This is a genomic window from Allobosea sp. 05T433, from assembly GCF_056396065.1.
In genome coordinates this window covers 110,954-166,944 of sequence record NZ_JBFTKS010000010.1, presented here as the reverse complement: position 1 = coordinate 166,944, position 55,991 = coordinate 110,954, and the positions used below count along the sequence as shown (strand labels likewise).

The following is a 55,991-nucleotide window of genomic DNA, read 5'->3' as shown; positions in this document are numbered from 1 at the left end:
TCGGGATCGACATAGATCATCGCGCCATTGACCTGGAACATGGTGATCATCTCTTCGACGTCAGGGTCGACGACGAGCGTATGGGTCTCGCCCGGCGCCTCGTAGACATAGGACCCTTCGGTCGCCACCCAGTCGTGCTCCAGGTAGCGCCACTTTCCCTTGAGGACATAGCCGTGCACGGGCAGGGGGTGGCGGTGGCGCGAGAGCACGCCGGCGCGGCGTACCTTCAGGAGGTTCATCCAGTATCCGCGCGTCACGCAGAAGAGCAGCGGACGGAACCAGACATTGTCATCGACCGGCACCCAGACCCGCTCGTCGGTTGGAATGACATTGGGCACGATCAGTTCGGGTGGGGAATCCTTCGGCTGAGGGTGGCGATAGGGCGTCCAGCGGTCCTCGGCGCTCGCCTCGACTGGCATGGGGTTCGGGTTGGTCATGGCGTTTCCTGCCTGAGATCTTGATTCAAGTCGTTGCCGGAGTGATTCCGGAAGCGGTTGCATGCCGTTGCCGTGTTTGGCGTTTTTGGTGTTGATGTGGATGGCGTCAGATGGCGAGATACCCGCCATCGACGGGCAGGATGGCACCTGTCACGAACTTGGCCGCATCCGAGAGCAGGAAGGCGATGGCGCCGCCGACATCGCTGGGTTCGCCCCAGCGACCCTGTGGTGTACGCGCCAGGATCGGCGCCGAACGGGCAGCATCCTCGACCAGGGGCCTGGTCAACTCGGTCGCGATCCAGCCGGGAGCGACGGCGTTGACGCGGATGCCTTCAGGTGCCCAGGCGGCCGCGAGCGACTTGGTGAGCTGGCCGATGCCGCCCTTCGATGCGGAGTAGCCCGGGGCGAAGGGCGAGCCGTGGAAAGTCAGCATGGAGGCGATGTTGACGATCGCCCCGCCATTGGCGGCGAGCTTGTCCTTGGCCGCCACGCACATCCGCATCGAACCGGTGAGGTTGACCTCGATCGTCAGGCGAAAGGCTTCGATCTCGAATTCCTTGCCGCCGCGCTGGATCATCCCGGCGCAGTTCACCAGCGCATCGATACGGGGGCAGAGCGCGACGATGGCCGCGACCTGATCATCCCTGGTCACATCGAGCTTGGCGTGACGGATCGTGGGGTGAGGCGGGGACGCCGCGACCTCATCATCGGTGAGGCCGGTGGCGATGACCTCGTAGCCGGACTGGGCGAGCGCAAGCGCAGCGCCTGCGCCGATGCCGCGTGTGCCGCCGGTTACGAGAGCGAATTTGGGAACGGGAGTATCTGTCATGCCTAAAGGCTAGAGCGACCGGGGCGATCACGGAAGGCCGGCAAAGGCAGAGCAGGGTCCCTTCATTCGAGGCTGTATTTCAGGCGCAGCAGGGCGGTGCCGCGCGTCTCGTACTGGCTCGCGACGAGCGGCATCTGACGTGCCAGCGCCAGATCGAGCGAGGCCTCCCAGGAGAGATTCGCCAGAGCTGCGAGATCGGCGCTCAACTTGACCTCCGGCACAAGCGTCGAGTGCGGGCCACCATCGGGAGCGAAGACGTAGCTGCCGGCCATGGAGAGCTGCGAGCTCATGGTCAGGTACTGAAAGAGCTGGTGGCGGAACCCGACCAGCAGACTGGCGTTCTGCTCGGGTTTTCCCGCCGTGCTGCTGCCGCCTCCCGTCGAGATCGTCCAGATGAAGCCGGGCCCCTTGTTGGCGACAGGCCGGGCCAATTTCCAGTCGATGCGTGCGTCGCCGACCTGCTCGTGCCCGGGCGGTGCGATCAGCTTGGTCGAGATCGAGAACGTGTCGGCGCCGAGCTGGAGGCCGACGCTCCGTTCGGGCGCAGACCCTGTCGGGCCACGTGTCGAAAAGCCCTGGCGAATGACGCTGAGCGGGATTTCCCTAGGCAACTGCCGGTTGGCCTTCGGCGTGGCGGGCCAGTTTGCGCGCGCGCTCAGAGCCGGATCGAACGGCACGGCGTCCAGATCGTCCTGCGCCTCTTGAGCCTGTGGTTCGACCGCGTCGTCAGGCACTTCGTGGGTGAGGATAGGTTTGGGAATGGGGAAGCGCGGGCTGTAGGCACCGTCGTCATTGGCCTTCGCCGCCCAGCCCGTGACGAGCAGGAGGGCAACGATGCCGGCCCGAGCCCCGATGGACCGGCCAGCACGAATACTGCAGCGATGGTGATACAAAGTCGGCATTCTTCCTCGGCGGCGATCTCAAATCGAAGTTAGAACGGGAAGGTGCAGTTTTTGCGGCAGTGCAGCATGAAGGCAGTGCGGCATGAGGCTTGGGCAACTCGGCCAAAAGCCGTGCTTCCCCAGTGGCACGTAACCCGCTAGGAAGCGCGCGGGCGGGCTGCGGAGCTATGGCAGCCCGGAAACGTTCCAGACTGGCCAGCAGCAGGGGTCGAAATCACATGAGCAAGATCAAGGTCGCCAATCCCGTCGTCGACATGGACGGCGACGAGATGACCCGCATCATCTGGCAGAAGATCAAAGACACGCTGATCTTCCCCTATCTCGACCTCGAGCTGGATTATTACGACCTGTCCGTCGAGAACCGCGACGCGACCAATGACCAGGTCACGATCGATGCCGCCAACGCCACCAAGAAGCATGGCGTCGCGGTGAAGTGCGCCACCATCACCCCGGACGAGGGCCGGGTGAAGGAGTTCAATCTCAAGCAGATGTGGAAGTCGCCGAATGGCACGATCCGCAACATTCTCGGCGGCGTGATCTTCCGCGAGCCGATCATCTGCAAGAACGTGCCGCGCCTCGTGCCGGGCTGGACGCAGCCGATCGTCATCGGCCGCCACGCCTATGGCGACCAGTACCGCGCCACCGATTTCAAGTTCCCCGGCAAGGGCACGCTCTCGATCAAGTTCGTCGGAGATGATGGCGCCGTGATCGAGAAGGAGGTCTTCAAGGCTCCGGACGCCGGCGTCGCCATGGCGATGTACAATCTCGACGATTCGATCAGGGATTTCGCACGCGCTTCGCTGAACTACGGCCTGATCCGCAAGTACCCGGTCTATCTCTCGACCAAGAACACCATCCTCAAGACCTATGACGGCCGCTTCAAGGATATCTTCGAGGAGATCTACCAGGCCGAGTTCAAGGCCGAATTCGACAAGCTCGGAATCACCTATGAGCACCGTCTGATCGACGACATGGTCGCTTCGGCGATGAAGTGGTCGGGCGGCTATGTCTGGGCCTGCAAGAACTACGATGGCGACGTGCAGTCCGACACCGTGGCCCAGGGTTTTGGTTCGCTCGGCCTGATGACCTCGGTGCTGATGACGCCGGATGGCAAGACCGTCGAGGCTGAAGCCGCGCACGGCACGGTGACGCGCCATTATCGCGAGCATCAGAAGGGCAGGGAGACCTCGACCAACTCGATCGCCTCGATCTTTGCCTGGACGCGTGGCCTCAGCCACCGCGCCAAGCTCGACAACAATGCCGAACTCGCCAAGTTCGCGACGCTGCTCGAGAAGGTCACGGTCGACACTGTCGAGGCTGGCGACATGACCAAGGATCTGGCGCTGCTGGTCGGTCCCGACCAGAAGTTCCTCTCGACCACCGGCTTCCTCGAGAAGGTCAGCGAGAACATGCGCAAGGCGATGTCTGCCTGAGCTCTGCGATCCTGAGTGAATGAGTTGAAGCGCCCGGATCCCGATCCGGGCGCTTTTTGCTGTCGAGGCCAAGGTGCATGCGACGACACAGCGTGTCGTGCCGTGCAGACCAGGTCAGCCGCTGGCGTAACGTCAGCGGGGTGATCCGCACGTGCTGCGGCCGACATCCGTCCTCGACGAAGGGAACCTGGTCGCTCGGTTGGGCGGGCTCTGCGGGATGACCAGCAAACTCACTGCGGAGCCGTCTCGGAGAGCTCCGCGCTATCGCTCGCCTTGAGAACGCCGATCGCGATGCCTGGGCACGCGGCCGGGATGATCGCTACTCGATCGTGAGGGGGCGGCGAGCGAGGATACGCTGGCCGCTCAGCGGTGCGTTCATGACATAGCGAAGTTCATAGCTGCCCGGCTTGTCCGGTGCTTCCAGCAGCGCTTCGACATTCTCTGCCGGATAGAAGGATGGGCCTGCCGCGTCCACGGCTGCATCAGGCGCCGTGATGACGACGCGATCGCGCTCGCCATTGGGACCGATCCCGCGAACCGGGATGCTTGTCTTGGCCTTGGCGCGGTCCGGCGCCGACAAGGTCGCCGAAGGGGATGTGGTTGCCAGGGGCTGCCTGGCCAGGATCTCGGGCTTGCCGGAATCCTGGCGAACGAGGCGGAGTTCATAGCTGCCGGGCTCGCCGGGCGTCGTGATCGCGGTTGCGGACACGGCGCCGAGAATGACCGAGACGATGGCCGCTTCAGCAGGATCGCTGGGGCGCGCGATGGCGAGCTGTGATTGTGCCGGCGCCTTGCTGGCGAACACCGTCAACATGGAGCCGGCCATCGCGCTACGCGAGGCCGACAGGGTTGGCTGGACGGGCTGGGCCGGTGCGGCGGGGCGGGGGCGCACCTGCTGGGCAAAGCCTGAGGCGCTCGCTGCCACCAGGGCAAGAGCAATGGTGGCGGCGAGACGATACTGCACCCCGTCTTCTCCGTCGTCCGAACCCGGTCAGCTCATCGCGGCTGCGACGGCGTCGAGCGCAGCCTGCGCCTTGGAGCCGTCCGGGCCACCGGCCTGCGCCATGTCGCGGCGCCCGCCACCGCCCTTGCCGCCGAGCTGCTCGGAGGCGGCGCGCACCAGCGCCACCGCGTCGAAGCGCGAGGTCAGATCCTCGGTAACACCGACGACGACGCCGGCCTTGCCGTCCTCCGCGACGCCGACAATGGCGACGACGCCCGAGCCGACGCGAGACTTGGCTTCGTCGGCGAGGCTCTTCAGATCCTTCATCTCGACGCCGGTGACGGCGCGGGCCAGGAGCTTGGCGCCGGAAATCTCGAGGATCGGATCCTCGGCGCTGCCGCCGCCGCCCATGGCGAGCTTCTTGCGCGCCTCGGTGAGTTCGCGGTCCAGTTTGCGGCGCTCCTCGACCAGGGCGGCGAGCCGTGCCTCGGCTTCGGCCGCGGGGACCTTGAGCAGGCTGGCGAGGTCGCGCAGACGCCTGGCATCGGTGTTGAGCTGACGCCGGGCTTCCGTGCCGGTCACCGCCTCGAGACGGCGCACGCCAGCTGCCACCGCGCTTTCGCCGGCGATGCTGACGATGCCGATATCGCCGGTGCGCGAAACATGGGTGCCGCCGCAGAGCTCGACCGAGAAGGCCTTGCCGGCCTCGGTCGTCCCCATCGAGACGACACGGACCTCATCGCCGTATTTTTCACCGAACAAGGCGCGGGCCCCCGAAGCGATGGCTTCGTCGACGCTCATCAGGTGGGTCGCCACCGGCTCGTTCCGCAGCACGGCTGCGTTGGCGATATCCTCGACCTGGGCCAGCTCCGCCTCGGAGATCGGCTTGGGGTGCGAGAAATCGAAACGGAGCCGCTCAGGCGAGACCAGCGAGCCCTTCTGGGCGACATGATCGCCAAGGACGAGCCGGAGCGCCTCATGCAGCAGGTGGGTCGCGGAGTGGTTGGCGCGAATCGTGCTCCGGCGCGCATGATCGACTGTAAGCTCAGCCGGTGTGCCGAGCTTGATTTCGCCCGAAGTGACCTTGACCGCGTGGGCGAAGATGTCGCCGAGCTTCTTCTGCACATCCGAAACTTGTGCGGCGAAGCCCGCCCCGGTGATTGTGCCGGTATCGCCAACCTGGCCGCCGGACTCGCCATAGAACGGGGTCTGGTTGAGCACGACGAAACCGGTGTCGCCGGCCTTCAGGCTCTCGACTTCCGCATTGTCGCGGATCAGTCCGGTGACAACGCCCTCGGCCGTCTCGGTGTCGTAGCCGAGGAACTCGGTGGCGCCGACGCGGTCGCGCAGCGGGAACCAGAGCTTTTCTGTCGCAGCCTCGCCGGTGCCGGACCAGGCGGCGCGCGCCTTCGCCTTCTGCTGCTGCATCGCCGCGTCGAACCCGTCGAGATCGACGCCGATATCGCGGGCGCGGAGCGCATCCTGGGTCAGGTCGAGCGGGAAGCCATAGGTATCGTAGAGCGTGAAGGCGACATCGCCCTTCAGCTTCTGGCCGGCGCCGAGATCCTTGGCAGCGTCGTCGAGAATCGAGAGGCCGCGTGCCAGCGTGGTGCGGAAACGGGTCTCCTCGAGCTTCAAGGTCTCGGTGATCAGGGCCTCTGCACGCAGCAGTTCGGGATAGGCCTGGCCCATCTCGCGGGTCAGGACCGGCACGAGCCGGTGAAGCAACGGCTCCTTGGCGCCGAGCAGCTGGGCATGGCGCATGCCGCGACGCATGATGCGGCGCAGGACATAGCCGCGGCCTTCATTCGAGGGCAGAACACCGTCGGCGATCAGGAAGGCAGAGCAGCGCAGGTGGTCGGCGATGACACGATGGCTCGCCTTCATCGGTCCGTCGGACGAGACCGATGTCATGTCCGCGATGGCGCGGATCAGGGTCGCGAAGAGGTCGATCTCGTAATTGTCATGCGTGCCTTGAAGCACGGCGGCGACACGTTCCAGCCCCATGCCGGTGTCGATCGAGGGCCGCGGCAGATTGGTGCGGATGCCGCCGGCGGCCTCCTCATACTGCATGAACACGAGGTTCCAGATCTCGATGAAGCGGTCGCCGTCCTCATCGGGCGAGCCTGGAGGGCCGCCGGGGATTTGGTCGCCATGGTCGTAGAAGATCTCGGAGCAGGGGCCGCAGGGGCCGGTGTCGCCCATGCGCCAGAAATTGTCCGAGGTCGGAATCCGGATGATCTTCGAATCCGAAAGTCCGGCGATCTTCTTCCAGAGCGCGTGCGCCTCGTCATCCTCGGAATAGACCGTGACGGTCAGCTTTTCCTTGGGCAGGCCGAACTCGCGCGTGACCAGCGTCCAAGCGTGGGTGATCGCCTGCTCCTTGAAGTAGTCGCCGAAGGAGAAGTTCCCCAGCATCTCGAAGAAGGTGTGGTGGCGCGCGGTGTAGCCGACATTGTCGAGGTCATTGTGCTTGCCGCCGGCGCGCACGCATTTCTGCGCCGACGTGGCGCGCTGGTAGGAGCGCTTTTCCTGTCCGGTGAAGACGTTCTTGAACTGCACCATGCCTGAATTGGCGAACATCAGCGTCGGGTCGTTGCGTGGCACGAGCGGGCTCGATGGCACCACCTCATGGCCGTTCGCCTTGAAATAATCGAGGAAGGTGGACCTGATTTCGTTGACGCCGCTCATCGCAATTCGAACTCTGCTTCAGGATGGGTGGCCGGGCGGGCCTGCTGGTTGGGATCGGTTCTAGTCAGCGGCTTTGCACCTGTCCAGAATTCCCGTGACAAGGCCTTGGCGCATAAAAGAAACGGGCGGCCCCGAAGGGCCGCCCGCCAAAAATACCCTGCCGCTGGCGCGGAGATAAGGCTCAGGCGTCGCCCTCGTCGAGATCATCGTCGGTCGGTGTCGCCTCATCGAGGATGCGATCGGCAACGAGGCCTGAATTCTGCCGGATCGTGGCCTCGATGCGCGCCGCAACGTCCGGATTGGCCTTGAGGAAGGATTTGGCGTTCTCGCGGCCCTGGCCGAGGCGCTGGCTGTCGAAGGAGAACCAGGCTCCGGCCTTCTCGACCATCCCGGCCTTGACGCCGAGGTCGATCAGTTCGCCAACCTTCGAGATGCCCTCGCCGAACATGATGTCGAACTCGACCTGCTTGAAGGGCGGCGCCACCTTGTTCTTGACGACCTTGACGCGGACCTGGTTGCCGGTGGCCTCGTCGCGCTCTTTCAGCGTCGAGACGCGGCGAATGTCGAGGCGCACGGAGGCGTAGAATTTCAGGGCGTTGCCGCCGGTCGTGGTCTCGGGCGAGCCATACATCACGCCGATCTTCATGCGGATCTGGTTGATGAAGATGACCATGCAGTTCGAGCGCGAGATCGACGCGGTGAGCTTGCGCAAGGCCTGGCTCATCAGGCGCGCCTGGAGGCCGGGCTGGACATCGCCCATCTCGCCTTCGATCTCGGCGCGGGGCGTGAGGGCCGCAACGGAGTCGACCACCAGCACGTCGATGGCGCCGGAGCGAACCAGGGTGTCGGTGATCTCGAGCGCCTGCTCGCCGGTATCGGGCTGCGAGATCAGGAGGTCGTCGAGATTGACGCCGAGCTTGCGGGCATAGACCGGATCGAGTGCGTGCTCGGCATCGACGAAGGCGCAAACGCCGCCCTTCTTCTGGGCTTCGGCAATGGTGTGGAGCGCAAGCGTGGTCTTGCCGGAGGATTCTGGTCCGTAGATTTCGATGACGCGGCCCCTGGGGAGGCCGCCGACGCCGAGCGCGATATCGAGCCCGAGCGAGCCGGTCGAGATGGTCTCGATCTCGATCGCCTGCTGGTTCTTGCCCAGGCGCATGATCGAGCCCTTGCCGAAAGCCCGTTCGATCTGCGAGAGCGCCGCATCGAGCGCCTTAGCCTTGTCCATCGAAGAGCCTTCCACGAGCCGGAGATTTGCCTGATTCACAACGTGCGCTCCTTATGGCAGGGGCGCGATCACTTCTCAATGTGCGCCGTGAGCAAATATGGTCACGGTTTGTTCCTGTCTTCAAGTTCTTTTTTTGTTCTCATTCATCGCCTCCCTGCAGAGCTGTTCAAGCCCGGCTGTCGCCCTTCGCTTGCATGGCCCGGATCTGCATCGCGTTGCCGAGCCGCTCCAGCTCCAGGGTGTAGCAGTAGAGCGCGAAGATGACGGCGATGAGGAGCGCCCCGCGCCAGCTCAGATCGAGATAGCCAAGATCGAGCTCCGGGACGTGCCGGAGATAATAGAGCGAGAACAGAGCGCCGCCGAAGATGAAGCCGATCCGGGCTGCGAAGGAGACGAAGTGGCCGATCACCAGGCCGCCATAGGTGGCGGGGATGGTCACATGACGCAGGCGCCACCAGTAGCAGGCCTGGCCGATCAGGACCGCGAGCGCGGTCTGCAACGCGCTGCCGCGAGTGGCAGTCATGATCGTTCCGATATTGTCGATCAGCAGGAGGAAAATGCCCCGCACATTGGCGAGCACGACGATCGCACACAGGGTCTGGGCGAGAAGCAGGATCAGGTATCTGCGTGAGTTCCCGTCCGACATCGCGCTGCCCGCATCGTTCGTGGACGCCGCGCCTCGCTACCTGCGCGGCCTCGCGCCTCAGCTCATCGCGGCCTTCACTGTCTCGACCAGCTGCTTCATCGTGAAAGGCTTGGGCAGGAAGTGGAACTGCTCGCCTTCCGGCAGGTTCTTGCGGAAGGCCTCCTCCGCGTAGCCGGAGACGAAGACGACCTTGGTGGCCGGGTTGCGCTGACGTAGCTCGCCAAGCAGGGTCGGGCCGTCCATCTCGGGCATGACCACGTCGGAGACGACGAGGTCGATCTTGCCGTCATGCTTGAGGAAGATATCGAGCGCCTCCACGCCCGAGGCCGCTTCGTGCACGGTATAGCCGCGCGAGATCAGCATGCGGGCATTGAGCGCACGCACCGCGTCCTCGTCTTCGACCAGCAGGATGACGCCGGCGCCGGTATGATCGGCTGCGACCTTCTTGGGCGCTTCCTTGGCAGCGTTGTCGGCGGCGATCTCCTCTTCCGTCGGCACGTGACGAGGCAGGAAGATGCGGAAGGTCGTGCCCTTGCCGAGGGTCGAATCGACGAAGACGAAGCCACCGGTCTGCTTGACGATGCCATAGACCATGGAAAGGCCGAGCCCCGTGCCCTTGCCGACCTCCTTGGTGGTGAAGAAGGGCTCGAAGATCTTGTCGAGATGTTCGGCCGGGATGCCGGTGCCGCTGTCTTCGACTTCGAGCATGACATAGTCCGCGGTGGGCAGGGCCTGATGGCCGAACCCGGCGCATTCTTCCGCTGCGACGTTGCGCGTGCGGACCTGCAGCTTGCCGCCGTCCTGCATGGCATCGCGCGCATTGACCGCGAGATTGACGATGACCTGTTCGAGCTGACCGAGATCGGCCTTGACCGACCAGAGGTCGCGGCCCTGGCGAATGTCGAGCGAGACCTTGTCGGCGACGACGCGCTTCAGCATCAACGAGAGATCGGAGAGCACGTCGCCGAGCTCGAGCACCTGCGGGCGCAGCGTCTGGCGGCGCGAGAAGGCGAGCAGCTGCCGGACCAGCGAGGCCGCCCGGTAGGCGTTCTGCTTGATCTGCATGATGTCCGGGAAGGACGGGTCGGTCGGCTTGTGGCTGGCGAGCAGGAACTCGGACGCGTTGATGATGACCTGCAGCACGTTGTTGAAATCGTGCGCGATGCCGCCGGCGAGCTGGCCGACAGCCTGCATCTTCTGGGCCTGGTCGATATTGTCCTTGAGCTTGCGCTCGGAGGTGGTCTCCAGCGCATAGACGATGGCGCGCTCACCATCGCTGTCCTCGGTCGCTGCGACCGGAGAGAGATAGAGTTTGGCCGAACGTCCGTCCTCGCCCGAGAGATTGGCATCGAGCGGGGCGATGTCGCTGCTGCCGGCCATGGTCGCTGCGAGCGCCTCGTCGAGGCTGCCGGGCGCGACGAGATCCTGGATTGTCGCGGGCTGGCGGCCCTGCTGCGTCAGCCGGGTGAAGGCGGCGTTGGAGCGCAGGATCGCGCCGTTGCGGTCGACAGTCGCGATCGCCATCGGTGTCGAGTGGAAGAAGCGGGCAAAGCGCACTTCGGCATCGCTGCGCCCGTCGGACCCGGCTTCGCCGGTCGTCCGGTTGAGCACGAGCGTGCGTGAGGGGCCAGCGCGGCTGTCGCTGCCGAAGGCAACCTGATGATGCAGCCTGACCGGCAGGGTCGTGCCATTGCGCCGGCGCAGATCGACATCGAGGACCTCGACGCGGACATCGCCGGGCTGCCCGCGAATGGCCTGGATCAGGGCAGCCGCGTTCGAGGTTGCGATGTCGTCGAGATGCAGTCCGCCCGAGCCGAAGCGGGCGAGGTCATAGTCGAGCCAGCCCGAGAGCGTGGCATTGAGATAGGGCACTTCGCCATCGGCGTCGATCGAGAGGAAGCCGGCCGGTGCGTGATCGAGATAGTCGATCGCGTGCTGGAGTTCCTGGAAGGCGTTCTCCTGACGCTCACGCTCGGGCGTCACGTCCGAGACGCTCCAGAGCATGGCGGCCTTGCCCTCGCGGCGCACGGGGGATACCCGGATTCGATACCAACCGACCGTGTCGCGACCGTTGAGGGCGGGCTCGAGCCGGACTTCCTCCGCCAGCCGGCGGCCTTCGCGCGCGGCGGTCGCCAAACGGTAGATCGCTTCCGAGACCTCCGGGCGGCCGGTAAACAGGCGTTCGACCGGCTTGATGTCGCTGGCTCCGCGGGCTCCGGCGAGCGCCAGATAGGTTTCGTTGGCGTAGACGATGCGGTTCTCGCCCTCGGTGACGACGACGCCGTCATCGGCGCTGTCGACGATGGCTTTGGTCAGGTCATTGCGCGCTGCGCGGCCCGAAAATTGAACAAGGCCAATAGAAAAGGCAAAGAGGCCGAAGACACCGATCACTGAAAGCAGGGCCAGCAGGCCCAGGATCAGCGGCTGCGCCCATTCATTGGCGATGAAGCCGAGCGCGATCGCGGCTCCGACGAGCAAGCCGGCGACAAGCAGGATCAGGCCGATACGGCCTGGCTTGTCGGAGCGATCGATCGCGGTTGTCGCCGTGGTTCCGCTCATGCGGCTGGTCCGTCCCGTTTCACGCCTCCTCGCCGCCAGCGAGGGGCTTAGCGCGCAGGTCGCGCAGATTGCGAGTTAGGCGCGCCTACCCTTCAGGCGCAAGACGTAACCGATGACTTCGGCGACGGCCTGATAGTGTTCGACAGGAATTTCTTCGTCGATATCGACCGTCGCATAGAGCGCGCGGGCCAGCGGCGGGTTCTCGACGATCGGCACGCGATGCTCCCCCGCGACCTCGCGGATCTTCAGGGCAAGCGCGTCGACGCCCTTGGCGAGGCAGAGCGGGGCGCCCATGCCCTGCTCGTATTGCAGCGCGACGGCGAAGTGGGTCGGGTTGGTGATGATCACGGTCGCCTTGGGCACCGCGGCCATCATGCGTTTCCTGACCCGCTGCGCGCGGATCTGCCGCAGCTTCGCCTTGACCTCGGGATTACCTTCGGAGTTCTTGAACTCCTCCTTGAGCTCCTGCTTGGTCATGCGCTGACGCTGGTACCAGCTGAAGCGCTGATAGACGAAGTCGCCGATCGCGATCACTGCAAAGAGCGCGAGCACGCTCGCCATCAGCTTGATCGTCAGCGACAGCGTCGCCGGCAGCATCGCGGCGACACTCATCTGCGCGAAGCTCTCGAGCCGGTCGTGCTCCTTCCAGAGCGTCAGGCCGACGGCGGTGCCGATCAGCAGGATCTTGGCGAGGCCCTTGGCGAAATTGACCCAGGCCTCCTTGCCAAAGATCCGCTTGGCCCCAGCCATCAGCGAGATCCGGCTGAATTTCGGCATCAGCGGCTCGAAGGTCCAGAGCGGCTTGTGCTGGATCAGCGCACCGGCAAGCCCGGCGCAGAGGATGAAGGCGAAGGGCAGGCCGAGCGCCATGAAGCCCGTCATCACGCCCTGCTTGGTGACGTTGAAGAAGGCCTCGCCGCTGGAAGGCACCTGATGCGCGTTCATCAGGAAGGAGCGCAGGGAAAGCGCCGCACTGCTCGCCGACCAGCCGGCTCCGACCAGCAGCGCCAGTGTGAAACCGCAAAGGACGAAGAAGGTGCCGATCTCCTGCGAGCGGGCGATGTCGCCCTTCTCGATCGCCTGGTCCAGCTTTCGCTGGGTCGGGTCTTCTGTCCTGTCCTCGTTGTCGGCGTCCTCTGACATCGCCGCTCCTCAGTTGCCGGTGAACTGGCGAAGGAAGTTGCCGAGATCCTCGAGGAAGACGCCCATCATCACGCCGACGACGGCGAGCAGCACGAGCATGCCGCCGAGGATCGAGGCCGGCACGGCGAGGAAGAAGACCTGAAGCTGCGGCATCATCCGCGCCAGCACGCCGAGCCCGAGATTGAAGAGCAGACCGAAGACGATGAAGGGCGCGGAAATCTGAACGGCGAGGGCGAAGCCCTGCGTCGCCGCACGGATCGCCAGGGTCATCATGTCTCCGACATCCGGAAAGCCGCCAGGCGGCAGGAGCCGATAGCTTTCATGAATCGCCGCGATGGCGACGTGATGGAGGTCGGTGACCAGGATCAGCGTGATGCCGAGCATCGTCAGAAAGTTGCCGATCGACGGGTTCTGCATGCCTCCGGTCGGATCGACCGTCATCGCGAAACCCAGGCCCATGGTCTGGGCCACGATCGCGCCGGCGCTCTGCAGGCAGGCCATCACAAGGCGCACGCTGAGCCCGATGGTCAGTCCGATCAGGAGTTCGCTGATGAGAAGGCCGACCAGCGCAGGCATGTCGCCGGGCGGGGTGATGATCGTGCGCGCCATGGGGACGATCATCAATGCGATGAAGAAGGCCAGCGACAGACGCGCGCGTGAGAAGATGAAGCGTTCGCCGATGCCGGGCATCAGCATCACGAGGGTGCCGACACGCGCGAAGACGAGCACGAAGAGCGCGCCGATCTCGGGCAGGATCGCGATCTGCATCGTGCCGGCTGGGCCCCTGCGCCACTCGGGACGCCACTGCGGCAGCCCCAGAGCCGGTCGCGGCAGCGTAAGGTTCATTCGCCCGTGGCGATTCGGACGGCGACCCGCCCCATATAGCCTGCAAGCGCATCGCCCATGAACGGCAGAAACAGCATCATGGCGGCAAAGACCGCAACGATCTTGGGGACGAAGATCAGGGTCTGCTCCTGAATCTGCGTCAGGGCCTGGACGAGCGAGACGGCGAGGCCGACCCCGAGCGCGACCATCATCAGCGGGCCGCCGGCCTTGAGGAAGACGACGATGCCGTCGCGCGCGACGTCGAGGATGGCGCCTGAGGTCATGGTTTGCGTCCTGATCGAGCCGGGAATCAGACCGGCATCCGCATGATTTCCTCATACGCTGCAATCACGCGGTCGCGAACCGCAACCAGCGTTTCGATCGCGGCCTCGCTTTCCGCGACGGCCGTGACGACATCGACGATATCGGAGCGGCCGGCGGCCACGCTTGCGGTCTGGATGTCGCTCTTGCGGCCGGCATCGGCGGTTGCTTCCAGCGCCTTGCCGATCAGCGAGGAGAAATCCGGCATGCCCGCGCTGGCGCCGGCGGCCGCACCGAGCGGCTTGCGCATCAGGTTGCCGGCGCCGAGACCCTGCGTCGAGGCGTAAGCGCCGGCGGCGAAGCTGGATGTGGCCATGGTGCGAGGTTCCGTTCCGCTGGCGCCGATCAGACGCGCAGGATGTCGATGGTGCGCTGGATCATCCGGCGCGTGGAGGAGATCAGGTTGAGATTGGCCTCGTAGCTGCGCTGTGCCTCGCGCATGTCCATGGTCTCGACCAGCGAGTTCACGTTCGGCATGCTGACATTGCCGGTGGCGTCGGCTGCGGGGTTGCCGGGCTCGAATTTCGTCCGGAAGGCGCTTTGGTCACGCTGGACGCGGCCGAGATCGACGACCTGGGCTTCGAGCTCACGGTCGACCCGCCGCTGGAACGTCGGAATCTTGCGGCGGTAGGGATCGACGCCGGCGCGATCCGGTCCCGAATCGGCGTTGGCCAGGTTCTCGGCGATGATCCGCATGCGGCCGGACTGGCTGCGCAGGCCCGATGTCGCCACCGCGATGCTCTTGAGAAGATCCATGAGGCTGCTGCTCCTGCGTCCGCTGCCTTAGCGGCCCTTACCGATCGCGATCTTCATCAGTCCGAGGCCCTTGCTGTAGAGCGAGGCGGCGAGCTGATAGTCGGACTGGTTCTGGGCCACCTTCATCATCTCGTCCTCGAGATTGACGCCGTTGCCGTTGGGAGTGACCTCGAAGCGGGGTGCCTTGGCGGTATCGAATCCATTGCGCTGTCCGGAGGGGGCCATATGGCCGGCAGAGGTCTGGGCCAGCGAGACGCCGGACGAAGCCGTGCCGATGGCCGGCGCCTTGAGATCCATCGGGCGGAATCCGGGGCTGTCGGCGTTGGCGACATTCTCGGACAGCACTTTTTGCCGGGACTGGTGCCAGTGCATACGCGTCTTCAACGCCTGCATCAGGTTTCCGCCAGCGCCTAAGGCATTGCCAGACATGGAGTTTGTCCCGTTTTCTCAGTGGATGGCCGTGATCGGAGCCGCGGAGCGATTCCGTCCTGACAGTCGATCCACTGGGAAAATATTGCCGGGTGCTTGGTTAATTTCGCGTTAAGATTCACGAATCCGGTGAACCAAATTAACCAAGTGCTAACCCTGTTTCCCGAAATTGCGGGCGTTATGCTATAGCCAACGTGTTGAACCTTGGGTGGAATTGCGGTCCGCCAAGGGCTGTCGCCGTCGCACATGAGGCAAACCTTGCAGACGTTGTTTGGCTTCGAACTCTCGACCGGCCTCCGCTGGATCATTGCATTCGCTATCGTCCTGATTCTGGTGGCGCTCTTCGCCTTCCTGCTGCGGCGCATCACCGGCGGGCGACTCAGGATAGGAGGGCAGGGCGGTGGCCGCGCCCGGCAACCGCGCCTCGGGGTGGTCGATATCCATGACCTCGACCGGCAGCGCCAGCTCGTGCTGATCCGGCGCGACAATGTCGAGCATCTGGTGATGATCGGCGGCGCGTCCGACGTGGTGGTCGAGACCAATATCGTGCGCGGCAGCAGCGGCGGACGGATTGCGGTACCGGCGCAGGCCGAGGCCCCGGTCTTTGAACGCCCTCTGGCGATCGACCCGGCGCTCGGTTTCGAGGCTCTTCGCGCCGATCTGCAGGAGGAAACGCGTCGCGCCTCTCCGCCGCCGCAGCCGGCCGCCCCGCAGCCGGATAGCCTGCCGCCGCTGCCGCATCGTACCCCTGGGCCTGTTTCGCGCGTCGAACCGGCTGTGGCACCGGCAGGCGCTGCAGCGGCTGGCATGGCCGGTCTCGCGGCAGGAGCTGCGATTGTGGCCTCACAGGCTCCGAATTTCGGGCGCAATCAGGCTCCCGCGCCAAGCGTGAGTTCCGATGAGCTTGACGATATGGCCCGTCAGCTCGAGGAGGCGCTGAAGCGTCCGCATTCGGCTGTCCGGTCGTCCCAGGCGCCGGCGACCCCGGTTCCGGACGTCGTTCTGCCGGTGACGCCGCCTGCGCCGGTCAAGCCTGAAGAGCCGAAGCCCGCAGCAGCCGCGCCGGTTCTCGCTCCGGTTCCGACTGCCCCTCCGCCGGTCTTCGGGCGGCCCGTCGGCGTGCCGCCGGATGTCGCTGCCGAACTCGAAATGGCCCTGGGCCTGAAGCCCAAGCCCTCGGACGTGGTGACGCCACCGGTGCCCGCCGTCGAACCGAAGCCCGCTCCCTTCCGCGAGCCTCCCGAAGCCGCCAAGCTGCCTGAGCCTGCACCGGTCATGCATCCCGAACCGACACCGGCGGAGCTTGGGGAGAGGCTTTCGGCAAAGGACGAGGACGACGCTCTGGAGGTCAGTGAGGACGAGGCCGATACGGAGGCCGAGGCAGAGATCGCCGAGTCAGAGACCGAGGCCGAGCCAAAGCCTGAGCCGTCCTCTGTTCCCGCCGCCGAAGAGCCGAAGGCCGAATCGAAGCCGGAGGAGAAGCCCATTCAGATCGATCCGTTCTCGGTCGATGCGATCGAAGCCGAGTTCGCGCGACTGCTCGGGCGTGATCCGAAGTCGAAGTCCTGACCGGACGGGCGTGATCAACAGGATTGTCGGGCTGCGACGATCCTGATGCCGCCGGCTTGGTTGCCCTGGCGGACATGGGCGCCCTAGCGTCGTCTCGCCCGATCGGTTGAGTCGGGCTTTGATGGCGGCTTTGCGTGATCCTGACCCTGACGGATGCGAGATGGCGTCGCGGTTGCCGCGTCGCTTGTGCCGGCGCGATGGTCGCGCTTGCGCTCTGCGAGCCGGCTCGGGCGCAAACGCTTTCGCTTGATCTCGGGCAGGGTGGGGGCGTCGCCGAACGGGCGCTGCAACTCATCGCCGTCATCACGGTGCTCTCCCTGGCGCCGTCTATCCTGATCATGGTGACGTCGTTCACGCGGATCGCGGTCGTGCTGTCCCTGCTGCGCTCGGCCATCGGCACGCAGACCGCGCCGCCCAACGCCGTGATCGTCGGGCTGGCGCTGTTCCTCACCGGCTTCGTGATGGCGCCGACATTGCGCGAAGCCTATCGCGTCTCGGTCGAGCCGCTGGTTGCCGGGCAGATCCAGCCCCAGGAGGCCTATAGTCGCGGCGTCGTGCCCTTCAAGGCGTTCATGCTCAAGCATGTCCGCGAGAAGGACCTGATGCTGTTCATCGAGATGTCGCGGGAGCCCCGCCCGACGCAGCCGGAAGATATCCAGATCCAGATTCTCGTGCCGGCATTCATGATCTCGGAGCTGCGCCGGGCGTTTGAAATCGGCTTCCTGCTGTTCGTGCCATTCCTCATCATCGATCTCGTCGTGGCCTCGATCCTGATGTCCGTCGGCATGATGATGTTGCCGCCGGTGACGGTCGCGCTGCCGTTCAAGCTGATCTTCTTCGTCCTGGTGGACGGCTGGGGCCTCGTCACGGGATCGCTGATCAAGAGTTACGGAACGTAGCGGTCAACCGCGGCCTGGCGCTGCGCCCGGGCTCGCCTCGGCGCCGGTCGAGCTGGGTGGTGCTGCCTGTTCGGGCTCGGCTTTGGGCCGGCTGCGCACAGCGCTTGAATAGGCCGGATAGCGCTCGCGATAGGCCCTCATGAACTCCGACAGGTTGTCGGCACCGGAAACGGCGCGCGCCATCTCGCGTATATCGGCGGCATTGGCACGGTTGGCCCCGGTCGCGAAGGCGAAGGTGCGAGCATCCGTGCTCTCGGCCATCTTGGCGGCGAATTTCGTGCGCAGCCGGTCGAGCGACAGAGCCTCGTTCGACATCACATAGGAGACGGCGGCGCGCATCACGTCGGCGCGCTCACGCTCGTTCAGCGGCGCGTTACCGCGCCAGCTTTCGCCCAAAATGCGTTCATGCGCTTCGCCAGCGTCGCGCCAGCGGCGGCCCTTCCAGTAAATATCCGAGCGCAGCCGGTCGACTTCCGGACCGCGCTCGATTTCGAGCATCTCGAGCGCCTGGTCGGTGCGCGAGAGATCGGAGAGGGCCTTCGCCTCGAGCAGGAGCCGCGCCCGCTTGACGTCTCCCGGCAGTTCGATCAGCCGCGTCGAGGAGATCGCCTGCAGCGCTTCGGCTGGCTTGCCGTTCATCAGCGCGATCATCGCAAGGCGTGCAGCCATCGTCGACCGCGCGGCGCCGGTCAGGCGGGCCTGCATCTGATAGCGCAGAATCTCGCTCGCCTGGTCGAGCAGGTCGAGTTCCACCAGCCGGTCGGCGAGAAGGCGGGCGATTTCGTCGCCGCGCCGGCCGATCGGCAGGAATTCCTTGAAGTCGTAGAACAGGGCCAGCGCTTCGATGCGCGGCAATTGTTCCTGCGCTGCGTCGCGATTGCTGAAGATCTCGGCGAAGCGCTGGGCCGTTTCATCGTGAAGGCGGCGCGTCAGCGGATTGTCGGGGTAGTTGTTGTTGGCGCGGCGCGCGATCTGGAAGGCGTCACGCCAACGGTGCTGCGCGGTATAGAGCCGGCCGAGCTCGGACAAAGCCTCGATCTCGATTTCGCCGCCGCGCCAGATGATCGACACCGTCTCGAGCCTGCGGGTCGCCTCATCAGGCGAAATGTCCTGGCGTTTCTCGGTCTGCACCAGCCGGATGGCACGCAGTTGCGCCTCCGCTGCGACTGGCCTGCTGGCGGCCTCGAATAGCGGCTTGTAGCCGTTCAGCGCGGCCTCTGGGCGACCGCTGACATCATCGAGCATGGCGCGAAGGAGTGCGAGCTCCTCCTTGTCCACAAGATCGCGCGGCAATTCCGAGAGCCGCTCGATCTGGCGCTCGGCCGTCGTCATATCCTGCATGGCCATGGCTGCGCGCGCCATCGCCGGGCGGAACTGCACCTGCAGATCATCCGGGTAGCCGTCGAGCGTCGCCTCGGCGCGCCGGAAACCGGCAAGCGCCTGGGCCTGGCGCCCGAGCCGCTGTTCGATCAATGCGCGCCAGAGCCCCGCCTCGGCATCTTCCTTGAGCGGGCCGGCCTCGAAGGAAGCGAGAGCCTCGGGGTTACGGTGCATCTTCGCCGCGATCACACCCTTCAGGAACAGAGCCTCGCGATTGCCGCGCATGGCGGCATCGTCGGCCAGCATCGCCTGGAGAGGCCCCGCGGCCTCCGGCATCAACCCGTTTGCGGCATAGAAGCGGGCGAGAGCCAGCCGTGCTTCGGATTTGCGGCTGCGCGAGGCGTCGGCGACATCGCGCAGCAGCTCACGCGCACGTTCACGGACGGCTGCAACGCGCAGCTTCGCCCAGAGCTCCGGGCTCAGCAGGGGCGGGGGCGCCGCGACCGGCGTCTTCGTCTTGTCTTCCTCGCTCTGCGGAAGATCGAGGGTGACGGTCAGGCCGCCGGCGCGCCCGATCAGCGCTTGCTCGGTGCCGGCGCGGACGACGATGTCGTCGGAGCGCGGCATGATGGCGAGGCCATGGGCGGTCTGCATCAACCCAAACTCGACGAAGCGATAGGGCTTGGTCACAGCCCGCGTTGGCCCCAGCGCGGTTGCGATGGCCATGGGCATGCCCGCGGTCCCGCCCTCGATCCAATGCACGCCGGTCATGCCGGGCAGGGGAATGGCGAGGATCGTCTGGCCGCGCTCATCGACCGTGCGTGCAGGGGCGACAGGGTTCGTCGGCTTGCCTGCCTGCTCACCGAAGCCGAGCGTCCAGCCGGTGCCGTCATCGCTGAAGCGCACCAACTGCTGGTTGGACAGGCGCAGCCGGACCAGCGTGGCCTTGCCTTCGCGCGTGACAACGGCTTCCTCGATCAGCTCCGGAAGCATCTGCCGAAAGCTCGCGGGGTCGATCGTGTCGCGGGTGTCGAAGACGAGAGTCACCAGGCCGGCATCGACGAAGGCCGCAGCCCCGGTCGGGCGCGGGAAGCGGAAATCGATGCGGCTGCCATCCGGGCCCGCCGATGACTGGATCTTCACGAGCTGAGGCGTCGGGTCGATGGCCGGCGCGGTAGGCTCTGCGGCTGGCTTGGCGACTGGAGCAGCTTGCTGTGGTGCCGGTGCCTCGCTTGCAGCTGCCGGCTTGACGGCAGGGGCGGGCGGCTTGTCCGGCTGATCGGCGGCACTCGCCGGGAGCCCCGTCAGGCTGAGCACGCCGGCCTTGGCCGGCGGCAGCAGATCGACGACGAGGCGGTCGTCGTCGCGGAAGCTGCGAGCCTGCCAGTCCTTGGGCAGGGAAAGGTCGAGCTGGGTATTCTCCGCACCGGTCTCGGTCGAGACGAACCCGACCCGTTCTGGCAGGGCCGACCGGATCGCGGAGGGCTCCACCGTGAGCGATTGGTCGAAGGTGAGCCTGAGCGTGCCGTCGACAAGCTCATGCGCCAGCTTGGTGTCGGAGGGCGCCTGGAAGATCAGGCGCTCGAGTGTCGGCAGCTTGGCGCTGGTCAGCAGGAGAGGCTTGGGGGCAGTTGGTGGGCGGCGGTCGATCTCGCGAGCGCGGGCCTCCGCCAACCGGACACGCTCGGCCAAAGCGGCGATGACCTCGGGCGGAGGGCCGGGCATCACGCCCTTCCAGGTCTCCGGCAGCAGGTCGATGAAGGCCTTGTCGCCGGCCTCGATCAGGTTCGCCTTGTAGGGGCGAGCGAGAGCAAAGCGCATGCCGCGGCCATCAGGGTCGATCCGCGCGATCGAGACATAGTCCGGGAGTTCCTTGGCGATCTTGTTGACGTCGATCTTCACGGGGCCGCCGAAGGCAACGACCAGGACGCCATTGGCGACCCTGACGCGCACTGGCATCGGCTCGTCGAACGTCAGCGACAGGCGCCCGAAGCCGGGCGGCATGGCGGCACCCTGCAAGGTCGCCGTTGCCCCAAGCGCGGGCATGGACAGGCTGGCGGCAACGCCAAGCGCGGCCAGTCCGACACCAAAGGCAAGAGAACGCGGGAAACGCAAACCGGTACACTCACGCAACGCGACACCAGTGCCCGGCACGACCGCAAGACGGCAGCCCGAGCGCTATCGACGGTAAGGCGTCAAGGATAATGGCGGGTTAAGGACGCGCGAGGGTCAGCGTCGCTGCGGCAGCGCGACGGCGGGCAGCTCGTTGCCCGACAGGGGCGCTGATTCGGCGGCAAGACGCGGGAGGCTGGGCGCGCGCGCCGGGGTAGCCAAGGCAACGGTCAGCTTCTCCGCAGCATCCGGTGACATTGCAGCGAGCACATCCGACATTTTGCGCGGATTCATCTGCTGGACCACGGGAACCAGCACGCTGAGGTTCAGACGGTCGAAGACCTTTGCGGCGTCCTTCGGCTTCATGGTCTCGTACATGATGACGAGGTTCTTGATCGCCTTGCTCTCTTCCTCGGCCTGTTTGGCCTTGGGGCCGTCGACCTTGTCCTCGAGCTGCTTCAGGTCACCGACGCGGCCGTCGAGTTTCTTCTCTGCCGTGTCGAGCAGGCGCTCGCGCATCTCCAATTCGCGCATGCGCGCCTCGATCTCCTCGCGCCGCTCGCCGAGTCGCTCCAGTATCGCGCGCTCGGCAGGCGAGGTGGTCCTGGCGGTGCCATTGAGGACATCGGCCTTGTTGTTCGGGTTGGCCGCGCGTGCAGCCTCGGCCTTCGCCTCTTCCTCCGGCTTGGCCTTGGGCTTCTCGATCGTGCCGGTGGTTTCGGGATCGAGGAACGTATCGGGAGCGTGTGCGCGGGCTATGACCTTGGCGAGGCCCCAGACTTCGGGTTCCGTCTTGAGAGGCTGTGCGGCGGGCTGGGTCTTCGCAAGCGCCTGCGCGCTGGCAGGCCCCTTGGCGGGATAAGGCTCCGACGTCCAGGCGATCAGCTTCAGCGCCAGGAGGCCCATGGCGCCGAGGATCACTGCCGGGATGAGGCGGGGCCTCTCGATCACGCCGCCTGACCTTCCAGCCGCTTGGCGGCGCGGGCCCGGATCGCGGCGGCGGCGTGCGCGGCATTCGTCAGGCGCGAGACGGTCGGTTCTTCGGCAACCTCGGGCACAGCATCTGCGGCCTTGGGCGCAACCAGCGTGGCGGCGCTGACGATCTGGGCGATGCGTTCCATGACGTCCTGACCGGCCTCGACCTGGGCCGCGAGATCGGCGGCATAACGCTCGGCCGTACGCAGTCTCTCGGCCAGCGTCCGGTCGCAGTCGCCGAGCGTCAGTTTCAGGCCGGCGATGGCGCGCTCGGCCGTGTCGGTGGCGGAGATCAGGGCGCCGATGGTCTGTCGCATCGCGCCTTCATCCGCCTTGAGCCGCTCGATTCGCTTGGACAGGACATAGCAGGTGATGATGGTGGCGACGAGGAGGCTGGCGACCAGCGCATCGGCGATGAGGGTAATCGTCATGGCGTTGTCCCCGGGCGTCAGATCGGCGAGCCGAGATGGCTTGTGGCGCTGTCGAAGGCTGCGATCGTGGTCTTGGAGCGGCGTAGCGGGCTGACGACCTGGACGGCGATCTTGTCGTCGACGCGCCCGATGCGACCTTCGCTGACCATGAAGTCCCCGCAGCGCAGCGAAACCACTGAATCCGGGCGCGCGTCGAACATCAGCGTGTCGCCGATCTCGAGCTTCATCACGCGCTTCAATGGCATCTGGGTTTCGTGGAGCACGCATTTCACCGCGACGTCAGTCTGCCAGACCTCGGTTGCGAGGTGGTTTTCCCAGATCGGGTCGCGGCCGAGCTTCTCACCCATGAAGCTCTCGAGGAGCAGTTCACGGATCGGCTCGATCGTCGCATAGGGCAGGAGGATGTGCAGCGAGCCGCCGCGCCCCTCCATGTCGAAGCGCAGTTCGACCCGGATCGCTGCGTTGGCCGGGCGCGAGATCGAGACGAAGCGCGGATTGGACTCGATCCGGTCGACCTTGAAATTCACCGGCGAGAGCGGCTGGAATGCCGCTTCGGCATCGCTCAGGACGAGCGCGATCACCCGCTTCAGCAGATTGAATTCGATCGACGTGAAGGGACGCCCGTCGACCCGCGGGGCAGGCTGCCCGCGCTTGCCGCCGAGCATCGTGTCCAGCACCGAGTAGATCAGGGAGGACTCGATCGTGATCAGGCCGAAATTGTCCCATTCCTCTGCCTTGAAGACCGAGAGCATGGCGGGCAGAGAGATCGAGTTGATGTAGTCGCCGAAGCGCACGGAGCGGATGCTCTCGAGGGACACCTCGACGTTGTCGGTGAAGAAGTTGCGCAAGCTGGTCGAGAGCAGCCGAACCAGACGCTCGAAGATGATTTCGAGCATCGGCAGGCGTTCATAGGATACCGAGCCGGATTCGACGATCGCCTGGATGCCGTTGCGACTGTCCTTGTCGTCTCCAGCCGAGAAACCTAGCATCGTGTCGATTTCGTCTTGGCTCATCAGGCGGTCGGTACCGCCTTCGGCCTCGCCTTCCTCCTCGACGGTGTCCGGCATGGTGGCCCATTCCGCCGCCATGTTCTCCGGCGTCAGAGGCTGGTCCTTGGGAAGGCCGCCGGTCTGTTCAAGTTCGCTATCGGCCATGGGACGCTCGGCTGATGGTCAGGGATCGGAGAGGCCGGCTCACTGGACCAGCAGTTCCTTGAACAGCACCGCTTCGACCTTGGCCGGATAGACGGTGACGTTCACGCGACGCAGAAGCTCTTCCTTCAGCCGGTAAATTCCGGCGGAGCCGTCGAGATCGGCGGGGCGCAGCTCGCGCATGAAGACCTGAAAGGCATCCTCGACACGCGGCAGCAGCGGCTTGATCTCCTCGGAGGCCTTGGCATCCGCGATCTCGAGCACGACCTTGATCTTCATGATCGGCTGGCGGTCCTGCTGGCCGCCGCTTGAAATGCCGATCATCATGTCCTTCATTTCGACGAAGGTTGCCGGCTTCTTGACGTTCTTGGCCGCTTCCGCTGCCGCAAGCTGCTCTGGTGAAGGCTTCTTCAGGAAAAACCAGCCACCGCCACCGAGAGCGGCCAGCAGCACAACGCCACCGACGATCATCACGAGCTTCTTCTTGCCCGCCTTCGGCGCGCCGGCGCCGTCTGCGGCCTCGTCGTCGCTGCTCTTGGTCTTCTTGGCCATACCTGTCTGCCCGGGTACCGGAGCGCGGCTCCATTCTGGGCGGCTCACTCCTGCAAATCTGCCGAAACAGGGTTAACGTCTCGTTAAGGACGGCAGTTTTTGCCCGGTCGTTTCTGCCCGTCGACACGCTGTTGCCGAGCGGGTGGCGCAGTCCGGGTTGAATAATATCTCTTATATTTCAAAGCGATGATATCAGTTAACCACGTTGGCACGGGGGTTGCGGTGACTGATCTGCGAAGGCTGCGCTGGGGAGCGTCGAGGCTTTCGCGGGACATGATCGGGAGTTACCGCCGTGGAGAACATGCTTCTCGTCGGCCTGTCGCGCCAGATGGCTCTGGCGCGTGAGCTGGATGTTATCGCCAATAACGTGGCGAATGTCGGCACGAACGGCTTCAAGGCGCGTTCGGCGCGCTTCAATGAGTTTCTCATGCCCCAGGCGAGTGCCGAGGGCTTCAAGGCGCCTGACCGCAAGCTCTCCTATGTCATCGACAAGGGCACCCCGGTCGATCTGTCTCAGGGCGTGATCGAGCGCACCGGCAATCCGCTCGATGTGGCGTTGCGCGGCGACAATTTCCTCGTGGTGCAGACCCCGCAGGGCGAGCGCTATACGCGCGCCGGTTCGCTCTCCATCAATGGCCGCGGCCAGCTCGTCACCCAGGGTGGCCAGCCGGTCCTGGGAGAGGGCGGCCCGATCCAGTTCGGCGATACCGAAACCGGCGCCAGCATCGCTACGGACGGCACTGTGTCGACCAATCTCGGCACGCGCGGCAAGCTCCGCCAGGTGCGTTTCGCCAATCCGGCTGCATTGAGCAGCGACGGCACCAATCTCTTCGCTTCGACCGCTCCGGCTCAGCCGGCCGGGCCACTGGCCCGCCTCGAGCCCGGCGCGGTCGAGACATCCAATGTCAAGGCGGTGATCGAGATGACGCGGCTGATGGAGGTCCAGCGCTCCTACCAGAGCATGGCGAACCTGATGTCGAAATCCGACGAATTGCGCAGCCGGGCGATCTCGCGCCTCGCTGACCAGCAGGCCTGACAGGAAAAGGAGCCAGCACAATGCGCGCCCTTCAGACCGCCGCGACCGGCATGATGGCCCAGGAACTCAACGTTCAGGTCATCTCCAACAACATCGCCAACGTGCGCACCACTGGCTACAAGCGCCAGCGCGTCCACTTTCAGGATCTCCTCTACGAGAACTTTCGTCGGGCCGGTTCCGCCACCTCCGATCAGAACACGCAGGTGCCGGCGGGGACCTTCATCGGCTCGGGCGTCAAGACGGTTTCGACCGGTCGCGTGATGACGCAGGGCAACATGACGTCGACCGAGAAGGAATACGATCTCGCGGTCAAGGGCGAGGGCTTCTTCCGTATCCGCATGCCGGATGGACGGACCGCCTATTCCCGCGACGGCTCGTTCGATCTCGACTCGCAGGGGCAACTCGTCACCCGCGACGGCTATCAGGTCGAGCCGGGCATCACGATCCCGAACAACGCGACCAGCGTCAGCATCAACGCGCAGGGCACGGTCGAAGTCAGGCTCCCCGGCCAGACCGCGCCACAGCAGATCGGGCAGATCCAACTTGCCCGCTTCATCAACAAGGTCGGACTTGAGTCGCTCGGCGACAACCTCTTCATCGAGACGGCTGCCTCGGGCCAGGCGATCGATGGCGTCGGCGGGGCGGAGGGGTTCGGCACGCTCCAGCAGTATTCGCTCGAAGAAGGCAATGTGCAGGCCGTCATCGAGCTGTCGTCGCTGATCTCGGCCCAGCGTGCCTATGAAATGAATTCCAAGGTCATCACCGCCGCCGACCAGATGCTGTCGGCGACGACCCAGATGTTCCGAGGGTGAGGACCATGCTCATGATCCGCTCCTCCAGCCTTCTTGTTTCCCTGCTCTTCGCTGGATCTGCGCTGGCGGCTCAGCCGCACCAGGCCGCGTCTGTCGCGACGGCCGCCTTGCCGGCGGAAAAGGCGCATCCGGCCCCGGCCCTTCGCCGGATGCAGTTGCGCAACGAACTCACGCTGTCGCGCGACCTCGTCACCTTCGGCGATCTGATCGCCGGCCTTTCCCCGCAGGACGCCGCCATGCCGGCCTTTCGGGCGCCGGTGCTCGGCGAGACCGGCACGATCCAGGCCGCCCGCATCATCGAAGCCGCGAAAAATGGCGGCGTCATCCGCGAGGCCAGCGATATCGACAGCCAGGGCATCGCGCAGGTCGTCGTTACCCGCGCGGCTCGCCGCGTCATGGCCTCCGATGTCGAGGGTGCGGTGAAGACCGGGCTGCTGGAACGCTTCGGTGTCGATAGCCGCATCTTTGCGCTGGCCGTGGACGGGGGCACGCCTTCGATTGCGGTCGAGCCCGAACTGACGGGCGCCATGACGGTGGTCGATCTGAGCTATGACGCCCGGTCGCGTCGCCTCCAGGCTTTGCTGACGGTGCCCGGTAGCGCCGCGCTGCGCCTGAAGCCGGTGCGGATCTCGGGGCATCTGGTCGAAACGACGGAAGTCGTGGTTCCGCTCCGCGCGATTGCCCGCGGCGAGACGCTGACCGCCGCAGACGTGATTGTCGAGCGGCGCCCGCGTGAAGGCCAGGGGGGGGAGCTGATCGCCGAGATGAAGGGAGCGGTCGACAAGGTTGCGCGACGTGCGCTGATGGCCGGAATGCCACTGCGCAATGGCGATGTGCAGCGCGAGGAGATCGTCGGCCGCGGCGATCTCGTCACCATCGTCTACGAGGCGCCGGGCCTGCTTCTCACCATGCGTGGGCGCGCCGGAGAGGCTGGCGCGAAGGGCGATGTCGTCAGCGTCACCAATCCCCAATCCAAGCGTGTGTTGCAGGGCACGGTCAGCGGTCCCGGCCGGATCACGGTCAAATCGGCCGGTATTGGCCGCGTCGCCAACGCGCAGTAGTCACGAAGATGCGGAATATCATCATGTCCCAGGCCAAGCTTCTCAGGTTCTCGAGCATCCTTGCGCTCGGTCTCGCGCTCGGCGCCTGCGGCGCTGCCGACCGGCTCGCCAATGTTGGCCAGGCACCAGCGCTCTCGCCGATCGAGGATCCGACCGCGGTGAAGGGCTACAAGCCCGTGCAGATGCCGATGCCGGCAGTCGAACATGCCTCCTTCGCGCCGAACTCGCTGTGGCGCACAGGCTCGCGCGCCTTCTTCAAGGACCAGCGCGCCCGCATGGTCGGGGACCTCGTCACGGTCAAGGTCAAGGTCACCGACCGGGCCCAGCTCGACAACACCACCAAGCGCAGCCGCAAGAACGGCGAGGATTTCGGCGCAGCGAGGATCATGGGGTTCGAGAACAAGCTCGACAAGTTCCTGCCGGACGGCTCCAGCGCAGGCGAACTGCTCAAGCTCGATTCCGAGGGGTCGAGTGAAGGCTCGGGCTCGGTCCGCCGCGCCGAGCAGCTTGCCACCAATGTCGCTGCCGTGGTGACCCAGACCCTGCCGAACGGCAATCTCGTTATCGAAGGCAAGCAGGAGATCCGGGTCAATTTCGAGGTGCGCGAGCTGATCGTCGCCGGTGTGATCCGGCCCGAGGACATCGAATCCGACAACACGATCGATTCCAGCAAGATTGCCCAGGCGCGTATCGCCTACGGAGGCCGCGGTCAGATCACCGATGTCCAGCAGCCGCGCTACGGCCAGCAGGTCATGGATATCCTGCTGCCCTTCTGACGGCCCTTCGAGAAACCCGGCCAGGCGAGGTACGCTCCCCGCCTTTCCCTCCCTGGCCGGCGGGCTGCTTCCTCCCGAGGCAAGCCCCTGTCCTGGATGCCAGCCACGCTCCCCCAGCTTTTATGGCTGGCATCCAGTGAAACCCCGCGCCTCCCGCGCGGGGTTTCCTCCATTCCAACAAAAAAGCCTTTCGCCGGCGGCGAAAGGCTCTCTTCAGACTGTGGATGGCGGAAAAGGTTCAGTCGTCGCGGAAAACACGTTCGTTGCGCTCGTGACGCTCCTGCGCCTCCAGCGAAAGGGTTGCGATCGGCCGGGCCTCGAGGCGCTTGAGCGAGATCGGCTCGCCGGTCTCCTCGCAATAGCCGTAGTTGCCCTCGTCGATCCGTGCGATCGCAGCTTCGATCTTGGCGATCAGCTTACGTTGACGGTCGCGAGCGCGCAGCTCGATCGCGCGATCGGTCTCGGATGAGGCGCGATCGGCGATATCGGGGTGATTCTCGCTTTCGCTCTGCAAGGTGACCAGCGTCTCCTTGGCTTCCTTGAGGATCTCCTCCTTCCAGGCGAGCAGCTTGCTGCGAAAATATTCGCGCTGACGCTCGTTCATGAAGGGTTCGGAGTCGGAGGGTCGGTAGTCGGCGTCCAGGATGATCTGTTTCGACATAGGCGCGCTCTCTGAGTGTCTGTTTCCGGCGTGCCTACCGACTCTGCCTTAGTCGGGCCGCCGATTTGGCGCCCTTATAGCGAGGGAGAGAGACAGTAACAATCGCGATCGATGCAGTTTCAACCAATCTCGCGAAGTCGTTGTCATAAAAATGAAATCCGTCGTTCTCCGGGCATCTTTGCCAAGCTTATCGCAGAGACGTGAGCGCTGCCGCAATGCTCGTTTCGACCTCGCGGGCGACAATCTGACGGTAATGGCTATGGTCGAAGAAATTGGAAGGCTCACGGATCAGGGGCGTGTCGCGACGCAGATCGACAAGCTTCGTTGCAGGGCGTTCGTCGGCTAGCGCCTGGAAAGCGGCCCGGCAGGCCGCCTCGGCGCGCCCTTCGGGACTGCCAGGTGCCGGCAGCGCGGTAATATGGAGCGGCGGACGCACCAGCACCACGGGAGCGCCCTTTGATTCTGCCTCAAGAAGAGCAGCGAGCGCGGTGGCCGCCGGGAAAGGTCCGGTCTCGTTACCACCACTCATATCCTGGTGCTCGAGCAACCTGCGTCGAAGCTCGGGCTTTTCGACATATCCCAGGCCGACATAGCCAGCCTCATAGTCCCAGTATCCATCCGGGCTAGCGCGTTTCGGTGCGTTCCTGATCTCATATCGGATGCGGCGTGGCAGTTCTTCGACGACGTCGTAGCGCATCAATCCGAAGAGATACTCCGCGAAATTGCGGCTGAAGAGCCAGAACGGGAAGGGTTTGCTGACGGGCATGGCCGGGTCGGGCGTGCACCAGGTGTGGTCGACGCTGATGACCAGAGCCTTGGCCGGTTCTTGCCTATGGCGCAGGTACCAGTCGATCAGCACCAGCGTCTCCTTGGGGCCTGTCGCGGGGGCGATCAGCGAGACGAAGGGGATTCCAGTCAGCGTTTTCAGCAGGTCGGGTTTGACCAGTTGGATATGGGAATTGCCGAATATCGCTCCCGAAAATGCAGGGTCGCGGCCGCGGCTGGCGGCGGCTGTGCGCGGTCCCTGCGGGCGAACGCCCTGCTTCAATGACAGTGGTGAGCGCCCGCTGTCATAGGGGTCGATCAGGATGGCTGCGGCGAAGAAGGCGGCTAGCAAGAGGCCTCCCGCAGTCAGAGAGACGCGGATAAACCGCTGCCAGCGCATTCCTGCGGCCGGGTTGGCCTCGGCGCTGAGCCGTTCAGAACTGGAAGTAGATGAATTCATAATTGGCGTCGTCGCCGATCTTGAACAACACAAGCACGAAGAGCACTGCCATCAGCACGGCGATCCACCGCGCCGGCGGCAGCCGGTGCACCAGGGCCCATGCGGTCGGGCCGAGCATCGCAAAGGCGGCTGCGGGCAGCAAAGCGCGCCATTTGAAGCCGGAGCCGAAGGGCGCGAAGCCGAAGAGGCCCTTGTAGATCGTCAGCGCCGCCGGGAAGGAGGAGGCGCGGAACAAGACCCAGCACAGCGTCACAAAGAGCAGGGTCAGGGCCCAGCCGAGCAGCGCCGGCATCGGCAGCTTGGCACGGCGCCAGAGCAGGCAGATGATCAGGGCCACGCCATGGGCGACGCCCCAGGCGATGAAGGTGAGGCCGGCGCCATGCCAGAGGCCACCAAGCGCCATGGTGGCGAAGAGCGCCCAGATCTGGGTCGGCAGTCCCCGGCGCGAGCCGCCCATCCAGATGTAGAGGTAGTCGCGGAGGAAGCGCGACAGCGTCATGTGCCAGCGCCGCCAGAAATCCTGGATGCTGATGCTGCGATAGGGCACATCGAAATTCTGCGGCAGCACGATGCCGAAGAGAAGGGCCAGGCCGAGCGCCATGTCGGTATAGCCGGAGAAGTCGAAATAGATCTGGAAGGTGAAGGCAAGTGTGCCTTGCCAGGCCTCGGCTACTGAAACGACCTGTCCGGCAGCTGCCGCGGCGAAGACGGGGTTGGCGTATTCGGCCAGCGGGTCGCCGAGCAGCACCTTCTTGGCGAGACCGGCAGTCAGGAGCATCAGCCCACGTGCGATGCGTTCGGCCGCGTCGGATCGCAAATAGGGTCGTTCGTCGAACTGATGCATGATCTCGCGCCAGCGCACCAGCGGTCCGGCCAGGACCTGCGGGAAGAAGGCGATGTAGAGCGCATAGCGCACCAGATCGTAGCGCGGGGCCTCGCCGCGCCTGAGATCCGTCAGGTACATCACATGGTGGAAGGTAAAGAAGGAGATGCCGAGCGGAAGCGCCAGATCAAGCTTGGGGACGGGTAATCCCGGAACCATGCCTGCGAACTCAGCGAAAAAATTGAAGTATTTGAACAGCGCCAGCACGGCGAGGTTGAGTGCGATCGCCAGCGAAATCAGGCCGCTTCGCTTGGTCTTCAGGAAGGCTTCGGCGATCCACCAGTTGAGCAGGATCGAGAAAGCCAGCAGCGGGACGAAGCGCCAGTCCCAATAGCCGTAGAAGACAAAGGACAGGAGCGCCAGAACAGGCAGCCGCAGGCTTGGCTGAAAACGCTCGACCAGCCAGTGCAGGGCGAGTGCAAGCGGCAAGAAGCCGAGCAGGAAGACGAAGGAATTGAACAGCATCGAGAGCGGGAAATCTCTTGGGGGCGAGCGCCGCCTTAGACGATTATCTCCCAGGAGTCATGTCCGGGGTCGCGGGCCGGGAGGCCCGGTGAAGCGGGCTTTGGGACGAAGATGCTCGTCAAACGCGCAGTTATTCCGATCTGCAAAGCATGCGCGCCGTTCTGTGTCGCTTGTCGAAAGCGTATTCTTCTCATTAGAATAATTATAATAAATATTCGCGTGATAAATATCGTAATATTGTTGATGCGCTACGAAACAATGCTAGTCAGTCGCGCGGGCGCCGCCGCCTTGCTCTGAAACAATCGTAGTAGCCGTGTCAAAAGGACTGCCCATATTCTTGCTGTTGGGACTGCTCTGGTCTGTAGCCAGTGCGCTCGGTCTCGTTTCGCCCTTCCTGCTGCCTGGGCCGGTCGCGGTCATGGAGGCGGGACGTCAACTCATCGCCGATGGCTCCCTTGTCAGGCATGTGGCGATCAGCTTGCAGCGCGTGATCCTCGGCTATGGCCTTTCCGTCGCCACTGCCTTGCCCCTGGCTCTGCTGTTCGGTCTGCTGCCGCGGTTGCGCGCGCTGGTCGAGCCGGCGCTCGAATTCCTGCGCCAGGTTCCGCCGCTTGCGCTGCTGCCGCTGCTGATCCTGTGGCTCGGTATCGGCGAAGTGCAGAAGATCGGTGTGATCGTGCTCTCTTGCTTCTTTCCGATCTTCCTGGGAGCCCTTGGGGGGATTGCCCAGGCGGATCCGAAGCTCGTCGAGGTCGGCCGGGCTTGCGGCCTGAACAGCTCGGAAATTCTGCGTCGGATCGTTCTTCCAGCCTCGCTTCCGGCCCTCGTCGTCGGTCTGCGGATCGGGCTCGGCTACAGTTGGCGGGCTCTGGTCGGAGCCGAGCTGATCGCGTCGAGCTCGGGGCTCGGCTACATGATCATCGACGCCCAGAATCTTGCGCGCACCGACATTGTTCTCGTCGGGGTCTTTGTCATCGGCGTGCTCGGGCTGATCGCCGATGCCCTGGCCCGGGCCGCGATCCGCCGCAGCGCGCCGTGGCTGCGCTCCCATCTGGAGCTCGGCCGTGTTTGAGGCCCGCAATCTCGGTATGAACTATTCGGTGGCGGGGCGCAGCGTCGCCGCTCTCGAAGGCGTCGATCTCGATCTGCCGCGCGGCAGCTTCACAGCGATCGTGGGGCGCAGCGGCTGCGGCAAGACCACGTTGCTGCGTATCCTCGCCGGGCTTGCCGAGCCGACGTCCGGCACATTGAGTTTTGCTGGCGGCGGGCGCCCGCGCATCGGCTATGTCTTCCAGGAGCCGCGGCTGATGCCGTGGCTCAGCGTCGCGCGCAACGCCGGGTTCGGGCTCCGCGGCCGCATCCCGCAAGAGGTCATCGATCAGCGCGTCGGCGAAGCGTTGGCCCTCGTCGGGCTTTCGGGATTTGCAGAGGCAACGCCCGAGCAGCTCTCGGGCGGCATGGCGCAGCGGGTTGCGATTGCCCGCGCGCTCGTCCTCGAACCGGACCTTTTGCTCATGGACGAGCCCTTTGGCGCGCTCGACGCCTTCACACGCCGCACCATGCAGCAGGAGCTCGTCGAAATCTGGCGTAAGCGCCGGCCGACCGTCGTCTTCGTCACCCATGACGTCGAGGAGGCGGTTCTGCTTGGCGAGGCCATTGCCGAATTGTCGGTGGGCCGGCTCGTCGGTTTGCGCCGGGTCGATCTTCCCTACCCGCGAGACCCTACGGATCCCGCGCTGCTCGCCCATCGCCGTGCCGTGCTCGAGCGCCTGCTCGAAACGAGCAGGCATCCCTTACAGAAGGAGATTGTGTCGTGAAACTTCTGAAGCTGATCGCCCTTGCGGTCATCGTTGCGGCTGCACCTGCGATCTCGGTCCATGCTGCCGACAAGCCATCGAGCGTGCGCGTTACTTATGTGGCGTCACCCTTCAACGTTCCCTCCATTGTCATGCGCAAGAAGGGCTTTCTCGAGGAAGCTTTTGCGGCGGCGGGCATCAACAAGGTCGAGAATCCCGAGATCACCTCGGGCGCGGCGCAGATCCAGGCGCTTGCCGCCGGTGCGGTCGACATTGCCAGCGTACTGGGCGGGACCTCGGCCATTCTCGGGCGGGCGAACGGCATCGACCTCAAGGTGATTGCCGCCTATTCGCGTTCGCCCAAGGCCTTCTTCGTGATGACGACGGCGAACGGCCCTGCTTCGGTCAAGGATCTGAAGGGCAAGAGCGTGGGCGGCCCCAAGGGGACGACGCTGAACCAGCTCCTGGCCGCGGCGCTGGCCGCCAATGGCATGAAGCTCGGCGATGTCGAGTATCTCAACATGGATATCCCGGCGGCGCGGGCAGCCCTTCTGGCGGGCAAGGTTGATGCGGCCACGCTGGCCGGCGCCAATGCCCTGCAGGTCGAAGCTGCTGGCGGGCGCATCCTGGCGAGCGGCGAGGGGCTGATCGCTCCGACCTCGGTGATTGCTGTGCGAACAGCTTTTCTCCGGGACCATCCGGACCTAGTGCAGGCCTATCTCGCAGCTCACGGCAAGGCACTCGCGTTCATGAAGACCGATCCCGAGGAAGCCCTGAAGATCGCGGCCGAGGACCAGAAGATCTCGGTCGAGGACGCGCGCAAGCAACTGCCCTGGTATGATTTCACGCTCGCCATGACCGATGCCGATGTGAAGAACCTTGAAGCCGATCAATCCTTCATGATCGAGGCCGGCATGTTGCAGAAGACCATCGACATGCGCCGCGACCTCATCGATCCGATGGCGTTCAAACCGTGATCGACGCCATCCTCCTTGATTGCGAGCAGAGCGAGACCGGTGCCCAGGCCCTGATCACGGATCTCGCGCTCGGCCCGCGAATCGACCTCGTGCCGTTCTACGATCTCGAACGGACCGCGCTTTCCCGCACGCGCGGCCTGCTGCTCGGATTGCATTCGGACCAGCGCTATCTTGCCTCGCGCCGGGGACAGCTTGAAGCCTTCCTGGCCGGTGGCGGCACGATCGTCGTCTGCGGCCATATCGGGCACCCTTTCCTGGCCGAACTCTCGCGGTTCCAGCCGATCCCCGGCTATCGGGTCGACGATCTCGCGGTCAACCGAGAGGCGGAGCACCCGGTCTGGGCCGGCGTCGATCCTGCGGATCTCTCGAAGCGGCGCGGCGTGGCGGGCTTCTATGGGCGCGGTTCCAACCCGCCACCGCCCGGTGCGCGCATCATCAACAGCCTGGGACCGAGCCGGTCTCCGGTCGATTTCGATTGCCGGCCGGCGGTGGGAGGGCGGTTGCTGGTCCATGCCGGCGCGGATTTGTGGGGCTATTTCGGCTCGGGCAACAGCTCGGAGCGGATCATGCCGCAACTGTTCGACTGGATCGCCAAGCCATCGGAGGCAGCATGACACTCGCGGTGCTGGACGGCGGAACCTATTACCACCAGGAAGCAATCTATGGTCAGCGGCTCGGTGGTCGCTTCGACCGGACGATCTACGCGCCTGAACTGGCTGCGGCCGACCTTGCCGGCTGCGACGCCCTGATGGTGGCGGATCGCATTCATCCGGGCGTTCTGCGGGGCAAGCGCCCGATCCTCCTCGACTATCTGGCCGGTGGCGGCACCCTGATCGTGCTTGGCGAGAACAGCGCCCAGCAATGGGCGCCCGGCGTCTCATGGGAGTTCCGTCCGACCAATTTCTGGTGGTGGCTGGAGCAGGGTGCCGATCCCGGCCACCGCATCGTCGCGCCCGATCACGAACTTTTTCGCCATGTCGGGATGAAGGAGCTGGTCTGGCACTATCACGGCCTGCTGACGCCACCGCCGGGGGCGACCTCACTGGTGGACATCACGCCGGATGGCGACCCTCAGGGCAAGGGCGGCTCGATCCTCTACGACCACCGTCATGTTGGCGGTGGGGCCGGGCGCATGATCGTGACCACGCTCGACCCGTTCTACCATCATGGCAGCTTCTTCATGCCGGCGGCCTCGCGCTTTCTGGGCAAGCTGCTCGACTGGACGGATGAGGCGTTCCGAACCCCGGGATAGCACCCCAGCGAGAGAGACCCCGTACTCCGGTTCGATCCGTTACTTGCAAAATGATAGTAACTGGTCTAGCCGGAGTGAGCATGCAATCCAGGCCCGCTTCACTCTCCGAATGCCCCTGCGCGCGGACGGTCGAAACCGTCTGCGAATGGTGGAGCCTCCTGATCCTGCGCGATGCGTTCCGTGGGCTCACGCGCTTCGACGAGTTTCAGGCGAGTCTCGGCATTGCGCCCAATATGCTGGCTCGCCGTCTCAAGCATCTCACGCAGAGCGGCCTGTTCGAGCGGCGGCTCTATCGCGAGCGGCCAAAGCGATATGAGTACCTGCTGACCGCCAAGGGGCGGGACTTCTTCCCGGTGATTGCGGCAATGCTCGCCTGGGGCAACCGGCATCTCGCCCCCGAGGGCGTGTCCGTGCTGCTGGCAGGGCGCGTTTCCGGCCAGCCGCTCGAACCGATCCTGGTCGATGCCGCCAGCGCGACGCCGATCACGTCCGATAATGTCGCTCTCATTCCCGGTCCGCGAGCCAGCGAACAGATGCGCCGGCACATTGCCGCGCAGAGAGGTTTGCGACCGCTCTGTCCCTCTCACATCGAATAGGATCTGCCGATGCGCCGCGTCGTTGTAACCGGTATGGGCGTTGTCTCGCCCCTGGGCTGTGGAACCGAACTGACGTGGTCGCGGCTGCTCGCCGGCCGTTCCGGGCTGCGGCGCCTGCCCGACAGCATTGTCGAGACCCTGCCGGCCAAGGTTGCCGGTGCCGTGCCGACGAAGGCGGAGGACGCTGAGGGGGGCTTCGATCCCGACAGCGCTATTGCTCCCAAGGACCAGCGCAAGATGGATCGCTTCATTCAGTTCGCGCTGGTGGCGGCGAAGGAGGCGCTGGAGCAGGCCGGCTGGGCGCCGACCGATGACGTGCAGCGGGAGCGCACCGCGACGGTCATCGCCTCCGGCATTGGCGGCTTTCCCGCGATCGCCGAAGCGGTGCGCATCACCGATACGCGCGGTGTGCGACGGCTTTCGCCCTTCACGATCCCGTCCTTCCTGGTCAATCTTGCGGCTGGTCATGTCTCGATCGACCACGGCTTCAAGGGGCCGATCGGTGCGCCGGTCACGGCCTGCGCCGCTGGCGTGCAGGCGATCGGCGATGCGGCGCGGCTGATCCGGGCGGGAGAGGCCGATATCGCGCTCTGCGGCGGCGCCGAGGCCTGCATCGATCTTGTCGCGCTTGGTGGCTTTGCCGCGGCGCGTGCGCTCTCGACCGGCTTCAATGACGAGCCCGAGCGTGCCTCACGCCCCTTCGACCGGGACCGCGACGGTTTCGTCATGGGCGAGGGCGCCGGCATGCTGGTGATCGAGGCCCTGGAGCATGCGCAGGCGCGAGGGGCTGCGCCGCTGGCCGAGATCACTGGCTATGGCACCAGTGCCGATGCCTATCACATCACCTCAGGCCCGGAAGATGGTTCGGGCGCGCGGCGCGCCATGGAGATCGCCCTGAAACAGGCCGGCCTGCAGCCGCACGATATCCGTCATCTCAATGCGCACTCGACCTCGACGCCGGTCGGCGACCGAGGCGAATTGGCGGCAATCAGAGCGCTTTTCGGTTCGGAGCGCAGCATCGCGATCAGCGCCACCAAATCGGCGACGGGGCACCTGCTCGGCGCGGCCGGCGGCCTGGAAGCGATCTTCACCATCCTGGCGCTGCGCGACCAGATCGCGCCGCCGACGCTCAATCTCGACAATCCGGACGAGGATGCGGCGGGGCTCGATCTCGTGGCTAAGGAGGCCCGCCCGCTCCAGATGGAGCATGCCATCTCGAACGGTTTCGGCTTTGGCGGGGTGAATGCGAGCGCGGTATTCAGGCGCTGGCAGTAGCTCGCGTCAGCTCACAGCGGAATATTGTCGTGCTTGCGCCAGGGCCGCTCGACGTTTTTGGTTCTGAGCATGGCCAGGGCCCGGGCGATCCGGCGACGGGTCGAGTGCGGCATGATCACCTCGTCGACATAACCGCGCTCGGCGGCGACGAAGGGCGACATGAAGCGGTCCTCATATTCCTTGGTCTGGCGTGCGATGGTCTCGGCATCGCCGCCGCGGAAGATGATCTCCACCGCGCCCTTGGCGCCCATCACCGCGATCTGCGCCGTCGGCCAGGCATAGTTGACGTCGGCGCCGATATGTTTTGAGGCCATCACGTCATAGGCGCCGCCGAATGCCTTGCGGGTGATGACCGTGACCAGCGGTACCGTGCATTCGCTATAGGCGAAGAGCAGCTTGGCGCCGTGCTTGATCAGCCCGCCATATTCCTGCGCCGTGCCCGGCAGGAAGCCCGGCACGTCGACGAAGGTGACGATCGGGATCTCGAAGGCGTCGCAATAGCGCACGAAGCGGGCCGCCTTGCGGCTGGCATCGGAATCGAGCACGCCGGCGAGCACCATGGGCTGGTTGGCGACGACGCCGACGGTGCGGCCCTCGATGCGGCCGAATCCGGTGACGATATTGCCGGCATAGGCCGCCTGGATTTCGAAGAAGTCGCCCTCATCGAGCGTCTTCAGGATCAGTTCCTTGATGTCATAGGGTTTGTTCGGATTGTCGGGTACGAGCGTGTCGAGGCTCATGTCGACACGGTCCGGCACGTCGAAACTCGGCCATTCCGGGACGCCGACCGTGTTGTTGGCCGGCAGGAAGTCGATCAGCCGGCGCACCTGCAGCAGTGCCTCGACATCGTTCTCGAAGGAGCCGTCGGCCACCGAGGATTTCGAGGTGTGGACCTTGGCCCCGCCCAGCTCCTCGGACGTGACGGTCTCGTTGGTGACGGTCTTCACCACCTCCGGGCCGGTGACGAACATGTAGCTGGTGTCGCGGACCATGAAGATGAAGTCGGTCATCGCCGGGGAATAGACGTCGCCGCCAGCGCAGGGGCCCATGATCACCGAGATCTGGGGAATGACGCCCGAGGCCGTGACATTGCGCTTGAAGACCTCGCCATAGCCGCCGAGCGCCGCGACGCCTTCCTGGATGCGGGCGCCGCCCGCGTCGAACAGGCCGACGATCGGGGCCCGCATCTTCAGCGCCATGTCCTGGATCTTGGTGATCTTCTGGGCATGTGTTTCGGAGAGCGAGCCGCCGAAGACGGTGAAGTCCTTGGAGAAGACGAAGACGGTGCGCCCATTGACGGTGCCCCAGCCAGTGACGACGCCGTCACCCGGGATCTTCTCACCCTTCTCCATGCCGAAATCGACGCAGCGGTGCTGCACGAACATGTCGAATTCTTCGAAGGAGCCGTGATCGAGCAGGAGTTCGATACGCTCGCGAGCGGTCAGCTTGCCGCGCTTGTGCTGCGCCTCGATGCGCCTGTCGCCGCCACCCTTGCGCGCGCCCTCGCGGCGGGATTCAAGCTGCTCGAGAATGTCCTTCATGGAAATGCCCCGTCGCCGGTCAGAACGCCTGCGTTCCGGCTTAAGGGGCGAAGGCCATGCTGTCCATCAGCCGTTCGTTCGGGCTTGCGCTATCCGTGTTGGAGCAGAAGCACGGCCGCCGCGAATTCCTGGCGGCGGATCGTTCGCCTGGCGGCGGCGTCCTCATCCTGTCCCCAGATCTCGATCTGATAGTCCTCGTCGAGATGGGCGGCAGTCCATGCCTGCTCTTCGTCCAGCCGTCCGTCGGCGAGGGCCAGCATGAGAATGGCCGAGCCTGAAAGTGTCATCACATTATGCGCTCCGGCGAGCGCCAGAGGCGCGGAGAGATCGGCAACACGCCGGGCGACGGCGTCGAGCAAGCCGGCCGGTTGCGCGGCAAACATCACGCCCTCAGTGAGGGTGAAGCGTGCGTCGAGGGCGGCCTCGGTGCCGGCGATGATCGGGTCCCAGACATCACGCTGGCGCTCGACCAGATTGTCCGGTTCGCTGGCGCGATAGCAGAGCGCGTCGCTGCCGGCATAGCGTACGATCTCGGCGCGCACGGCTTCATGCTGGTCGGACACGCCATCGAGCGCGGAATTGACCAGTCGTGTCAGCGGCATGACGGCGGGGTCGATCCGCTCGCCCTGCGCCTGCCATTCCGCGGCGAGTGCCTCGGCGACCGGGCGCGAGGTGATGGCCAAGGGATTCCGGGCCGGGGTCCGGGCCGTCCGGCCATCGAGCCCGACATGGAAGAGCCCGTCGCGTTCGAGCACACCAGCGGTTTCGTAGAAGCGCTTGGGCAGGGCGTTGCGCATCGCGCTTTGCGCCGCGGCAACGGGATCGGGCTGAGGCGAGCCGGGCGCACCGAACCGCTGGAGAAATGCATCTGTCGACATGCGGGTCCCATAGCGCATTCGGCGCAGGCGGGAAACGGTCCTGGCGCCGGTTGACGTTAGGAGGAGCGTGCTCTAAACGCCCGTCCTCCCGCGCCTATGCGCGCGGAAATGAACGTGTTGGAGAATGTCATGTTTGAGAGTGCGGGAACCCGGTGACGTTTCGCTTCGGCGGAACGTGATGCAGCGCCGGGTCTGAAATGCAGCATTCGATGCCTGCATCGGGCTCAGGCGCTTGTCATGGTTTCATGCACAGGCTCTACAAACATGAATATCTCCAGGGGCGAGCAGCGCGTGCTGCACGTGCTGGCCCAGGGCGGGCATATCCGTCACCATCGCGGCGATGATGGCCGCATCCACCATGTCGACTGCTTCACCCATGAGGGCTACGTGTTGACCAACTGCACGCTCGAGCTTTTCGGGAGCCTCAGGCGCAAGCGGATGATCGAATCGAGGCAGGGGCGGCCCTATCGCATCTCGCGACAGGGCCGGCTCGCAGTGAGGTCTCAGGCCGACAACCGGTGAGACCAAGGGGAGGGCCCGTCATGGGCCCTCCCGCTCTCGCGAGAACCGAGGACGCAACATGATCATCCGCGATGAGCAGCCCGCTGACATTCCCACAATCCAGGCGCTCATTACCGACGCCTTCAAGGACGTTTCCCACAGCAACCAGACGGAGGCCGCGATCGTCGATGGCTTGCGCCGTGGCGGTATGCTGGCCTTGTCCCTTGTCGCCTCCGATGGCGACGCCCTGCTCGGCCATGTCGCCTTCTCCCCGGTCATGATCGGCGGGCAGGAGCTTGGCTGGTTTGGTCTCGGGCCTCTGGCTGTTCGGCCGGACATGCAGGGGAGAGGCATAGGGGAGGCTCTGGCGCGCGCGGGGCTCGACAGGCTGAAGACGGCCGGTGCGAAGGGCTGCGTCCTGCTGGGGGCGCCGGGTTATTATGGTCGCTTCGGTTTCGCTGCGGACCCCCGACTCTGGCTTGCCGATGTGCCGCAGGAGTATTTCCTGGTGCTTGGCTTTGGCGGCCCGCTACCGGCGGGTGAAGTCCGCTACCACGCGGCGTTCGACGCAGGCGAAGCCTGAGGAGCACGAGCCCGGGTCCTGCGGCTGCGCATGCGTCAGAATCAGGTTGCCCGGATCCGGCCCAGGAACTGCGCGACCTCGGTACCGAGATGCGCGGATTGGGCGGCCAGCCTGTCGGCGGATTCGGCTATGAAGGCCGCTGCCTGACCGGTTTCCGCGGCCACCTTGCTGACGAATTCGATATTGCCGGAGGCCGCGATAGTCTCGTGTGCTGCAGCCTCGATGTTGCGGGCAATCCCCGAGGTGGCTGCGTTCTGCTGTTCGACGACGGTCGCGACTGCCGCCGAAATCTCATTGAGCGAGCCGATGGTCGTGTTCATCGTGTCGATGGCGCGGACGGCTTCACCGCTCGAGTTGCGGATCGCTTCGATCTGGCGCTGGATATCGTCTGTTGCCAGCGAGGTCTGGTGGGCCAGCGCCTTGACCTCCTGGGCCACGACCGCAAAGCCACTGCTGGAATGACCGAAGCGAGCGGCCTCGATCGCGGCATTGAGGGCCAGCAGGTTTGTCTGCGCCGCAATCGTCGAGATCATGCCGACGATGGTGCCGACATTGTCGGCCTTCGTCGAAAGCTCATTGACCGTCGTCAGCACCGTCTGCGCGTTTGTCGTGGTTGAGCCGACGATACGCGTGGTCTCGGCAACCTGCTTGTCTATTTTCCCTGATCGAGGCCGCAAGCTCGCTGGTCGCCTGTGTCAGGGCGATCACGTTCGAAGAGGTGTGAAGCGAGGAGGCCGAGGCGGCCTTCGAGCGTTCGGCGACCTGTGTGGCGCCGCTCATCATTTGCTGGGCGGCGGCACTGACCGTCTGCACGGATGAGATCACATCCCGTGCGATGCCGGCGATCTTGCTCGCGGTCAACGAAGATAGGGCCGTGCAACGACACGTGGATGATGCAGAATCTTCCCTTTCCAGGTGGCAAACGCCGCTGGAGCGGACCGGGCCTCAGGTCCCGAACCTGTCGCGCCAGGCGGGCTTGGCTCCGGCAAAGGGAAGGGCGGTTGCAGCGTGGACGCCGCGCGCGACGGCTCGAGCGAGGACGTCGGCGGCGGTCGCGCAGAGTTCTGCCAGGGCGAAGGCATCGGACGGCGCGCCGCTATGACCGGTTGCCGCGGCAAAGACGACGTCCCCGTCGAGCGGCGCATGGACCGGCCTGAGCGCCCGGGCCAAGCCATCATGCKCCGCAAGCGCCAGCCGCTTCGCCTGCGATTTGGTCAGTGCCGCGTCGGTCGCGACGAGTGCGATCGTGGTGTTCTGTCCGGCCCCGCCCTTGAAGCGCAGTCCGAGATCATCGGGCGAGATCATGGAAGGCCAGCCGAGGCCGCCGAACTCACTCGCTTGCTCATAGGGGGCGGCCCAGAAGCAAGGCCCGTCGCCGATCGTGGCACTGCCAACGGCGTTGACGGCGACGAGCGCGCCCACGATCTGACCGGTGGCGGCGCGCGCGCTGGCCGAGCCGAGCCCCCCCTTGAGCGTAGCGGTGGTCGCACCGTAGCCAGCGCCGGCGCTTCCGAGAAAAAACTCAGTGCCGACATTMTCTGCTGCCGCCCGCGCCAGCGCCCGATAAGGGGCCTCTGCGCCATTGCCCTTGGCCCAGCCCTTGTCGCCGCCATTCAGGAGATCGAACAGGATCGCCTGCGGCACGATCGGCACGCGCATGCCGCCGACGGGGAAGCCGCGACCGTTTGCGGCGAGCGTCGCCATGACCCCGTCGGCTGCGGCCAGCCCCCAGGCGGAACCGCCGGAGAGGACGATGGCGTCAACATGCTCGACAGTCATTTCCGGTTCCAGCAATGCGGTATCGCGGGTGCCGGGAGCGCCGCCGAGAATGGCCACCGAGGCTACGGTGGGGCGGTCAAACAGGGCGACGGTGACGCCGGTCGCTGCGGCAATATCCTGGGCTTGCCCGACGAGCAGGCCGCGAACATCGGTGATCAGGTTGCGCATCACGAGGGAATGACACCGGGGGGCGTGGGGGAACTTCGCGCTCGCTGGCGCGTCATCGCTACATTACGATCTTTTCATGCTTGCGCCATCGCAGGGTCAGGGGCGCGAGGTCAGCCTTGCCATGATCGCGAACCGGCTTCGAGACCCGCCAGCGACCTGACCTTGTCGATACGACAAACGGAGACCCAGGATGAAACGCATCGCACTTATCGCAGCTTCGTCGGCAGCCGCCCTGGCTGCGACGTTCGCGGTCGCGCAGCCGCAGCCGGTTCCACCTGCCGGCGGCTCCGGATCCTCGCGTGACATGACGCAGCAGGAGCGTACCGACCAGCGCGACCAGCGCCGCACCGAGCAGATGGAAGCCCGCATGAAGGAGCGGCTCGAACGCGCGCAGACACGCATGAACGAGCGCTTAGCCAAATTGCGCGCCGATATGAAGCTCAAGCCCGAGCAGGTCCCGTTGTTCGATGCGGTCGAGAACACGGTGAAGAAGGGCATGGAGCAGCGTCGTCAGGGCTTTGCGGCCATGCGCGAGCAGCGCGAGAATTTCCGCCACGCCGATATCATGGAGCGCCTGGACGCGATGGCCAGCCGTCAGGCCGCACGTGCCACGCGCAGCAAGGAGCTCGCGGATGCCGTTCGTCCGCTCTGGTCTACCTTGAGCGACGAACAGAAGACGGTGGCGCGCCGGGCTGTGCGCGAAGCATTCTCCGAGGGGCGCGCCCGCATGGAGCGGATGGGGGAGAACATGCGCGATCGCTGGCAGGATCGACGCGGCGGCCGGGATCGCGACGGTGACGATCGCGGCTCGCGTCGCGGCCGCTACCATAGCGACGACGACAACAACTGATCGCAGCGCGATCGCCTTCACCAGGCGGCTCCTCGGAGCCGCCTTTTTCTGTGCTGCTGCCGGTGGGGGCGGTCCGGGTGACGATGCGGAAGAGCTGGATTGCGAAGGTTGAGGCGACCGCGGTCATGAAAAACGGGAGTTTACCATAATCCTTCAAATTGAGTTCATTTTTGAGCGCCTAGGGTCCTCTCAGTAAATCTCGTGAGAGGGGCGTCTCATGAAGGCTCAATCGTCAAACTGGCTGATGAGGATTTTCATCGCCTTCGTTTTCATACTCTGCCTGTTCGGCCCGTATGGTCTTTCGATCCTGATCGGCTGCGTCGGGCTGGGCTGCTATTTCTTTCGCGACGAGGTCGGGTCGCATCTCTGACGAAGGATCATCCGGCAGCGCCGCAGCCATCTGGGCGTGCTTCATAGAGGGGCGGCTCCTGCGGGCCGCCCCTTTTGCTGTTTTGCTCAGGCCTTGCGGCCAATCCTGCAACGCTGAACCGGAGCCTGTATTAGCTCCTCCGCTTCAATACCGCGGGATCAAACATGTTGATCCCGCGCAAGGTTGAGATAGCTTCCATGCGGGGTCTGGGGTTTGGGGCAACGCATGAGAGACGCCGTGGTTCTTCGCGTTCTTGCCTCGGCCGGGTTGACGTCCCTGTCCTTGTTCTGCCCAGGCTTTGGTCGTGCGGAGGAAGTCGTTCCGGCGTTCCAGGCGGATTTCGAGACAGCCTGCATCGCGGCCGAGGACTGGAAGATCTCGTCGCTGCTGGACAAATCCGTTCGTGCCGATCGTATCCGATGCGTCGGCGAACGGGGGGCCGGAGATGGCGGGCGCGTCCTCAGCGTTACCGTCAAGCCGGGCGATGCCTATGATCCCGATCCTGGCTCTTCGGCGACGGAGCGCGCCGAGATCCAGATGACGCGCGAGCTCATCCGCTTCGATACCACGACCTGGTACAGCTTTCAGTTCCGTGTCGAGGCCCCGTGGCTGACACGAAAGAACCGCACCGTCATCCAGCAGATCAAGCAGAATATCGATCCGCGCTACGAGAAGGGCAGGGGCGGAGAAGAGATCTGCGATCCCGGCAATCCGCTTTTCAAGATCGAGGTGGATTCGGACGGCAAGACTCCGGTCTTCCGCGCGAAGAGTGCTGGCACCGAGACATGTGGCGACAGCGTCGGGCAGGTCCATTTCTGTGGCGACTGGCCAATCGCCCCGGGCCATTGGCACCGGGTCAATGTTTCGATACGGCCGAGCCAGAAGGCCGGTGAGAGCCATCTGCAGCTCTGGCTCGATGGGCGCGCCTGCCCAGCCTATCGCGGCGTACTCGGATATCCGCGCTACGGCATGACGAAGGCAGGCAAGCCGGTCATCGACGCGCAGCCGCGCTTCGGCATCTATCGCGATGCTTTGCCCGATGTCTCGCAGACCATCCAGTTCAATGACATCGCCTTCTGGACCCGGAGCCCCGCCGGACATCCGGCGTGGGGCGGTATCGATATCCCATCGGAGTGAAGGCGTTGCTTGGGGAAGACGTCTGACCGGTACGCGCAAGACCCAGTACATGCGTCGTGCGCGCCCGTCTGGGCAGGCCGCGGGACGCACCTGCCGAGGGCTCGAAATGAAAAGGGCGGCTCCGAAGAGCCGCCCTTTTCTGATTCCGATCGGAGCTTCGCAGCCCGAGCCTGCAATGCAGGATCAGCGCGAGTAGAACTCGATGACCAGGTTCGGTTCCATCTGCACCGCGTAAGGCACGTCCGACAGGGTCGGGGTGCGGGTGTAGGTGGCCGAGAACTTGGTGTGGTCGGCATCGATGTAGTCCGGCACGTCGCGCTCGGCGAGCGCAGCCGATTCGATCACGATGGCGAGCTGGCGGGAGGATTCCTTCACCGCAATCACGTCACCCGGCTTGACCTGGTAGGACGCGATGTTGACGCGCTTGCCGTTGACCGTGACGTGGCCGTGGTTGACGAACTGGCGAGCAGCAAACACCGTCGGGACGAACTTGGCGCGGTAGATCACCGCGTCGAGACGGCGCTCGAGCAGGCCGACGAGGTTCTCACCCGAGTCGCCTTTCAGGCGGATCGCCTCGGCGTAGTAACGACGGAACTGCTTCTCGGAGATCGAGCCGTAATAGCCCTTCAGCTTCTGCTTGGCGCGCAGCTGCGTGCCGAAGTCCGACGGCTTGCCCTTGCGGCGCTGGCCGTGCTGGCCGGGGCCGTATTCACGACGGTTGACCGGGGACTTCGGGCGGCCCCAGATGTTCTGACCGAGGCGGCGGTCAATCTTGTATTTCGCCTCATGACGCTTCGACATATCGCGTGTCCTCTAGGTTCGCGAGTTGAGGACCGCGCCCTCCTGTCCCCGTTTCCAGGGCGACAGATCCGGCTCTCGACGAGCGGATCACGGGTGCGGAAAAAGCCACGCGGGCCCTGATGGACCCGCGCGACGAGAGCCCTATAGGCGCAGGAGCCCCCGCAAGTCAAATCCCTTGGGGCTATGCCTGGGGATCGCTGCTCAGTTCATCAGTGGAAATGGCTCGATCAGGACCTGGGACAGCCCGTAGCCCGCGAGGGCAATGCGCAGCGGTCCGCTGATGCAGGCCCCGCTCGTGAAGATCGCCGGTGCGTCGCCAGCCGCGCTGAACGGTGGGGGCGCCGCAGGGCCCAGTAATTGGGAAATCCGCCGGGCGATGGCCGGGGCAGGATCGATCCAGCTGACGGACCACGGTGCCACCCGGCGCATGCGTTCGAGCAGCAGTGGATAATGCGTGCAGGAGAGGGTGATCACGTCGGTCCGTACGCTGTCGCGTTCGACGAAGCAGGGTTCGAGTTCCGCAAGGATTGCCGCGTCGTCGACCGTTTCACCCTTGAGCGCGGCTTCGGCGAGGCCGGCGAGGCCGGTCGAGCCGACCAGCGTGACCTCGCAGCGCGCCGCATAGGCCTCGATCAGGCCGCGCGTATAGTCGCGGGCGACGGTTCCAGGCGTCGCCAGGACCGAGATCAGGCCGCTGCGGGTGGTCTCGGCTGCTGGCTTGATCGCCGGGACGGTGCCGACGAAGGGGATGGTAAAGCGGGCGCGCAGCGCCGGCAGCACCAGAGTCGAGGCGGTGTTGCAGGCGATCACCACAAGATCAGGATGACAGCGCGCGATCAGCCGCTCCATGACCTGCAGGACGCGGTCGACGAGTTCCGCCTCGCTGAGCCGGCCATAGGGGAAGCCGGCGTCATCGGCGGCGTAGACGATGCGCGCGTCCGGGCGGGCGCGCGTGGTTTCGGCTAGCACTGTCAGGCCGCCGAGCCCGGAATCGAAGACCAGAATGGTGGGTTGGCGGCGTGGCATCACGGCTGCGCCATAGGCTGTTCCGGCCAGAAGATCGACCCGCATGCGTCGGCGCCTGCACAGGAGATGGATGAGCGCTTCATTGGGCCAGAGCCCGGTTAAGGAGTGGTCAAGGAACTCCTGGCCGCCATGATTCAATTTAATTGACTCTGTCCACTAATTGGCGCGACCCTGATCCCCGGAGATCATCATGGCCGCCAAAGACAGCCCCGCGATCGCTGCGATCCGACGCTTCAACCGCTTCCACACGCGCTGGATTGGAGCACTTGGTGGCAGCCTGCACGGCTCCGGTTTCGCGTTGGTCGAGTCGCGCGTGCTCTATGAGTTGGCTCAACGTGACGATTGGCTCGCAAGCGAGCTGGCACGCGAGCTTGCCCTCGATCCCGCCTATCTCTCCCGCATCCTCAAGGGCTTTGCTGCTGCCGGCTGGCTGAGACGCGAGCGTTCTCCCGACGACGGGCGGGCTTCGCACCTGCTGCTGACGCGAGAGGGGCATGACGCCTTTCGGCCGCTGGATGAAGCGTCGCGCGACCAGGCCGACTCGATTCTGGCGCGGCTCGGACAGGCTGAACAGGCGGATCTGGTCGAGGCGCTGGGAACCGCCGAGCGGCTATTGTCTGGAGCCTGCGAGCGGAAGTGGCAACCGCTCATCCGCGAGCACAGACCCGGCGATATCGGTTGGGTGATATCGGCGCATGGCCGGCTCTATGCGGAAGACTACGGCTGGGACATCAGCTTCGAAGCGCTGGTCGCGGAGATCGCGGCGAAATTCCTGCGGGACTTCGTGCCTGGCAAGGAGCGCTGCTTCATTGCGGAGCTGGACGGGATGCCCGTGGGCTCGGCCTTCGTAGTTCGAGAGTCGGACGAGGTCGCCAAACTTCGGCTCGTGCTGGTCGAGAAACGCGGGCAGGGGCTCGGCCTCGGCAAGGCGCTGGTGCAGGAGGCGGTCGGCTTCGCGCAATCGGCTGGTTATCGGCGCATGATCCTGTGGACCAATGATATCCTGCACGCTGCGCGTGGTATCTATCTTGCCGCCGGCTTCAGGCTCATCGCCGAGGAGGCGCACCATTCCTTCGGGCAGGATCTGGTGGGGCAGAACTGGGAGCTGGAACTGGGACGCTAAGCCTTCAGCCGCGCCACGGCCGCCGCCGCCGCCCGCCCCGCCAAGGTCGCGCCGCCGACCGTCATCGCACCGCCGCCGGCCGTCGCCTCGCCCGCGATCCAGATGCGACCGCCGATCGGCTCGGCAAGCCTGTCCCGGGCCGCCTCGAAGCCGGGGCGGCATACCGAATAGGAGCCATGCGAGAACGGATCGGTCCACCAGGCGGGGAATGACACGCCGGTGACGGCCTTGCGAAAGCTCGCGCCGACCATCTTGGCCAAAAGCTCGGTCACATGATCCCGTGCGGCGGCGGTTCCCGCGCGGGAAAGGTCGCGCGCATAGTCCCCGCCGCAATAGGCGATGACGATGTCCTTGTCGTCCGGGAAGAGGTCGACATTCATCATCGCCTTGGGTGAACCGGCTTCAAGATAGCTCATGCCGGGCTTGATGCCGAAGCGATCACCCTCGACCTTGAGCGCGATCTTGGTGAGGGCGCCCATGCCGATTCCATTCAGGGCGTCGCGGGTTCGGGCAGGCAGTGCAGGCGTGAAGCGAATGTCGCCGGCCTTCAGAACGCCGACCGGCACGGTGACGATGCAGGCGCGTGCCTTCAGCGTTCCCGAGCGCGTCGTGATCTCGACGCCGGGCCCGTCCCAGCGAATGGCTTCGACCGGTTCGCCAAGGCGGATATCGAGCCCTTCGCCATGGCGCGCGACAAGATTGCCGTAGCCCGAAGGGACGACGAAATCGTCGCCGCTCCACAGGCGTTGGTAGTCGCGCGCCGAGATGCGATCGGATTCCTCCCCGATCGAGAGCAGCAACCCGGAGGTGGCGACGGGCGTCATATCCGGGCCGAGGTCTCCGAGCAGCTCGGCAACCGAGAGATCGCGCTTCGAGATATCGACGGTTTCGAGCTTGCGGTCGATTTGCCTGAAGGCACCGCGCCGTTTGACCCGCTCGGCATCCGACATCGGTTGCCCGTTGGCGAAAACCTGGAAGCCGCCGCCCCAGGATTCATTCGGCGTCGGGATACCGAGATCGGCGGCGATCTTCACCCAGGGATTTCGCTCCGCCCAGTGGATGAACATCGCGCCGGCGTCGTAGGCGGCGCCAAGCGAGGTGTCGGTGAAGGCACGGCCACCGACCCGGTTGCGGGCCTCGATGATCACGACCTGGCGTCCCGCCGCTTTCAGTTCGCGTGCGGCTGCGATTCCGGCTGCGCCTGCGCCGATGACGACGACATCGAGATCGCCGGCCAAGGCAGGGCCGGGCGCGCCCGCAGCGGCTGCGGCGAGCGCAGTTGAGCCCGTGAGAAAGGTCCGGCGGTCGAGCATCATCAACAATGTCCGCAGCGGTCTGGCGCCATGATGCGCGACTGCTTGTGCGTTGCAATACGCAACCTGCTTTGCGGCCGGATCACGGCAATCACGAGATCGGGAGGAGGGCGCGAGCGGGGCTGAGTTCCGGGGGGATGTCTGCAGTATAGAATACATATAAATTAGAACGCTTCTCCATTGGATGGATTCTATTGTTACTTCCTTGATTGAGAATCGATTGACAGAATTCGACTCTATTTCTATCGAGTGCTGGCTTTACTGAATTGATAAAGCTTAGTTTTCAGCAATTTTAAACTGCAGGCTGCGCATCCAATGCATTGGCAGCGCCGGCAGGGGCGGGGTTCTGACTATGGGTGGGCATTCTGGCGGGCTGCGTTGCGGCGTGGCGCTTGGCGTTCTTGTGTTGATGACAGCGTCACAAGCTGGTGCACAGCAGCGTGTTCAGGCCGCACAGCAGCCGGTTTTTCCTCAATCGGCCGAGGGACCCGTCGTTCTGGACACCATTACCGTGCAGGGGGAGGGAATCAGTGGTGCGCCGCTGATCGCCGGGCCGACGACGACCCGCACGACCCGCGAAGAACTCGACAGGCAGCAGGTCCAGAGCATTTCCGACCTGGCCAACCGGGTCGAAGCGGGCATCAGCTTCAATCGCCAGAATAACAGCATCAATATTCGTGGTCTCGATGGCCCGCGCGTGCTGACCACGGTCGACGGCATCAGGCAGCCGTTCCTGACCGACACCCGGATCGATCGCAGTTCGACCAACGCCTTCGACTTCGATGCGTTGTCCACGCTCGACCTGCTGCGCGGCGGCAGCGGCGCCAGCGTGCTCGGCTCCGGGGCTCTGGGGGGCGTGCTTGCCGTCCGAACGCTCGACCCCAAGGACCTGATCAAGGGCGGCCGCCAGTTCGGTGCGCTCGCAAAGACCGGCTATGACAGTACCGACGAGGCCTGGTTCGGCAGTGCCGCAGTCGCGGCGCGGCTCCAGCAGACCTATTTCCTGCTCCAGGGTAGTTTCCGCGACGGGCATGAAACAGGCAACAGGGGGACGATCGACAGCATCGGACCGACCCGGACGATGCCGAACCCGACGGATTTCACGCAATACGGGCTGCTCGCGAAGATCCAGCACTATGTCGACGATGTGCACCGGTTCGGCATTACCGGCGAGTTGTTCAAGCGCGAGGACAAGGTCAACGTCCTCACCTCGACCGTGTCGCCCACCGGCAATTTCCGCCCGGGAAACTATGACACCGGCGAGGATGTCGAGCGTCAGCGCGTCTCGCTGACCTATGATTACAAGCTGCCGGGTGGCTTCCTCGACGAGGCCCACGCCAATCTCTACTGGCAGAACGTCAAGCGTAACGCGCTGGTCTCAGCCTACCGCTTCACCAGCGTCATCGGTCCCTATACCCGCAACAACGAAACCGAGCAGGAGGCCTTCGGCTTCAACGGCCATGTCGTGAAGAGCTTCCAGACTGGCATCTTCTCGCACGGCATCACGCTCGGCACCGAACTGCGCAGGACGACGCTGAACCAGTATTCGGCCGGTGTCGACAATTGCCGCCGCCCCTATACCGGCGCCTTCACCGCCTGCAACAACCTGCACACCAATCAGGCCGACCAGCCGAAGGTCGACGGCAATGCGATCGGCGTTTTCGCGTATGACGAGATCGGCATGCTCGACAACCGCCTGCGCCTCACGCCCGGTGTTCGGTTCGACTGGTATGAGGAGAAGCCGCAGAACACGCCGGCCTACACCAATGGCGGCTCCAGCCCGGTCGGCTTGCCGCCGTCCTCCAGTGACAGCGCCTGGTCGCCGCGGGTGCGGCTTGAATACGACGTCCTCAAGGACGCCGGCATGTTCAAGGATGTTACAGCTTTCGCGCAGTGGTCGAAGGGTTTTCGCGCGCCGACTGCAAGTGAGCTCTATGGCCGCTTCGGGGCGGTTGGGACCTATCTGCGCATCGGCGATCCCACGCTGCGCCCTGAAACCAGCAACGGCATCGATGTCGGCTTCCGCTTCGGTGACCGGGCCTTCGGTGGTTCGGTGACATATTTTCACACCAATTACCGCAACTTCATCGAGACCGTGCAGATCGCGCCGCCGAATGCACTCTATCCGCAGGGCGGCATTCAGGGGCCGCGGAACGTCGCGCGGGCCGAGATCCAGGGCGTCGAGGCGAATTTCCAGTATGCCTTCGCCGAGAACTGGCTGGCGCGCGGCTCCTTCGCCTATACCCGGGGTCAGAACAAGGACACCGACACGTTCCTGAACTCGATTCCGCCGATGCAGGGTATCGTCGCAATCGCCTATGGAACAGACATCTGGGGCGCCGAGGTCTCGACCAAGCTCGCTGCCGCACGTGACGACGTCGCTGCAACGACCGGCACGAATGCCGGTTTCAAGGCTCCGGGCTATGCGCTCTTCAATGCTTCGGCGTGGTGGCGGCCGACGAAGCTCGCCGATATCGAGCTGCGGGTCGGCGTCTACAACATCTTCGACCGCAAGTACTTCGATGCGGTCAACGTTCCGACGGGCACGCTTGCCCAGGCGCGCGACTACTACACCGAGCCGGGCCGCACGGTGAAGGCGACGTTGAAGTACCAGTTCTAGAGTCACCCCGCGGGCGGAGTAACAAGAAGGGCCGGGCAGGGATGCTCCGGCCCTTCCGGTTCGTCACGAAGGGGAACGTCTATTCGCCCTCGGGGGCTTTCACCGGGCGCGGATGTCGGGGCCCCTCCGCCAGGGATTTGAACACGCCGCGCAGGGTGCGCGCCTCCTGCTCGGTCATCTCCAGGCGATGCAGGATGTCGCGCAGATTGGCGGTCATGACCGGCTTCTTGCCGGGCGGGAAGAAGCCGCAGCGCTCGAGTTCGCCTTCGAGATAGCCGAACATCGAAAACACCGTCTCACGAGTCGCGGGCGGGGAGGGATTGTTCTCGCGGAAGGGCGGCTCGCCATCCGTCGTCTTGAACCACTCGTAGCCGGCCAGCAGCACGGCCTGCGCGAGATTGAGCGAGGCGAAGGCCGGGTTGACGGGAAAGGTCAGGATCGCGTCGGCGAGCGAGATCTCTTCATTGGTCAGGCCGATGCGCTCGCGACCGAACAGGATGCCGACGCGCTCGCCGCCGCCGACACGCTCGGCCAGGGACGGCATCACCTCGGCTGGCGTGAAGACGCGCTTCATCTGGCCGCGTTCGCGGGCGGTGGTGGCGAGCACATGATTGAGATCGGCCGTCGCGGCGGCGGCGTCAGGGTAGAGCCGGGCATTCTCGAGGATATGGGTCGCACCGGAGGCTGCGGCGGTTGCACCCTTCTTGAGGCCTCCACCGGCGGGCCAGCCATCGCGAGGGGCCACGAGTCGCATCTCGGAAAGGCCGAAATTCGCCATGGCGCGAGCGCTCATGCCGATGTTCTCGGCCATTTGCGGTTCGACCAGAATGATGACCGGGGCGGGGGTTCGCGTGGCGGGGCGGGTGCGGTCAGTGCCTGAGCCGGTCATCGGGTACTCTGTGATATCGGTCTCGCCCGGTTCTGGGACCGGGCTCGAAAGCCCGATCCTATCAGCCTGCGGCAAGAGCGGCGTCAAGCGCTACGGCGCAGGCCAAAGCCGAACCCGGCCTCCACCTTGGTGTCCATCCTGCGCTGCTGCGGTATCCGTTCTTCCTTGATCCGGAAGCTGGAGACGAGGCCGTTCAAGCGCTGGATCTGGCCGGTGAGCGAGCTGGCCGACGCGGCGCTCTCCTCGGCGAGGGCTGCGTTCTGCTGGGTCATCTCGTCCATATGGGCGACGGTCTGGCTCATCTCATCGATGCCGTTGGCCTGCTCGGCCGAGGCTGCGGAGATGTCTGAGACAGTGGCGGAGACCTTTTTCGAGGCTTCGACAATCTTTCCGAGCGCCTCGCCGGCCGAACGGACCAGTCCGACACCTTGTGCGACCTCGACACCCGATTCGCTGATCAGCGAGGTGATGTCCTTGGCCGCTTCCGAGGAGCGCTGGGCCAGGGTGCGGACCTCCGAGGCGACCACCGCAAAACCCTTGCCGGCATCGCCGGCGCGGGCTGCCTCGACGGCTGCGTTGAGCGCAAGCAGGTTCGTCTGGAAGGCGATCTCGTCGATCACCGACGTGATATCCGAGATCTTGCGCGAGGCCTGCTCGATCCGCGCCATCGCGGCGACGGCATCGGTGACGATCGCACCGCCCTTCTCTGCAACTTCGGTCGCCTCGTTGGCCAGCAGAACGGCCTGGCGGGACGACAAGGCCGATGCCTTGACGGATGCGGCGAGCTCTTCCGTCGTCGCGGCGGTTTCCTCGAGCGAGGAGGCCTGCTCCTCGGTGCGCTTCGAGAGGTCGTCGGCGCCCATATTGATCTCGCGTGCGGCATTGGCGACGTCGACCGAGGTCGTCTGGATCGTCGCGACGGTCTCGGAGAGGCGGTTCACCGCGCGGTTGAAGTCGTCGCGGAGCTTGAGATAGTCGGCTGCGACATTGTCGTCGATGCGGTAGGTCAGATCGCCCTGAGCGAGCATTTCCAGGCCAGCGGCGAGCAGCCCGACGACATGCTGCTGTTCCCTAGCGAGCATCGCCCGCTCGGCCTCGACGCGCTGGCGCTCTGCCTCGTTGCGGCGACGCTCTGCATCGGTCAGGCGTTCCTGCTCGGTGGTCTGAGCTTCGAGCCGGCGCATCTCGAGGCCGTTTTCTTTAAAAATCAGCACGGCCCGGGCCATTTCGCCGACTTCATCGCGACGCGTCTGGCCCTCGATCTCGGCATCGAAATCGCTGGCGGCGAGCCGCTCCATCGTGCCCTTCAACCGGGCCAAGGGGCCGGTGATGCTCTTCGCCGACATCCACATCGCACCACCCAGGCCAATCAACAGGCCAAGCAGGCTGCCGCCGATGACAATGGCGATGGTGCGCTTAGTCTCCGAGCTCAACCTTGCGCTGGTCGTCTCGGTATCCTTTCCGAGCATGTTGTTGAAATCGGTGATGTTGCGGACGACCGCGGTGAGCTTGCCGTCGAGTTCGTCCATCACGGCCAACGCCCGTTCGTTTTCGTCATTGGCGCCGTAATAGAGGGCGCGATCGACGCCCACCTTGATGTCGGTGACCTGCTTGGTCAGGGCATCGTATTCGGCGGCCCGCTCCGGAAGGTGGGACTGTCCCTCCTTCAGCAGTTCGAGCGCCTGACCATAGGAGCGCTGCAACTGGCTCTGGGCATTGCGCGCACCATCCGTCTCGCGAGGATAGGCAATGACCTTGTAGGCCTGAGCCAGAATATCATTTGCGGCGCGCGCCGAACGGGCTGTGGCAAGCGTCGCCTTGCTGCGCGAATTGATCAGCTCGGAATAAGTGCTGTCGACTTTGCTCAACTGCACGCTGCCAAGAATCGTCGCGGCCACGCCAATCAACCCGACAATCAGCATCGCAGCTGCGATCTTGATGCTGATACGAATATTACCTAACGTCATGCTGATCGGCCCTCGAAGCGCTCGCAACAGCTGGAGCTGCGCAGCTCCGTGGCATTTCGGCGTTAAGAAAGCTGAAATTGATCGATCGGCGCGCGTTTGTTTTCTGTACGAGACCTTTGGAGGCGGGGTCCGGCCATGAGCCGCGCAAGTATTCTTGCGGCCTGAACTGCATGGCCGGCGCCCTGTTTTGGACCTTTCGGGCCCCGCCGGGACCCCGAAACGGCAGGGGAGCGCCTCAGCGCTCCGCCGCCGCCTCCACAGCACGCATCACGCGAAGCATGTTGCCGCCCGCGAGCTTCTCCAGGTTCTCTTCCGACCAGCCACGGCGAATCAATTCGGCGATCAGGGCCGGGAAGGTCGAGTTGTCCTCCAGTCCTTCCGGCGCGGTGCCGCCGAAGAAGTCCGAGCCAATGCCGATATGGTCGTAGCCGATGCGCTTGGCGAGATAGTCGAGATGGTCGCAATACTGCGCCAGCGTCGCCGTCGGGCGCGGGCCGGATTTGGCGACGATCTCTGCCTCGGCCTTCTTGTAGTCCATGCCGTCCGGTGTCTTGCCGTACTGGTCCTTGGCGGGACGGTGCCAGTCGCGCGAGGCCTGGTTGATGAAGTCAGGCACGAAGGTCGCCATGACGATGCCGTTGTTCCCGGCGACGCGATCGAGCACATCGTCAGGCACGTTGCGGGGGTGGTCGCAGAGCGTGAACGCGTTCGAATGGGACCAGACGAGCGGCGCATTGCTGACGTCGAGCGCATCATGCATCACCTTCGGCGAGACATGGGCCAGGTCGACGATCATGCCGAGCCTGTTCATGCGACGGACCACGTCCTTGCCGAAGGCGGAAAGCCCGTTATGGCGCGGGGCATCGGTCGCCGAATCGCACCAGTCATGCGTGCCGTTATGGCAGAGCGTCATCAGGCGCACGCCAAGGGCTGAATAAGCATCGAGGGCGTCGAGCTCGTTGTCTATCGCCGAGCCGTTCTCGATCGTCATGAACAGGGCGATCCTGCCCTCGGCCTTCGCAGCCTCGACATCGGCGGCGGAGAGGCCCGGGCGGAAGACCTTCGGATGCTTCGCTAGTACATTCTGCATCAGCGCGATCTGGGCCAGCGCGAAGCCGGCGGGCTTCGGGTGGTTCGGCGGGACATAGGCTGCGAAGAACTGGCCCGCAAGCTTGCCCGCCTGCATGCGCGGAATGTCGGTGTCGGTCTCGGGATGGACCTTGGTCAGGTCATAGGCCGCGACATCGCCCTTCGCCTTGGCATCGAGCCGGATCACATAGGGCAGGTCGTTATGGCCGTCGATCAGCGGAGCGCGCTCGAGCAGAGCGAGCGCCGCGGCATAGGCATTGTCCTGGACTGGAGTTTTGGCGAGGGCCATGGCGCACCTTGGAGGGGATTCGAAACGGTGGGGATCGTGGCAGGGCTTTGCAGGCGAGGCGAGGGGCGATGACGCATGCCGGCTCGCTGTCTGGTGCGTGC

General features: G+C 64.9%; 54 protein-coding genes (1 of these 54 cut by a window edge). 20 read left to right on the top strand and 34 right to left on the bottom strand.

Annotated elements, in window-relative coordinates:
* From AC1DGP_RS16225 to AC1DGP_RS16215, 3 genes are all read right to left on the bottom strand, one after another.
* Window positions 1-437, bottom strand: partial view of a 2,4'-dihydroxyacetophenone dioxygenase family protein gene (locus AC1DGP_RS16225; protein WP_441491504.1) — the 5' portion only. 109 nt of this gene lie to the left of the window's left edge; 437 of the gene's 546 nt are visible here — the first part of the coding sequence; its start codon is at window positions 435-437; its stop codon lies beyond the left edge, outside the window.
* Between the two features lie 106 nt (window positions 438-543).
* A complete protein-coding gene (locus AC1DGP_RS16220; RefSeq protein ID WP_476775878.1) occupies window positions 544-1,266 on the bottom strand; it encodes an SDR family NAD(P)-dependent oxidoreductase in 723 nt (240 codons plus the stop codon).
* A gap of 62 nt (window positions 1,267-1,328) precedes the next feature.
* Window positions 1,329-2,168: a hypothetical protein gene (locus AC1DGP_RS16215; RefSeq protein WP_476775879.1), complete on the bottom strand. Its 840-nt coding sequence runs from the start codon at window positions 2,166-2,168 to the stop codon at window positions 1,329-1,331.
* 218 nt (window positions 2,169-2,386) lie between these two features.
* On the opposite strand from AC1DGP_RS16215, the gene AC1DGP_RS16210 reads away from it, so the two are divergent.
* Window positions 2,387-3,601, top strand: coding sequence for an NADP-dependent isocitrate dehydrogenase (locus AC1DGP_RS16210; protein ID WP_441491501.1), 1,215 nt, complete (start codon window positions 2,387-2,389; stop codon window positions 3,599-3,601).
* Window positions 3,602-3,920: 319 nt separating this feature from the next.
* Here the strand turns inward: AC1DGP_RS16210 and AC1DGP_RS16205 are convergent, their stop codons facing one another.
* The 11 genes from AC1DGP_RS16205 to flgB all read right to left on the bottom strand — a co-directional run bounded on the left by AC1DGP_RS16205 (window position 3,921) and on the right by flgB (window position 15,142).
* Window positions 3,921-4,565: a hypothetical protein gene (locus tag AC1DGP_RS16205; protein ID WP_476769136.1), complete on the bottom strand. Its 645-nt coding sequence runs from the start codon at window positions 4,563-4,565 to the stop codon at window positions 3,921-3,923.
* Between the two features lie 27 nt (window positions 4,566-4,592).
* On the bottom strand, window positions 4,593-7,235 hold the full coding sequence (gene alaS, locus AC1DGP_RS16200; protein ID WP_476832311.1) for an alanine--tRNA ligase: 2,643 nt from the start codon (window positions 7,233-7,235) through the stop codon (window positions 4,593-4,595).
* Between the two features lie 181 nt (window positions 7,236-7,416).
* Window positions 7,417-8,463 (bottom strand): recombinase RecA, encoded by a 1,047-nt coding sequence (gene recA, locus AC1DGP_RS16195; RefSeq protein WP_113514031.1) that lies wholly within the window; start codon window positions 8,461-8,463, stop codon window positions 7,417-7,419.
* A 166-nt stretch (window positions 8,464-8,629) separates the two neighbouring features.
* On the bottom strand, window positions 8,630-9,109 hold the full coding sequence (locus AC1DGP_RS16190; RefSeq protein WP_441491498.1) for a hypothetical protein: 480 nt from the start codon (window positions 9,107-9,109) through the stop codon (window positions 8,630-8,632).
* A 57-nt stretch (window positions 9,110-9,166) separates the two neighbouring features.
* Entirely contained in the window at window positions 9,167-11,668 is a 2,502-nt protein-coding gene (cckA, locus tag AC1DGP_RS16185) for a cell cycle histidine kinase CckA (protein WP_441491497.1), read from the bottom strand.
* A 75-nt stretch (window positions 11,669-11,743) separates the two neighbouring features.
* On the bottom strand, window positions 11,744-12,811 hold the full coding sequence (gene flhB, locus AC1DGP_RS16180) for a flagellar biosynthesis protein FlhB (protein WP_441491496.1): 1,068 nt from the start codon (window positions 12,809-12,811) through the stop codon (window positions 11,744-11,746).
* Window positions 12,812-12,820: 9 nt separating this feature from the next.
* Complete coding sequence (gene fliR, locus AC1DGP_RS16175; RefSeq protein ID WP_069882615.1) at window positions 12,821-13,579, bottom strand: flagellar biosynthetic protein FliR; 759 nt, start codon at window positions 13,577-13,579, stop codon at window positions 12,821-12,823.
* Between the two features lie 74 nt (window positions 13,580-13,653).
* The gene (fliQ, locus tag AC1DGP_RS16170; protein WP_069879968.1) at window positions 13,654-13,920 is read right to left on the bottom strand and encodes a flagellar biosynthesis protein FliQ; all 267 of its coding nucleotides are present in this window, start codon (window positions 13,918-13,920) and stop codon (window positions 13,654-13,656) included.
* Between the two features lie 26 nt (window positions 13,921-13,946).
* Window positions 13,947-14,273, bottom strand: coding sequence for a flagellar hook-basal body complex protein FliE (fliE, locus tag AC1DGP_RS16165; protein ID WP_441506233.1), 327 nt, complete (start codon window positions 14,271-14,273; stop codon window positions 13,947-13,949).
* 29 nt (window positions 14,274-14,302) lie between these two features.
* Complete coding sequence (flgC, locus tag AC1DGP_RS16160; RefSeq protein WP_043237671.1) at window positions 14,303-14,713, bottom strand: flagellar basal body rod protein FlgC; 411 nt, start codon at window positions 14,711-14,713, stop codon at window positions 14,303-14,305.
* 27 nt (window positions 14,714-14,740) lie between these two features.
* Entirely contained in the window at window positions 14,741-15,142 is a 402-nt protein-coding gene (flgB, locus tag AC1DGP_RS16155; protein ID WP_476775882.1) for a flagellar basal body rod protein FlgB, read from the bottom strand.
* 258 nt (window positions 15,143-15,400) lie between these two features.
* Here flgB and AC1DGP_RS16150 point away from each other — a divergent pair, with 258 nt between their 5' ends.
* Complete coding sequence (locus AC1DGP_RS16150; protein WP_476775883.1) at window positions 15,401-16,711, top strand: hypothetical protein; 1,311 nt, start codon at window positions 15,401-15,403, stop codon at window positions 16,709-16,711.
* A gap of 197 nt (window positions 16,712-16,908) precedes the next feature.
* Window positions 16,909-17,610 carry a flagellar type III secretion system pore protein FliP gene (gene fliP, locus AC1DGP_RS16145; protein WP_476769140.1) on the top strand — a complete coding sequence of 234 codons (702 nt, stop codon included), beginning with the start codon at window positions 16,909-16,911 and terminating at the stop codon, window positions 17,608-17,610.
* A 3-nt stretch (window positions 17,611-17,613) separates the two neighbouring features.
* Here fliP and AC1DGP_RS16140 read toward each other — a convergent pair whose 3' ends face one another.
* The 5 genes from AC1DGP_RS16140 to fliL form a co-directional block, all read right to left on the bottom strand.
* Entirely contained in the window at window positions 17,614-21,045 is a 3,432-nt protein-coding gene (locus AC1DGP_RS16140) for a hypothetical protein (RefSeq protein WP_476832310.1), read from the bottom strand.
* 114 nt (window positions 21,046-21,159) lie between these two features.
* A complete protein-coding gene (locus AC1DGP_RS16135; RefSeq protein WP_476775885.1) occupies window positions 21,160-21,993 on the bottom strand; it encodes a MotE family protein in 834 nt (277 codons plus the stop codon).
* Window positions 21,990-22,448 carry a DUF6468 domain-containing protein gene (locus tag AC1DGP_RS16130; protein WP_441491489.1) on the bottom strand — a complete coding sequence of 153 codons (459 nt, stop codon included), beginning with the start codon at window positions 22,446-22,448 and terminating at the stop codon, window positions 21,990-21,992. Before AC1DGP_RS16130 ends, AC1DGP_RS16135 begins: the two co-directional genes overlap by 4 nt.
* Before the next feature lie 17 nt (window positions 22,449-22,465).
* Window positions 22,466-23,602: a flagellar motor switch protein FliM gene (fliM, locus tag AC1DGP_RS16125; RefSeq protein WP_113513509.1), complete on the bottom strand. Its 1,137-nt coding sequence runs from the start codon at window positions 23,600-23,602 to the stop codon at window positions 22,466-22,468.
* Window positions 23,603-23,641: 39 nt separating this feature from the next.
* Window positions 23,642-24,151: a flagellar basal body-associated protein FliL gene (fliL, locus tag AC1DGP_RS16120; protein WP_441491488.1), complete on the bottom strand. Its 510-nt coding sequence runs from the start codon at window positions 24,149-24,151 to the stop codon at window positions 23,642-23,644.
* Between the two features lie 292 nt (window positions 24,152-24,443).
* Here fliL and flgF point away from each other — a divergent pair, with 292 nt between their 5' ends.
* The 4 genes from flgF to flgH are packed head-to-tail and all read left to right on the top strand — an operon-like array spanning window position 24,444 to window position 27,836.
* On the top strand, window positions 24,444-25,187 hold the full coding sequence (gene flgF / locus AC1DGP_RS16115; RefSeq protein WP_069879978.1) for a flagellar basal-body rod protein FlgF: 744 nt from the start codon (window positions 24,444-24,446) through the stop codon (window positions 25,185-25,187).
* A gap of 20 nt (window positions 25,188-25,207) precedes the next feature.
* Complete coding sequence (flgG, locus tag AC1DGP_RS16110; RefSeq protein ID WP_069879979.1) at window positions 25,208-25,999, top strand: flagellar basal-body rod protein FlgG; 792 nt, start codon at window positions 25,208-25,210, stop codon at window positions 25,997-25,999.
* An 11-nt stretch (window positions 26,000-26,010) separates the two neighbouring features.
* A complete protein-coding gene (gene flgA, locus AC1DGP_RS16105) occupies window positions 26,011-27,060 on the top strand; it encodes a flagellar basal body P-ring formation chaperone FlgA (RefSeq protein ID WP_476775886.1) in 1,050 nt (349 codons plus the stop codon).
* A 23-nt stretch (window positions 27,061-27,083) separates the two neighbouring features.
* The gene (gene flgH / locus AC1DGP_RS16100) at window positions 27,084-27,836 is read left to right on the top strand and encodes a flagellar basal body L-ring protein FlgH (protein WP_441491486.1); all 753 of its coding nucleotides are present in this window, start codon (window positions 27,084-27,086) and stop codon (window positions 27,834-27,836) included.
* 238 nt (window positions 27,837-28,074) lie between these two features.
* Here the strand turns inward: flgH and dksA are convergent, their stop codons facing one another.
* The 3 genes from dksA to AC1DGP_RS16085 all read right to left on the bottom strand — a co-directional run bounded on the left by dksA (window position 28,075) and on the right by AC1DGP_RS16085 (window position 31,070).
* Complete coding sequence (gene dksA / locus AC1DGP_RS16095) at window positions 28,075-28,497, bottom strand: RNA polymerase-binding protein DksA (RefSeq protein ID WP_113513504.1); 423 nt, start codon at window positions 28,495-28,497, stop codon at window positions 28,075-28,077.
* Window positions 28,498-28,684: 187 nt separating this feature from the next.
* Window positions 28,685-29,614: a hypothetical protein gene (locus AC1DGP_RS16090; RefSeq protein WP_441491485.1), complete on the bottom strand. Its 930-nt coding sequence runs from the start codon at window positions 29,612-29,614 to the stop codon at window positions 28,685-28,687.
* Between the two features lie 82 nt (window positions 29,615-29,696).
* Window positions 29,697-31,070 carry an MBOAT family O-acyltransferase gene (locus AC1DGP_RS16085; protein WP_441491484.1) on the bottom strand — a complete coding sequence of 458 codons (1,374 nt, stop codon included), beginning with the start codon at window positions 31,068-31,070 and terminating at the stop codon, window positions 29,697-29,699.
* A gap of 337 nt (window positions 31,071-31,407) precedes the next feature.
* Between AC1DGP_RS16085 and AC1DGP_RS16080 the strand changes: the two genes are divergently transcribed.
* The 7 genes from AC1DGP_RS16080 to fabF all read left to right on the top strand — a co-directional run bounded on the left by AC1DGP_RS16080 (window position 31,408) and on the right by fabF (window position 36,966).
* Window positions 31,408-32,142, top strand: a complete 735-nt coding sequence (locus tag AC1DGP_RS16080) for an ABC transporter permease (RefSeq protein WP_441491483.1) — start codon at window positions 31,408-31,410, stop codon at window positions 32,140-32,142.
* Window positions 32,135-32,887, top strand: a complete 753-nt coding sequence (locus AC1DGP_RS16075; protein WP_441491482.1) for an ABC transporter ATP-binding protein — start codon at window positions 32,135-32,137, stop codon at window positions 32,885-32,887. Before AC1DGP_RS16080 ends, AC1DGP_RS16075 begins: the two co-directional genes overlap by 8 nt.
* Window positions 32,884-33,843: an ABC transporter substrate-binding protein gene (locus AC1DGP_RS16070; RefSeq protein WP_476775887.1), complete on the top strand. Its 960-nt coding sequence runs from the start codon at window positions 32,884-32,886 to the stop codon at window positions 33,841-33,843. The genes AC1DGP_RS16075 and AC1DGP_RS16070 overlap by 4 nt, the downstream gene beginning before the upstream one ends.
* Window positions 33,840-34,457: a hypothetical protein gene (locus AC1DGP_RS16065; RefSeq protein ID WP_441491480.1), complete on the top strand. Its 618-nt coding sequence runs from the start codon at window positions 33,840-33,842 to the stop codon at window positions 34,455-34,457. Before AC1DGP_RS16070 ends, AC1DGP_RS16065 begins: the two co-directional genes overlap by 4 nt.
* On the top strand, window positions 34,454-35,095 hold the full coding sequence (locus AC1DGP_RS16060) for a hypothetical protein (RefSeq protein WP_441491479.1): 642 nt from the start codon (window positions 34,454-34,456) through the stop codon (window positions 35,093-35,095). Before AC1DGP_RS16065 ends, AC1DGP_RS16060 begins: the two co-directional genes overlap by 4 nt.
* 80 nt (window positions 35,096-35,175) lie before the next feature.
* A complete protein-coding gene (locus AC1DGP_RS16055) occupies window positions 35,176-35,691 on the top strand; it encodes a winged helix-turn-helix transcriptional regulator (protein WP_441491478.1) in 516 nt (171 codons plus the stop codon).
* Between the two features lie 9 nt (window positions 35,692-35,700).
* Window positions 35,701-36,966: a beta-ketoacyl-ACP synthase II gene (fabF, locus tag AC1DGP_RS16050; RefSeq protein ID WP_476775888.1), complete on the top strand. Its 1,266-nt coding sequence runs from the start codon at window positions 35,701-35,703 to the stop codon at window positions 36,964-36,966.
* Between the two features lie 11 nt (window positions 36,967-36,977).
* Here fabF and AC1DGP_RS16045 read toward each other — a convergent pair whose 3' ends face one another.
* Together AC1DGP_RS16045 and AC1DGP_RS16040 are read right to left on the bottom strand one after the other, a co-directional pair.
* Window positions 36,978-38,507, bottom strand: coding sequence for an acyl-CoA carboxylase subunit beta (locus tag AC1DGP_RS16045; protein WP_441491476.1), 1,530 nt, complete (start codon window positions 38,505-38,507; stop codon window positions 36,978-36,980).
* An 89-nt stretch (window positions 38,508-38,596) separates the two neighbouring features.
* Window positions 38,597-39,385 (bottom strand): ATP12 family chaperone protein, encoded by a 789-nt coding sequence (locus AC1DGP_RS16040; RefSeq protein ID WP_476775889.1) that lies wholly within the window; start codon window positions 39,383-39,385, stop codon window positions 38,597-38,599.
* A 264-nt stretch (window positions 39,386-39,649) separates the two neighbouring features.
* On the opposite strand from AC1DGP_RS16040, the gene AC1DGP_RS16035 reads away from it, so the two are divergent.
* Together AC1DGP_RS16035 and AC1DGP_RS16030 are read left to right on the top strand one after the other, a co-directional pair.
* Window positions 39,650-39,907 carry a YjhX family toxin gene (locus tag AC1DGP_RS16035; RefSeq protein WP_441491474.1) on the top strand — a complete coding sequence of 86 codons (258 nt, stop codon included), beginning with the start codon at window positions 39,650-39,652 and terminating at the stop codon, window positions 39,905-39,907.
* Window positions 39,908-39,965: 58 nt separating this feature from the next.
* Window positions 39,966-40,469: a GNAT family N-acetyltransferase gene (locus AC1DGP_RS16030; RefSeq protein WP_476775890.1), complete on the top strand. Its 504-nt coding sequence runs from the start codon at window positions 39,966-39,968 to the stop codon at window positions 40,467-40,469.
* A 41-nt stretch (window positions 40,470-40,510) separates the two neighbouring features.
* Here the strand turns inward: AC1DGP_RS16030 and AC1DGP_RS16025 are convergent, their stop codons facing one another.
* The 3 genes from AC1DGP_RS16025 to AC1DGP_RS16015 form a co-directional block, all read right to left on the bottom strand.
* Window positions 40,511-41,062 (bottom strand): methyl-accepting chemotaxis protein, encoded by a 552-nt coding sequence (locus AC1DGP_RS16025; RefSeq protein ID WP_476775891.1) that lies wholly within the window; start codon window positions 41,060-41,062, stop codon window positions 40,511-40,513.
* Window positions 41,043-41,330, bottom strand: a complete 288-nt coding sequence (locus AC1DGP_RS16020) for a hypothetical protein (protein WP_476775892.1) — start codon at window positions 41,328-41,330, stop codon at window positions 41,043-41,045. Before AC1DGP_RS16020 ends, AC1DGP_RS16025 begins: the two co-directional genes overlap by 20 nt.
* Window positions 41,331-41,414: 84 nt before the next feature.
* Window positions 41,415-42,416 carry a P1 family peptidase gene (locus AC1DGP_RS16015; RefSeq protein ID WP_476832309.1) on the bottom strand — a complete coding sequence of 334 codons (1,002 nt, stop codon included), beginning with the start codon at window positions 42,414-42,416 and terminating at the stop codon, window positions 41,415-41,417.
* 190 nt (window positions 42,417-42,606) lie between these two features.
* Between AC1DGP_RS16015 and AC1DGP_RS16010 the strand changes: the two genes are divergently transcribed.
* Window positions 42,607-43,266, top strand: coding sequence for a Spy/CpxP family protein refolding chaperone (locus tag AC1DGP_RS16010; protein ID WP_476832308.1), 660 nt, complete (start codon window positions 42,607-42,609; stop codon window positions 43,264-43,266).
* Between the two features lie 232 nt (window positions 43,267-43,498).
* Here AC1DGP_RS16010 and AC1DGP_RS16005 read toward each other — a convergent pair whose 3' ends face one another.
* Window positions 43,499-43,681, bottom strand: a complete 183-nt coding sequence (locus AC1DGP_RS16005; RefSeq protein WP_441491470.1) for a hypothetical protein — start codon at window positions 43,679-43,681, stop codon at window positions 43,499-43,501.
* Window positions 43,682-43,873: 192 nt separating this feature from the next.
* On the opposite strand from AC1DGP_RS16005, the gene AC1DGP_RS16000 reads away from it, so the two are divergent.
* Window positions 43,874-44,773: a heparin lyase I family protein gene (locus tag AC1DGP_RS16000; protein ID WP_441491469.1), complete on the top strand. Its 900-nt coding sequence runs from the start codon at window positions 43,874-43,876 to the stop codon at window positions 44,771-44,773.
* A gap of 183 nt (window positions 44,774-44,956) precedes the next feature.
* Here the strand turns inward: AC1DGP_RS16000 and rpsD are convergent, their stop codons facing one another.
* Window positions 44,957-45,574: a 30S ribosomal protein S4 gene (rpsD, locus tag AC1DGP_RS15995; RefSeq protein ID WP_043237713.1), complete on the bottom strand. Its 618-nt coding sequence runs from the start codon at window positions 45,572-45,574 to the stop codon at window positions 44,957-44,959.
* A 201-nt stretch (window positions 45,575-45,775) separates the two neighbouring features.
* Window positions 45,776-46,645, bottom strand: coding sequence for a glutamate racemase (murI, locus tag AC1DGP_RS15990; protein ID WP_441506211.1), 870 nt, complete (start codon window positions 46,643-46,645; stop codon window positions 45,776-45,778).
* A 145-nt stretch (window positions 46,646-46,790) separates the two neighbouring features.
* Here murI and AC1DGP_RS15985 point away from each other — a divergent pair, with 145 nt between their 5' ends.
* A complete protein-coding gene (locus tag AC1DGP_RS15985) occupies window positions 46,791-47,723 on the top strand; it encodes a bifunctional helix-turn-helix transcriptional regulator/GNAT family N-acetyltransferase (protein WP_476775895.1) in 933 nt (310 codons plus the stop codon).
* Here the strand turns inward: AC1DGP_RS15985 and AC1DGP_RS15980 are convergent.
* Window positions 47,720-49,039, bottom strand: coding sequence for a flavin monoamine oxidase family protein (locus AC1DGP_RS15980; protein ID WP_476832307.1), 1,320 nt, complete (start codon window positions 49,037-49,039; stop codon window positions 47,720-47,722). The genes AC1DGP_RS15985 and AC1DGP_RS15980 overlap by 4 nt on opposite strands.
* A gap of 406 nt (window positions 49,040-49,445) precedes the next feature.
* Between AC1DGP_RS15980 and AC1DGP_RS15975 the strand changes: the two genes are divergently transcribed.
* On the top strand, window positions 49,446-51,656 hold the full coding sequence (locus AC1DGP_RS15975; RefSeq protein WP_476832306.1) for a TonB-dependent hemoglobin/transferrin/lactoferrin family receptor: 2,211 nt from the start codon (window positions 49,446-49,448) through the stop codon (window positions 51,654-51,656).
* Between the two features lie 79 nt (window positions 51,657-51,735).
* Here the strand turns inward: AC1DGP_RS15975 and AC1DGP_RS15970 are convergent, their stop codons facing one another.
* From AC1DGP_RS15970 to AC1DGP_RS15960, 3 genes are all read right to left on the bottom strand, one after another.
* Window positions 51,736-52,545: an RNA methyltransferase gene (locus AC1DGP_RS15970; RefSeq protein ID WP_441506207.1), complete on the bottom strand. Its 810-nt coding sequence runs from the start codon at window positions 52,543-52,545 to the stop codon at window positions 51,736-51,738.
* A gap of 83 nt (window positions 52,546-52,628) precedes the next feature.
* Entirely contained in the window at window positions 52,629-54,512 is a 1,884-nt protein-coding gene (locus tag AC1DGP_RS15965; protein ID WP_441506206.1) for a methyl-accepting chemotaxis protein, read from the bottom strand.
* Window positions 54,513-54,747: 235 nt separating this feature from the next.
* Window positions 54,748-55,890 (bottom strand): dipeptidase, encoded by a 1,143-nt coding sequence (locus AC1DGP_RS15960; RefSeq protein WP_441506205.1) that lies wholly within the window; start codon window positions 55,888-55,890, stop codon window positions 54,748-54,750.
* Window positions 55,891-55,991 lie beyond the last annotated feature (101 nt).

What these genes read in the sequence shown, in the direction of transcription:
- AC1DGP_RS16220 (WP_476775878.1), bottom strand. Translation starts at nt 1,266, where the DNA reads ATGACAGATACTCCCGTTCCCAAATTCGCTCTCGTAACCGGCGGCACA.
- AC1DGP_RS16215 (WP_476775879.1), bottom strand. Translation starts at nt 2,168, where the DNA reads ATGCCGACTTTGTATCACCATCGCTGCAGTATTCGTGCTGGCCGGTCC.
- AC1DGP_RS16210 (WP_441491501.1), top strand. Translation starts at nt 2,387, where the DNA reads ATGAGCAAGATCAAGGTCGCCAATCCCGTCGTCGACATGGACGGCGAC.
- alaS (WP_476832311.1), bottom strand. Translation starts at nt 7,235, where the DNA reads ATGAGCGGCGTCAACGAAATCAGGTCCACCTTCCTCGATTATTTCAAG.
- recA (WP_113514031.1), bottom strand. Translation starts at nt 8,463, where the DNA reads ATGGACAAGGCTAAGGCGCTCGATGCGGCGCTCTCGCAGATCGAACGG.
- AC1DGP_RS16190 (WP_441491498.1), bottom strand. Translation starts at nt 9,109, where the DNA reads ATGTCGGACGGGAACTCACGCAGATACCTGATCCTGCTTCTCGCCCAG.
- cckA (WP_441491497.1), bottom strand. Translation starts at nt 11,668, where the DNA reads ATGAGCGGAACCACGGCGACAACCGCGATCGATCGCTCCGACAAGCCA.
- flhB (WP_441491496.1), bottom strand. Translation starts at nt 12,811, where the DNA reads ATGTCAGAGGACGCCGACAACGAGGACAGGACAGAAGACCCGACCCAG.
- fliR (WP_069882615.1), bottom strand. Translation starts at nt 13,579, where the DNA reads ATGCAGATCGCGATCCTGCCCGAGATCGGCGCGCTCTTCGTGCTCGTC.
- fliQ (WP_069879968.1), bottom strand. Translation starts at nt 13,920, where the DNA reads ATGACCTCAGGCGCCATCCTCGACGTCGCGCGCGACGGCATCGTCGTC.
- fliE (WP_441506233.1), bottom strand. Translation starts at nt 14,273, where the DNA reads ATGGCCACATCCAGCTTCGCCGCCGGCGCTTACGCCTCGACGCAGGGT.
- flgC (WP_043237671.1), bottom strand. Translation starts at nt 14,713, where the DNA reads ATGGATCTTCTCAAGAGCATCGCGGTGGCGACATCGGGCCTGCGCAGC.
- flgB (WP_476775882.1), bottom strand. Translation starts at nt 15,142, where the DNA reads ATGTCTGGCAATGCCTTAGGCGCTGGCGGAAACCTGATGCAGGCGTTG.
- fliP (WP_476769140.1), top strand. Translation starts at nt 16,909, where the DNA reads ATGGTCGCGCTTGCGCTCTGCGAGCCGGCTCGGGCGCAAACGCTTTCG.
- AC1DGP_RS16130 (WP_441491489.1), bottom strand. Translation starts at nt 22,448, where the DNA reads ATGACGATTACCCTCATCGCCGATGCGCTGGTCGCCAGCCTCCTCGTC.
- fliM (WP_113513509.1), bottom strand. Translation starts at nt 23,602, where the DNA reads ATGGCCGATAGCGAACTTGAACAGACCGGCGGCCTTCCCAAGGACCAG.
- fliL (WP_441491488.1), bottom strand. Translation starts at nt 24,151, where the DNA reads ATGGCCAAGAAGACCAAGAGCAGCGACGACGAGGCCGCAGACGGCGCC.
- flgG (WP_069879979.1), top strand. Translation starts at nt 25,208, where the DNA reads ATGCGCGCCCTTCAGACCGCCGCGACCGGCATGATGGCCCAGGAACTC.
- flgA (WP_476775886.1), top strand. Translation starts at nt 26,011, where the DNA reads ATGATCCGCTCCTCCAGCCTTCTTGTTTCCCTGCTCTTCGCTGGATCT.
- flgH (WP_441491486.1), top strand. Translation starts at nt 27,084, where the DNA reads ATGTCCCAGGCCAAGCTTCTCAGGTTCTCGAGCATCCTTGCGCTCGGT.
- dksA (WP_113513504.1), bottom strand. Translation starts at nt 28,497, where the DNA reads ATGTCGAAACAGATCATCCTGGACGCCGACTACCGACCCTCCGACTCC.
- AC1DGP_RS16085 (WP_441491484.1), bottom strand. Translation starts at nt 31,070, where the DNA reads ATGCTGTTCAATTCCTTCGTCTTCCTGCTCGGCTTCTTGCCGCTTGCA.
- AC1DGP_RS16060 (WP_441491479.1), top strand. Translation starts at nt 34,454, where the DNA reads ATGACACTCGCGGTGCTGGACGGCGGAACCTATTACCACCAGGAAGCA.
- AC1DGP_RS16055 (WP_441491478.1), top strand. Translation starts at nt 35,176, where the DNA reads ATGCAATCCAGGCCCGCTTCACTCTCCGAATGCCCCTGCGCGCGGACG.
- fabF (WP_476775888.1), top strand. Translation starts at nt 35,701, where the DNA reads ATGCGCCGCGTCGTTGTAACCGGTATGGGCGTTGTCTCGCCCCTGGGC.
- AC1DGP_RS16045 (WP_441491476.1), bottom strand. Translation starts at nt 38,507, where the DNA reads ATGAAGGACATTCTCGAGCAGCTTGAATCCCGCCGCGAGGGCGCGCGC.
- AC1DGP_RS16040 (WP_476775889.1), bottom strand. Translation starts at nt 39,385, where the DNA reads ATGTCGACAGATGCATTTCTCCAGCGGTTCGGTGCGCCCGGCTCGCCT.
- AC1DGP_RS16035 (WP_441491474.1), top strand. Translation starts at nt 39,650, where the DNA reads ATGAATATCTCCAGGGGCGAGCAGCGCGTGCTGCACGTGCTGGCCCAG.
- AC1DGP_RS16030 (WP_476775890.1), top strand. Translation starts at nt 39,966, where the DNA reads ATGATCATCCGCGATGAGCAGCCCGCTGACATTCCCACAATCCAGGCG.
- AC1DGP_RS16010 (WP_476832308.1), top strand. Translation starts at nt 42,607, where the DNA reads ATGAAACGCATCGCACTTATCGCAGCTTCGTCGGCAGCCGCCCTGGCT.
- AC1DGP_RS16005 (WP_441491470.1), bottom strand. Translation starts at nt 43,681, where the DNA reads ATGAAGCACGCCCAGATGGCTGCGGCGCTGCCGGATGATCCTTCGTCA.
- rpsD (WP_043237713.1), bottom strand. Translation starts at nt 45,574, where the DNA reads ATGTCGAAGCGTCATGAGGCGAAATACAAGATTGACCGCCGCCTCGGT.
- murI (WP_441506211.1), bottom strand. Translation starts at nt 46,645, where the DNA reads ATGCGGGTCGATCTTCTGGCCGGAACAGCCTATGGCGCAGCCGTGATG.
- AC1DGP_RS15985 (WP_476775895.1), top strand. Translation starts at nt 46,791, where the DNA reads ATGGCCGCCAAAGACAGCCCCGCGATCGCTGCGATCCGACGCTTCAAC.
- AC1DGP_RS15980 (WP_476832307.1), bottom strand. Translation starts at nt 49,039, where the DNA reads ATGATGCTCGACCGCCGGACCTTTCTCACGGGCTCAACTGCGCTCGCC.
- AC1DGP_RS15975 (WP_476832306.1), top strand. Translation starts at nt 49,446, where the DNA reads ATGACAGCGTCACAAGCTGGTGCACAGCAGCGTGTTCAGGCCGCACAG.
- AC1DGP_RS15970 (WP_441506207.1), bottom strand. Translation starts at nt 52,545, where the DNA reads ATGACCGGCTCAGGCACTGACCGCACCCGCCCCGCCACGCGAACCCCC.
- AC1DGP_RS15965 (WP_441506206.1), bottom strand. Translation starts at nt 54,512, where the DNA reads ATGACGTTAGGTAATATTCGTATCAGCATCAAGATCGCAGCTGCGATG.
- AC1DGP_RS15960 (WP_441506205.1), bottom strand. Translation starts at nt 55,890, where the DNA reads ATGGCCCTCGCCAAAACTCCAGTCCAGGACAATGCCTATGCCGCGGCG.